The sequence below is a fragment of the Sphingobium sp. OAS761 genome, assembly GCF_024168485.1.
Taxonomy (GTDB): Bacteria; Pseudomonadota; Alphaproteobacteria; order Sphingomonadales; family Sphingomonadaceae; genus Sphingobium.
Map to the genome: position 1 here is coordinate 1 of NZ_JALJVY010000018.1, position 53,072 is coordinate 53,072.

67 protein-coding genes and 2 pseudogenes (1 of these 69 running past the window's edge) are annotated in these 53,072 nt (G+C 61.3%); 36 read left to right on the forward strand and 33 right to left on the reverse strand.

All coding sequences use genetic code 11. From position 1 onward, the window contains the following. The 14 genes from J3E64_RS19130 to hmpA all read left to right on the forward strand — a co-directional run. On the forward strand, positions 1-215 hold a 215-nt coding region (locus J3E64_RS19130; RefSeq protein WP_253344729.1), incomplete at its 5' end, for a VirB3 family type IV secretion system protein. Further along, positions 208-2,592 (forward strand): VirB4 family type IV secretion/conjugal transfer ATPase, encoded by a 2,385-nt coding sequence (locus tag J3E64_RS19135; RefSeq protein ID WP_253344730.1) that lies wholly within the window; start codon positions 208-210, stop codon positions 2,590-2,592. The genes J3E64_RS19130 and J3E64_RS19135, both read left to right, overlap by 8 nt. A 34-nt stretch (positions 2,593-2,626) precedes the next feature. Beyond that, the gene (locus J3E64_RS19140) at positions 2,627-3,307 is read left to right on the forward strand and encodes a type IV secretion system protein (RefSeq protein ID WP_253344731.1); all 681 of its coding nucleotides are present in this window, start codon (positions 2,627-2,629) and stop codon (positions 3,305-3,307) included. A 17-nt stretch (positions 3,308-3,324) separates the two neighbouring features. Continuing rightward, positions 3,325-3,597, forward strand: coding sequence for an EexN family lipoprotein (locus J3E64_RS19145; protein WP_253344732.1), 273 nt, complete (start codon positions 3,325-3,327; stop codon positions 3,595-3,597). Positions 3,598-3,604: 7 nt separating this feature from the next. Next, the gene (locus J3E64_RS19150) at positions 3,605-4,651 is read left to right on the forward strand and encodes a type IV secretion system protein (protein WP_253344734.1); all 1,047 of its coding nucleotides are present in this window, start codon (positions 3,605-3,607) and stop codon (positions 4,649-4,651) included. Positions 4,652-5,065: 414 nt separating this feature from the next. Continuing rightward, positions 5,066-5,755, forward strand: a complete 690-nt coding sequence (locus J3E64_RS19155) for a virB8 family protein (RefSeq protein ID WP_253344736.1) — start codon at positions 5,066-5,068, stop codon at positions 5,753-5,755. Then, positions 5,752-6,621, forward strand: coding sequence for a P-type conjugative transfer protein VirB9 (gene virB9 / locus J3E64_RS19160; RefSeq protein WP_253344738.1), 870 nt, complete (start codon positions 5,752-5,754; stop codon positions 6,619-6,621). The genes J3E64_RS19155 and virB9 overlap by 4 nt, the downstream gene beginning before the upstream one ends. Further along, positions 6,618-7,934, forward strand: coding sequence for a type IV secretion system protein VirB10 (virB10, locus tag J3E64_RS19165; protein ID WP_253344740.1), 1,317 nt, complete (start codon positions 6,618-6,620; stop codon positions 7,932-7,934). The genes virB9 and virB10 overlap by 4 nt, the downstream gene beginning before the upstream one ends. Further along, the gene (virB11, locus tag J3E64_RS19170; RefSeq protein WP_192669661.1) at positions 7,934-8,929 is read left to right on the forward strand and encodes a P-type DNA transfer ATPase VirB11; all 996 of its coding nucleotides are present in this window, start codon (positions 7,934-7,936) and stop codon (positions 8,927-8,929) included. Before virB10 ends, virB11 begins: the two co-directional genes overlap by 1 nt. A gap of 13 nt (positions 8,930-8,942) precedes the next feature. Further along, positions 8,943-10,979 carry a type IV secretory system conjugative DNA transfer family protein gene (locus tag J3E64_RS19175; protein WP_253344742.1) on the forward strand — a complete coding sequence of 679 codons (2,037 nt, stop codon included), beginning with the start codon at positions 8,943-8,945 and terminating at the stop codon, positions 10,977-10,979. Then, positions 10,979-11,371 (forward strand): hypothetical protein, encoded by a 393-nt coding sequence (locus J3E64_RS19180; RefSeq protein ID WP_253344744.1) that lies wholly within the window; start codon positions 10,979-10,981, stop codon positions 11,369-11,371. The genes J3E64_RS19175 and J3E64_RS19180 overlap by 1 nt, the downstream gene beginning before the upstream one ends. 126 nt (positions 11,372-11,497) lie before the next feature. Continuing rightward, positions 11,498-11,944: a group III truncated hemoglobin gene (locus tag J3E64_RS19185; protein ID WP_253344746.1), complete on the forward strand. Its 447-nt coding sequence runs from the start codon at positions 11,498-11,500 to the stop codon at positions 11,942-11,944. Beyond that, positions 11,937-12,212, forward strand: a complete 276-nt coding sequence (locus J3E64_RS19190; protein ID WP_253344748.1) for a DUF1971 domain-containing protein — start codon at positions 11,937-11,939, stop codon at positions 12,210-12,212. Before J3E64_RS19185 ends, J3E64_RS19190 begins: the two co-directional genes overlap by 8 nt. 39 nt (positions 12,213-12,251) lie before the next feature. Beyond that, positions 12,252-13,463, forward strand: a complete 1,212-nt coding sequence (gene hmpA / locus J3E64_RS19195; protein ID WP_253344750.1) for an NO-inducible flavohemoprotein — start codon at positions 12,252-12,254, stop codon at positions 13,461-13,463. 42 nt (positions 13,464-13,505) lie between these two features. On the opposite strand, the gene J3E64_RS19200 is transcribed toward hmpA, so the two are convergent. The 7 genes and pseudogenes from J3E64_RS19200 to J3E64_RS19230 form a co-directional block, all read right to left on the reverse strand. Further along, entirely contained in the window at positions 13,506-13,751 is a 246-nt protein-coding gene (locus J3E64_RS19200; protein WP_253344752.1) for a hypothetical protein, read from the reverse strand. Positions 13,752-13,768: 17 nt separating this feature from the next. Then, positions 13,769-14,448: pseudogene (locus J3E64_RS20885) on the reverse strand (superoxide dismutase). A 173-nt stretch (positions 14,449-14,621) separates the two neighbouring features. Beyond that, positions 14,622-15,020 carry a hypothetical protein gene (locus J3E64_RS19210; RefSeq protein ID WP_253344754.1) on the reverse strand — a complete coding sequence of 133 codons (399 nt, stop codon included), beginning with the start codon at positions 15,018-15,020 and terminating at the stop codon, positions 14,622-14,624. Then, complete coding sequence (locus J3E64_RS19215) at positions 15,017-15,691, reverse strand: carbonic anhydrase (protein ID WP_253344756.1); 675 nt, start codon at positions 15,689-15,691, stop codon at positions 15,017-15,019. The genes J3E64_RS19210 and J3E64_RS19215 overlap by 4 nt, the downstream gene beginning before the upstream one ends. Beyond that, positions 15,688-16,329: a peroxiredoxin gene (locus tag J3E64_RS19220; RefSeq protein WP_253344757.1), complete on the reverse strand. Its 642-nt coding sequence runs from the start codon at positions 16,327-16,329 to the stop codon at positions 15,688-15,690. The genes J3E64_RS19215 and J3E64_RS19220 overlap by 4 nt, the downstream gene beginning before the upstream one ends. A gap of 97 nt (positions 16,330-16,426) precedes the next feature. Further along, complete coding sequence (locus J3E64_RS19225) at positions 16,427-16,663, reverse strand: hypothetical protein (protein WP_253344758.1); 237 nt, start codon at positions 16,661-16,663, stop codon at positions 16,427-16,429. After that, on the reverse strand, positions 16,660-17,043 hold the full coding sequence (locus J3E64_RS19230) for a hypothetical protein (protein WP_253344759.1): 384 nt from the start codon (positions 17,041-17,043) through the stop codon (positions 16,660-16,662). Before J3E64_RS19230 ends, J3E64_RS19225 begins: the two co-directional genes overlap by 4 nt. A gap of 153 nt (positions 17,044-17,196) precedes the next feature. Here J3E64_RS19230 and J3E64_RS19235 point away from each other — a divergent pair, with 153 nt between their 5' ends. Both J3E64_RS19235 and J3E64_RS19240 read left to right on the forward strand, forming a co-directional pair. Next, on the forward strand, positions 17,197-18,045 hold the full coding sequence (locus J3E64_RS19235) for a LysR family transcriptional regulator (protein ID WP_010126890.1): 849 nt from the start codon (positions 17,197-17,199) through the stop codon (positions 18,043-18,045). Then, complete coding sequence (locus J3E64_RS19240) at positions 18,042-18,527, forward strand: DUF6306 domain-containing protein (RefSeq protein ID WP_253344760.1); 486 nt, start codon at positions 18,042-18,044, stop codon at positions 18,525-18,527. The genes J3E64_RS19235 and J3E64_RS19240 overlap by 4 nt, the downstream gene beginning before the upstream one ends. Positions 18,528-18,556: 29 nt before the next feature. Here J3E64_RS19240 and J3E64_RS19245 read toward each other — a convergent pair whose 3' ends face one another. Continuing rightward, positions 18,557-19,000 carry an Rrf2 family transcriptional regulator gene (locus J3E64_RS19245; protein WP_253344761.1) on the reverse strand — a complete coding sequence of 148 codons (444 nt, stop codon included), beginning with the start codon at positions 18,998-19,000 and terminating at the stop codon, positions 18,557-18,559. A gap of 227 nt (positions 19,001-19,227) precedes the next feature. On the opposite strand from J3E64_RS19245, the gene J3E64_RS19250 reads away from it, so the two are divergent. The 8 genes from J3E64_RS19250 (at position 19,228) to J3E64_RS19285 (ending at position 27,250) form a co-directional block, all read left to right on the forward strand. Continuing rightward, positions 19,228-20,862, forward strand: a complete 1,635-nt coding sequence (locus J3E64_RS19250; RefSeq protein ID WP_253344762.1) for a nitrite/sulfite reductase — start codon at positions 19,228-19,230, stop codon at positions 20,860-20,862. Next, on the forward strand, positions 20,855-21,295 hold the full coding sequence (locus J3E64_RS19255) for a DUF934 domain-containing protein (RefSeq protein WP_056379657.1): 441 nt from the start codon (positions 20,855-20,857) through the stop codon (positions 21,293-21,295). The genes J3E64_RS19250 and J3E64_RS19255 overlap by 8 nt, the downstream gene beginning before the upstream one ends. Before the next feature lie 227 nt (positions 21,296-21,522). Further along, complete coding sequence (locus tag J3E64_RS19260; RefSeq protein ID WP_253344764.1) at positions 21,523-21,852, forward strand: hypothetical protein; 330 nt, start codon at positions 21,523-21,525, stop codon at positions 21,850-21,852. Between the two features lie 382 nt (positions 21,853-22,234). After that, positions 22,235-22,504: a hypothetical protein gene (locus J3E64_RS19265; protein WP_253344765.1), complete on the forward strand. Its 270-nt coding sequence runs from the start codon at positions 22,235-22,237 to the stop codon at positions 22,502-22,504. A 145-nt stretch (positions 22,505-22,649) separates the two neighbouring features. After that, a complete protein-coding gene (locus tag J3E64_RS19270) occupies positions 22,650-24,725 on the forward strand; it encodes an FUSC family protein (RefSeq protein WP_253344766.1) in 2,076 nt (691 codons plus the stop codon). Further along, positions 24,722-24,946, forward strand: coding sequence for a DUF1656 domain-containing protein (locus tag J3E64_RS19275; protein ID WP_056379665.1), 225 nt, complete (start codon positions 24,722-24,724; stop codon positions 24,944-24,946). The genes J3E64_RS19270 and J3E64_RS19275 overlap by 4 nt, the downstream gene beginning before the upstream one ends. A 1-nt stretch (position 24,947) precedes the next feature. Next, complete coding sequence (locus J3E64_RS19280; RefSeq protein ID WP_056379667.1) at positions 24,948-25,847, forward strand: efflux RND transporter periplasmic adaptor subunit; 900 nt, start codon at positions 24,948-24,950, stop codon at positions 25,845-25,847. Then, positions 25,841-27,250, forward strand: a complete 1,410-nt coding sequence (locus tag J3E64_RS19285) for an efflux transporter outer membrane subunit (RefSeq protein ID WP_056379670.1) — start codon at positions 25,841-25,843, stop codon at positions 27,248-27,250. The genes J3E64_RS19280 and J3E64_RS19285 overlap by 7 nt, the downstream gene beginning before the upstream one ends. 132 nt (positions 27,251-27,382) lie before the next feature. On the opposite strand, the gene J3E64_RS19290 is transcribed toward J3E64_RS19285, so the two are convergent. The 3 genes from J3E64_RS19290 to J3E64_RS19300 form a co-directional block, all read right to left on the reverse strand. After that, positions 27,383-27,766 carry a hypothetical protein gene (locus J3E64_RS19290; protein ID WP_056379671.1) on the reverse strand — a complete coding sequence of 128 codons (384 nt, stop codon included), beginning with the start codon at positions 27,764-27,766 and terminating at the stop codon, positions 27,383-27,385. A 146-nt stretch (positions 27,767-27,912) separates the two neighbouring features. Beyond that, positions 27,913-28,293 carry a response regulator gene (locus J3E64_RS19295; protein WP_253344767.1) on the reverse strand — a complete coding sequence of 127 codons (381 nt, stop codon included), beginning with the start codon at positions 28,291-28,293 and terminating at the stop codon, positions 27,913-27,915. Positions 28,294-28,424: 131 nt separating this feature from the next. After that, positions 28,425-30,209: a chloride channel protein gene (locus J3E64_RS19300; RefSeq protein ID WP_056379807.1), complete on the reverse strand. Its 1,785-nt coding sequence runs from the start codon at positions 30,207-30,209 to the stop codon at positions 28,425-28,427. Positions 30,210-30,304: 95 nt separating this feature from the next. Here J3E64_RS19300 and J3E64_RS19305 point away from each other — a divergent pair, with 95 nt between their 5' ends. The 5 genes from J3E64_RS19305 to J3E64_RS19325 all read left to right on the forward strand — a co-directional run bounded on the left by J3E64_RS19305 (position 30,305) and on the right by J3E64_RS19325 (position 33,368). After that, on the forward strand, positions 30,305-30,703 hold the full coding sequence (locus J3E64_RS19305; protein ID WP_056379809.1) for a MarR family winged helix-turn-helix transcriptional regulator: 399 nt from the start codon (positions 30,305-30,307) through the stop codon (positions 30,701-30,703). Between the two features lie 446 nt (positions 30,704-31,149). After that, a complete protein-coding gene (gene metB / locus J3E64_RS19310) occupies positions 31,150-32,322 on the forward strand; it encodes a cystathionine gamma-synthase (RefSeq protein ID WP_253344768.1) in 1,173 nt (390 codons plus the stop codon). Between the two features lie 37 nt (positions 32,323-32,359). Next, positions 32,360-32,605, forward strand: coding sequence for a hypothetical protein (locus J3E64_RS19315; RefSeq protein WP_253344769.1), 246 nt, complete (start codon positions 32,360-32,362; stop codon positions 32,603-32,605). Positions 32,606-32,685: 80 nt separating this feature from the next. Then, the gene (locus tag J3E64_RS19320; RefSeq protein WP_253344771.1) at positions 32,686-33,015 is read left to right on the forward strand and encodes a hypothetical protein; all 330 of its coding nucleotides are present in this window, start codon (positions 32,686-32,688) and stop codon (positions 33,013-33,015) included. Next, positions 33,015-33,368 carry a DUF488 domain-containing protein gene (locus J3E64_RS19325; RefSeq protein WP_253344773.1) on the forward strand — a complete coding sequence of 118 codons (354 nt, stop codon included), beginning with the start codon at positions 33,015-33,017 and terminating at the stop codon, positions 33,366-33,368. The genes J3E64_RS19320 and J3E64_RS19325 overlap by 1 nt, the downstream gene beginning before the upstream one ends. Positions 33,369-33,440: 72 nt before the next feature. Here the strand turns inward: J3E64_RS19325 and J3E64_RS19330 are convergent. The 4 genes and pseudogenes from J3E64_RS19330 to J3E64_RS19345 form a co-directional block, all read right to left on the reverse strand. After that, positions 33,441-33,738 (reverse strand): annotated as a pseudogene (locus J3E64_RS19330) (Tn3 family transposase); the annotation flags it as partial. Positions 33,739-33,742: 4 nt separating this feature from the next. Next, positions 33,743-34,234 carry a hypothetical protein gene (locus J3E64_RS19335; protein WP_253344777.1) on the reverse strand — a complete coding sequence of 164 codons (492 nt, stop codon included), beginning with the start codon at positions 34,232-34,234 and terminating at the stop codon, positions 33,743-33,745. Then, a complete protein-coding gene (locus J3E64_RS19340; RefSeq protein WP_253344779.1) occupies positions 34,231-35,730 on the reverse strand; it encodes a relaxase/mobilization nuclease domain-containing protein in 1,500 nt (499 codons plus the stop codon). The genes J3E64_RS19335 and J3E64_RS19340 overlap by 4 nt, the downstream gene beginning before the upstream one ends. Continuing rightward, on the reverse strand, positions 35,727-36,314 hold the full coding sequence (locus J3E64_RS19345; protein WP_301287382.1) for a ribbon-helix-helix protein, CopG family: 588 nt from the start codon (positions 36,312-36,314) through the stop codon (positions 35,727-35,729). The genes J3E64_RS19340 and J3E64_RS19345 overlap by 4 nt, the downstream gene beginning before the upstream one ends. A 342-nt stretch (positions 36,315-36,656) precedes the next feature. Here J3E64_RS19345 and J3E64_RS19350 point away from each other — a divergent pair, with 342 nt between their 5' ends. Both J3E64_RS19350 and J3E64_RS19355 read left to right on the forward strand, forming a co-directional pair. Then, positions 36,657-36,854: a hypothetical protein gene (locus J3E64_RS19350; RefSeq protein WP_253344783.1), complete on the forward strand. Its 198-nt coding sequence runs from the start codon at positions 36,657-36,659 to the stop codon at positions 36,852-36,854. 91 nt (positions 36,855-36,945) lie between these two features. Continuing rightward, entirely contained in the window at positions 36,946-37,203 is a 258-nt protein-coding gene (locus tag J3E64_RS19355) for a hypothetical protein (RefSeq protein ID WP_253344785.1), read from the forward strand. Here the strand turns inward: J3E64_RS19355 and J3E64_RS19360 are convergent. From J3E64_RS19360 to J3E64_RS19395, 8 genes are all read right to left on the reverse strand, one after another. Next, positions 37,200-37,535, reverse strand: a complete 336-nt coding sequence (locus J3E64_RS19360; protein ID WP_253344786.1) for a hypothetical protein — start codon at positions 37,533-37,535, stop codon at positions 37,200-37,202. The genes J3E64_RS19355 and J3E64_RS19360 overlap by 4 nt on opposite strands. A gap of 137 nt (positions 37,536-37,672) precedes the next feature. Next, entirely contained in the window at positions 37,673-38,029 is a 357-nt protein-coding gene (locus tag J3E64_RS19365; RefSeq protein WP_192669651.1) for a hypothetical protein, read from the reverse strand. A 77-nt stretch (positions 38,030-38,106) separates the two neighbouring features. After that, entirely contained in the window at positions 38,107-38,391 is a 285-nt protein-coding gene (locus J3E64_RS19370; RefSeq protein WP_253344787.1) for a hypothetical protein, read from the reverse strand. A gap of 101 nt (positions 38,392-38,492) precedes the next feature. Further along, positions 38,493-39,176: a division plane positioning ATPase MipZ gene (locus J3E64_RS19375; RefSeq protein ID WP_253344789.1), complete on the reverse strand. Its 684-nt coding sequence runs from the start codon at positions 39,174-39,176 to the stop codon at positions 38,493-38,495. A 207-nt stretch (positions 39,177-39,383) separates the two neighbouring features. Further along, positions 39,384-39,725, reverse strand: coding sequence for a single-stranded DNA-binding protein (locus tag J3E64_RS19380; RefSeq protein WP_253344791.1), 342 nt, complete (start codon positions 39,723-39,725; stop codon positions 39,384-39,386). Positions 39,726-40,053: 328 nt separating this feature from the next. After that, on the reverse strand, positions 40,054-40,635 hold the full coding sequence (locus J3E64_RS19385) for a recombinase family protein (RefSeq protein WP_253344793.1): 582 nt from the start codon (positions 40,633-40,635) through the stop codon (positions 40,054-40,056). Between the two features lie 123 nt (positions 40,636-40,758). Continuing rightward, positions 40,759-41,382: a CHAT domain-containing protein gene (locus tag J3E64_RS19390; protein ID WP_253344795.1), complete on the reverse strand. Its 624-nt coding sequence runs from the start codon at positions 41,380-41,382 to the stop codon at positions 40,759-40,761. Positions 41,383-41,420: 38 nt separating this feature from the next. Further along, entirely contained in the window at positions 41,421-42,077 is a 657-nt protein-coding gene (locus J3E64_RS19395) for a recombinase family protein (RefSeq protein WP_253344797.1), read from the reverse strand. Between the two features lie 251 nt (positions 42,078-42,328). Between J3E64_RS19395 and J3E64_RS19400 the strand changes: the two genes are divergently transcribed. Beyond that, complete coding sequence (locus J3E64_RS19400; RefSeq protein WP_253344799.1) at positions 42,329-43,162, forward strand: DUF3800 domain-containing protein; 834 nt, start codon at positions 42,329-42,331, stop codon at positions 43,160-43,162. A gap of 90 nt (positions 43,163-43,252) precedes the next feature. Here J3E64_RS19400 and J3E64_RS19405 read toward each other — a convergent pair whose 3' ends face one another. The 4 genes from J3E64_RS19405 to J3E64_RS19420 form a co-directional block, all read right to left on the reverse strand. Then, the gene (locus tag J3E64_RS19405; protein ID WP_253344801.1) at positions 43,253-43,810 is read right to left on the reverse strand and encodes a hypothetical protein; all 558 of its coding nucleotides are present in this window, start codon (positions 43,808-43,810) and stop codon (positions 43,253-43,255) included. A 23-nt stretch (positions 43,811-43,833) separates the two neighbouring features. After that, a complete protein-coding gene (locus J3E64_RS19410) occupies positions 43,834-44,301 on the reverse strand; it encodes a hypothetical protein (protein ID WP_253344803.1) in 468 nt (155 codons plus the stop codon). A gap of 371 nt (positions 44,302-44,672) precedes the next feature. Continuing rightward, entirely contained in the window at positions 44,673-45,089 is a 417-nt protein-coding gene (locus tag J3E64_RS19415) for a hypothetical protein (RefSeq protein WP_253344805.1), read from the reverse strand. 2 nt (positions 45,090-45,091) lie between these two features. Beyond that, positions 45,092-45,682 carry a hypothetical protein gene (locus tag J3E64_RS19420; RefSeq protein ID WP_253344807.1) on the reverse strand — a complete coding sequence of 197 codons (591 nt, stop codon included), beginning with the start codon at positions 45,680-45,682 and terminating at the stop codon, positions 45,092-45,094. A 131-nt stretch (positions 45,683-45,813) separates the two neighbouring features. On the opposite strand from J3E64_RS19420, the gene J3E64_RS19425 reads away from it, so the two are divergent. The 3 genes from J3E64_RS19425 to J3E64_RS19435 are packed head-to-tail and all read left to right on the forward strand — an operon-like array spanning position 45,814 to position 47,644. Continuing rightward, entirely contained in the window at positions 45,814-46,227 is a 414-nt protein-coding gene (locus J3E64_RS19425; protein ID WP_253344809.1) for a hypothetical protein, read from the forward strand. Positions 46,228-46,262: 35 nt separating this feature from the next. Further along, the gene (locus J3E64_RS19430) at positions 46,263-46,811 is read left to right on the forward strand and encodes a hypothetical protein (protein ID WP_253344811.1); all 549 of its coding nucleotides are present in this window, start codon (positions 46,263-46,265) and stop codon (positions 46,809-46,811) included. Next, a complete protein-coding gene (locus tag J3E64_RS19435) occupies positions 46,811-47,644 on the forward strand; it encodes a GIY-YIG nuclease family protein (RefSeq protein WP_253344813.1) in 834 nt (277 codons plus the stop codon). Before J3E64_RS19430 ends, J3E64_RS19435 begins: the two co-directional genes overlap by 1 nt. 12 nt (positions 47,645-47,656) lie before the next feature. On the opposite strand, the gene J3E64_RS19440 is transcribed toward J3E64_RS19435, so the two are convergent. The 5 genes from J3E64_RS19440 to J3E64_RS19460 all read right to left on the reverse strand — a co-directional run bounded on the left by J3E64_RS19440 (position 47,657) and on the right by J3E64_RS19460 (position 51,795). Further along, positions 47,657-48,556: a zeta toxin family protein gene (locus J3E64_RS19440; protein WP_253344814.1), complete on the reverse strand. Its 900-nt coding sequence runs from the start codon at positions 48,554-48,556 to the stop codon at positions 47,657-47,659. An 8-nt stretch (positions 48,557-48,564) separates the two neighbouring features. Then, entirely contained in the window at positions 48,565-48,840 is a 276-nt protein-coding gene (locus tag J3E64_RS19445) for a hypothetical protein (protein WP_253344850.1), read from the reverse strand. Positions 48,841-49,191: 351 nt separating this feature from the next. Further along, positions 49,192-49,494: a hypothetical protein gene (locus tag J3E64_RS19450; RefSeq protein WP_253344815.1), complete on the reverse strand. Its 303-nt coding sequence runs from the start codon at positions 49,492-49,494 to the stop codon at positions 49,192-49,194. A gap of 70 nt (positions 49,495-49,564) precedes the next feature. Further along, a complete protein-coding gene (locus J3E64_RS19455) occupies positions 49,565-51,478 on the reverse strand; it encodes a ParB/RepB/Spo0J family partition protein (RefSeq protein ID WP_253344852.1) in 1,914 nt (637 codons plus the stop codon). Further along, a complete protein-coding gene (locus J3E64_RS19460; RefSeq protein ID WP_253344816.1) occupies positions 51,403-51,795 on the reverse strand; it encodes a DUF3768 domain-containing protein in 393 nt (130 codons plus the stop codon). Before J3E64_RS19460 ends, J3E64_RS19455 begins: the two co-directional genes overlap by 76 nt. A gap of 454 nt (positions 51,796-52,249) precedes the next feature. On the opposite strand from J3E64_RS19460, the gene J3E64_RS19465 reads away from it, so the two are divergent. Continuing rightward, positions 52,250-52,600 carry a hypothetical protein gene (locus tag J3E64_RS19465; protein WP_253344817.1) on the forward strand — a complete coding sequence of 117 codons (351 nt, stop codon included), beginning with the start codon at positions 52,250-52,252 and terminating at the stop codon, positions 52,598-52,600. 147 nt (positions 52,601-52,747) lie between these two features. On the opposite strand, the gene J3E64_RS19470 is transcribed toward J3E64_RS19465, so the two are convergent. After that, positions 52,748-53,072, reverse strand: the 3' portion of a protein-coding gene (locus J3E64_RS19470) for a hypothetical protein (RefSeq protein ID WP_253344819.1). Its footprint extends 308 nt past the window's final position; the window shows 325 of its 633 coding nt (coding positions 309-633); its start codon lies off the right edge, out of view; its stop codon occupies positions 52,748-52,750.

Here is a 53,072-nt window from a genome sequence, read left to right on the forward strand (position 1 = left end):
TGGTGCTGGGCAATCCGATTTGGGCGCTGGCGATCGGCGGCGCGCTTCTCGCCACCGCGCGGCTCATCGTCCGTAGCGACTACAATATGTTCAAGATCATTTTCCTGTTCGGCCGCACCAAGGCGCCGGCGCCGAACAAGATGATTTGGGGCGGGTCGAGCTATTCCCCGCTCCCCGTCGCGGGCGTCCAGCGGAAGGGGTTTGACCGTGTTTAAGACCAAGCCGCCGATCAAGCTCGAACGCGACCCGTCGCAGTATCTCCCCTATGCGCGTCATGTGAACGAGCATATTCTGGCGCTCGACAACGGCGAATATATGGCCGTTTTCGCGCTCGACGGGATTGCCTTCGAGACGGCCGATATTTCAACCATCAACGATTGGCACGAAAAGCTGAACACCGCTTGGCGCACGCTCGCGCATGAGCGCGTAGCGGTGATGGTGCATACCATCCGCCGTATCGAGCGCGGCTATCCTGACGGTGATTTCCGCTCGGACTTCGCCCGCGATCTTGATGCGACCTACAGGGGCCGCGTCCTCGCCAAGCGCATGTTCGTCAATGAGCATTTCCTGACGGTCATCTACCGGCCCGCTGTCGGCGCGGCCGACAAGGCGGCAAAGTCGGTGTTTTCAATGTTCTCGAAGGCAACCGCGGCCGAAGCCGAAGAGGATATTGTCGAGACGTTCACCGACATTCTGCGGGACGTGGAAAAGCTCATGGGGCGCATCAAGCCGCGCGTCCTCGGCATCTACGAGTTCAATGGGCTGCAATTCAGCGAGCCTATGGAACTGTTGCAGCGTGTCATGACGGCCGACAAGCGCCGCGTGCCGCTAGTGCGCGGCCACCTGGGCCGCGCGATCTATTCGGATCGGGTCATCTTCGGGCAGGAGCTGTTCGAGGTCCGCGAGCCGGGTGGTTCCCGCTATGGCGGCATCCTCGCGGTGCGCGAACATGCGGCCCGGACCTTTCCGGGCCAGCTAAATGCCCTGCTCGAAGCCAAGTTTGAATTTGTGCTGGGCCAGGGCTTCGCCTTCCTCGGCAAGCAGATGGGCATGGAGACGGCAAGGCGGAAGCGCGCGCAGTTGAGCGCGACCGATGACGTTGCCTTTAGCCAGCAAGCCCAACTGGATGAGGCGATGGACGATTTGCAGTCCAATCGCTTCGTCCTGGGCGAGCATCATCTTGCGCTTTCCGTGTTCGGGGAGACGCCCAAGATTCTAGCGGAGAATCTGAGCGTAGCGCGTGCGGCGCTGTCGGAAAGCGGCATTGTCGCCGCCCGCGAGGATCTAGCTCTTGAAGCGGCCTATTGGTCGCTGCTGCCGGGCAATTTCGCGTGGCGGACGCGGCCTGCGGCCCTCACGTCGCGGAATTTCGCGGCGCTGGCGCCGATCCATACCTATCCGCTCGGCCAGCCAGAGGGGAACCATTGGGGCGATGCAATCGCGCTGCTCAAGACAACGGCCAATTCCCCATTCTACTTCAATTTCCACTTCGGGGACGTGGGACATACGCTGATCCTCGGTCCTTCGGGCGGCGGTAAGACGGTCATCCAGAATTTCATGCTGTCGCAGGCCGAAAAGACCGGCGCGCGCATGGCGTTCGTCGACAAGGACCGGGGCGCGGAAATCTTCGTGCGCGCGTCGGGCGGAACCTATCTCGCGCTGAAAAACGGCCAGTCTTCGGGCTTCGCGCCGTTGAAGGCGCTAGATCATGGTCCGCGCAACCGCGAGTTTCTTTCGGCCTGGCTGCGCCAGCTCGTGACGCCCGAAGGCAGCGAGTTGTCGCCACAGGAGCTTTACCAGCTCAACCAGGCGCTCGAAGCGGTCGGCCGTCTCCCCCAGGAAGTGCGGTCGCTCTCTGCGGTGCGTTCGCAGCTCGATCAAACGAGCGTCGATGGGATCGGCGCGCGATTGGAGCGGTGGACCAAGAGCGGCGAGTTTGGCTGGGTGTTCGACAATGAGGCGGACACGCTGCGGCTCGATGCCCGGTTGATGGGCTTCGATATGACCGATTTCCTTGAAAACAACGCGATCCGCCCGCCGCTCATGAGCTACCTGTTCCATCGTCTCGATGACATTGTGGACGGCAAGCCGGTCATCATCGACATTGACGAATTTTGGAAGGCGCTGGGCGATCCGGCGTTTCGTCACTTCGCGCGCGACGGCCTGAAGACCTATCGTAAGCGCAACGCCATGATGATGTTCGGCACGCAGTCGCCGGCGGACGCGCTGCGCTCGGACATTGCCGAAACCATCATCGAGCAATGCCCGACGAAGATCCTTTTGCCGAACCCCAACGCGCAGGCCCGCGACTATATTGACGGCCTCAATCTGACCGAAGCCGAGTTCCGGCTTATCAAGGTCGATCTGTCGCCGGAAAGCCGGCGCTTTCTCATCAAACAAGGCCATGATTCCGTGGTGGTCGAATTGGACCTGAACGGCATGGATGACGAATTGGCGGTGCTTTCCGGCCGCCAAGGCACTGTCCAGTTGCTCGACGAGCTGCGGGCAGAGTTCGGGGATGATCCCGATGCGTGGATGCCTGAGTTCAAGCGCCGCTGGCGCTCGGTCGGGCGTAGAGAATGGAGCAATTGATATGAGGAGAAAGATCACAGAGGCCGCGCTGGCTGTGGCGGCCGCCCTGTTCATGGCTGCACCCGCTCACGCCCAAATGGCGGTGGTCGATGTGCGGTCTATCGCGCAGGCCCTCCAGACGGCACGGAACACCTTGCAGCAATTGCAGGAGGCCCAGCGCCTCTACAGCGCGCTCAACAGCATCTCGCAAATTCGCAGCGTGAGCAACTTGCTGGATTCCCCCATTCTGCAAAGCGCCTTGCCGGACGGTATGCAGCAGTCGGTGAGCCTGATTTCCGGCGATCTGCGCGACCTGGGCGCGATCGGCAACAGGGCCGAATCCATCATGAGCGGCAACGATTTCTCGCTCTCAGGTCTCGATTCACGGCTTGGTGACGCCCAAGGGGTTCTCAGAAGGGCCTCGACGGCGAGCGCGCGCGATCAAGCCTATGGCGAATATATGCTCGACGCCACAGAGGCGACGGGCGACGGCCTGAAACAGCTCAATACCGGCCTGTCGTCGGCCTCGACGCTCCGCGAGTCTCAGGACATTGCCGCTCGTGCCGCGATCGAAAACGCCGGCATCAACAATCGCCTTCTCCAAATGCAGGCAGCTGAACAGGCAGCCCGCGCGGCGATGGCAACGAAGTCGTCGGCCGACTTCGCCGCGTCTCAGCGCCGGACGCAGGAGAATATCGACAGCGGAAAAATCTGGCCGACTTGGAACGGCAACTGACCCCGAAGGAGAAGGCCATGCGGAAGTGTTTTGCAGTCCTAGCGTTCGCGGCGCTTCCGCTGGCCGCCTGCGGCGAGGAAGAAAAGTCGGTCGAATATTACAAGCAGCATTTGGACGAAGCGCGCGAGAAGTCCGCGCGCTGCCAGAGCAACGGAGACGCCGGCGTCAACTGCGGCAACGCCTCCGTGGCAATCCAGCGCGCAGCACGCGAGGCGTTCGAGCGCGATCGGGCCAGGACGAAGAAGAATATCAAGGATGGTTCGATCTTTCCGACTTGGAACGGGAAATAGGTGATCCATGGCGCTCGACGCGATTTACAACATGCTCGAAGGCCAGATTACCGGGACGCTCGCCGGGAAATATGCGGCAGTCATGGGCCTGGTGTCGGCACCGCTGCAAACGGCCATGGCGATCAATCTCGTGATTGTCGGCTTCGCCATCATGCGCGGCGTCTCGAATGAGCCTTTCGGCAATTATCTTAGCACCTGGCTCAAATGCTATCTCGTCATCATGGCCGCTACATCGAGCATAGCGCCACAGATAGCAGCGGCGGCGCAGCAAGCCCCCGATCAGCTCGCAAGCGCGCTGGGCGGCGGGGCGTTGAACGCCTCCTTTGACGCCTTCGTGAAGAACGCCGTCGAACCGGCCTTGTCGATCCATAACTCCATGGAGCCTTGGGTCGAAGCCAGCACCTTCATTCCAGTGACCATCCCGAATCTTGCGACCGGCCTCATGGTCATCGTCATCATGCTGCTCGCCTACATCATCGCCGCGATTGCGATGACGATTGTGCTGTTCATCAAGTTCGGGCTGTTCGTGACGATCGCCACCATGCCGATTTTCGTCGGCGCTCTCATCTTCCCGTCCTCGTCCGGGCTGTTCTTTAGCTGGCTCGGCGCGGTGCTGAACTACGCCATCCAGACTGCGGCCGTGGCGATCGCGCTCTTGTTCGTCGTGGCGTTGGTGAACGCCATTCCGGGTTCGGTCGGTGCCGGGGACGGCGGCGATACTTGGACGGCGATTGCGGCAATGTGCCTGCAATTGGTCGCGGTCCTCGTCGGCGGCTTCCTGATCTTGCAGGCGCAGTCGATCGGGTCTTTCGCGGGCGGCGGAGGTTCGTCGGGCGCTGGCTTCTTGTCGGCGCTCTATCCCTCGACGCTGCAACGCAGGCTGGTTTCGGGGGGGATCGCCGCGCCGAGAAAGGCAGCAAACGCGGTCGGGAATACCGCGCGCTGGAGCCTCAACCGGCAATCCGCCGCGCGCGCCAGTTTCATTTCACAAGCTCAAGCATCTTCGGGTCGGACGTCGCTGTCCGGTGCGTCGTCCAGGCCCGGCAACAGATAGGAGAATAGCAATGTGGTTGTTGAATCACGGCGCGTCTGGTGCGCGCCGATGGGGAAGGATTCTCTGCGTCGGGGTAGCGAGCTGCGCTTTGGCGGCTTGTGCAACGACCTCGGAGAGCCGCAATCCGCCGAAACAGTGCAGCCGGGGAAGCGCGCAGCCCGCCAATCCGAACGGCTCGGTTTTCCAGCAAGCGGCGGTGAGTGCCGTCCCCCAAGGGTCAGCTTCTGGCCGTGACGTGATGGTGTTCGGCCGTGATGGCGCGCAGGGCAACCCGGACAGCCCGCCCGCCGATGCGGCGGTGCCGGCGCCCCCGACTGCACAGGATCGGGCACCCGCCCCGCCGCCTGCCGGTCGGCCGCTCTCGATGCGCCGCGATCCGGCGTCACCTCAACTTGCTTATGGGAGCTGCTGACGATGGCCCTCAGCGTGAAGAAGAAGAGCGAACTCGACAAATATTTCGCGGAAGCGAAGGATTGGGACTTTGATCGTGTTCGAGAGGCAAACAAGCAAAAGCGCATCGCCTATCTGGCCGGTGCTGGCGGGGTTGCCTTCGGGCTGCTCATGCTGGGCTGGCATGTGGTGGCCCCGCTGCGATCGGTGGAACCCTATGTGATCCGCGTCGATCGCCAGACTGGCGGCGTCGATGTGGTGACGCGGTTGACCAACACGCGGAACATCACGGCCGACGAGGCGGTCAACAAATTCTTCCTGTCCGAATATGTGCGGAACCGGGAGGGGTGGAACGGCGCCAGCGCGAAGGAAATGCAAAACAAGGTGCTGTCGCTGTCGATAGCGCAGGAGCAGGAAAAGTTCGCTGCCCAGCGTCGGCCGCAAAACCCGAACAGCCCCGTTGCGAATTATCAAGGCGGGGAGATCGTCTCGGCCGCCGTTCGCAACATCACCTTCATCAACGATCGCGTGGCCCAGGTGCGCTTTGTCCGTTCGGTCATGCGTCCTGGCAACGCGCCGGATGAAACCAGCAATTGGATTGCGACCGTCAATTTCAAATATGTGGATCGGCCGACAACCGAAGCGGGCAGGCTCGACAACCCGCTCGGCTTTCAGGTGGTCAGCTACCGCGCTGACCCGGAGATTGCGCGATGACCGGCTTTCGGAACATTCTGATGGGCGGCGCGCTGGCCGCCGCGATCGTCACCACACCGGCCTTTGGCGAGGAAGTCCCTCGTTCGGGTCGGCAAGATACCCGCATCCGCTATATCAATTACAATACGGATGAAGTGGTGCGGATAAACGGGGTTTTCCGCGCCGCATCGCAAATCGTTTTCGGGGACGGGGAAGCGATTTCGAGCGTGGCGCTGGGTGACACGGTTTCTTGGGAGGTCGCCCCCGCTGAAAACATCCTCTTCATCAAACCCCGCGAGAAGGCACCGGCGACAAACCTGATCGTCGTCACCCGGAAGGGCGGGGTGGTTCGCACCTATACATTCGCGCTGTCGGCACGGAGCGGGGCGATAGCGCCAGGGACGGACGCGCAATTCGTGGTCCGTTTCCGCTATCCGGCTGAGGAAGCGGCAGCAGCACGGCAAGCGCAGTTGCAGCAGGTTCAGTTGCAAATGCTGATGGTCGAGGCGGGCGGGGTCAAGGTGGCGCTGGAAGCCGCGGCAGTCCAGGGCACGCGGAATCTGAACTACTCGCTCGCGGGGTCATCGGATCTCGCTCCGTCAGAGGTGACGGACAACGGGCAGTTCACGATTATGCGGTTCCCCCGCAATCAGCAGCTCCCGGCGATCTTCACGGTGCGGCCCGATGGGTCGGAAGCGGTCGTGCCCTATGATGTTCGGGGCGAATTTGTCGTGATCCATGAGGTCGCGCGGCAGTTCCGCTTGCGGAGGGGCGATGCGCTCTCCTGCATCTGGAACAATGCCTATGACCGCTATGGGCCGGACAATTCATCGGGGACGGCTTCGCCCGATGTGGAACGCAGTTTGGACGGGAGCAGCCGGCAATGAGCGAAATTGAGCAAAAGGCCCAGCAGGGCGACGACCAGGTACGCCCGACCTACGACGATACGGACGTGCGCGACGAAGTTCTAAAGGACGCGAACAGCACGACGCCGGAAATCGACCGCAAGGCATTCAACCCGCGCGGTCGGTTGCAGTCGATGGGCAAGGGCGCGATGGGAGCTGCGGCGCTGGGTGCGGCCTTCCTCGGCTTCGTGGTCTATTCGATGGCATCGCAGGCCGACAAGAAGGCTGCCGGGACGCAAACTGACGCAACTTTCCGGCTCGATGATGCGTCGGCCGAGAAGTCGGCACGCCAAGCGGCCTCGGTCGTCGTGAAACAGGATGACCCCGGCGCTGGAATGCAGCAGGTCGGAACGGACCCGTTCGGTAATCCGATCATGGCCGCTGGCCCGGGTCAGGATTTGTCGGGCGGGGCGATGGTTCCCGGTCCCAATGGGCGTGGGAATGATCCCGCCTATGAACGAGCCGAGAAGGCCCGCCAGGAACGGCTTGCGGCCCTCCAGCGCGAACAGGCCCGGCAAGACGCGATGCGGCGAGCGCCGATCATGGCAGTGTCGCCTAACATCGGCCAGCAAGCTTTGACGGGCGGCAATGCTGGCCCGTTCAGCAATTTGCGGGTTGGCGGTGCCGGCGCTGGCGGAGCAGGGGGCGAACAGGGCGGCGGCGCCACCGCGCTCAATCCGCTCCAGTCCAAGCTCAACGGCATGGACATTCAACAAGTCTCTGCCGGTCGCCTCCCAAATCGCAATTTCCTCATCACGGCGGGAATGCAGATTCCTTGCGTGCTGCAAACGGCGATGGATTCGACGCAACCCGGCCTGACGAGCTGCGTCATCCCGCAAGATATTTGGTCGGCCAACGGCAATGTGATCCTGATGGAAAAGGGAACGCGCGTCCTGGGCGAGTATCAGGGCGGGTTCTCGACCGGCGAGCATCGCATTTTCGTGCTGTGGAACCGGGCCATCACGCCATCGGGCATTTCGGTCAGCCTCGGCTCTCCTGCGGCCGATCAGCTCGGCCGCGCCGGGATGGGCGGAAAGGTCGATACGTTCTTTTGGCAGCGGTTCGGTGGGGCACTGTTGCTCTCCATCGTCGGGGACGCCGGCAATGCGATCAGCAATGAGGTTTCCGGGGTCGAAGAGACGATGCGCGCGCCGAACACGGCGGCGGCGATCGCCGCGCAGGATTCCCAGCGGATACGGCCACGCCTTCGCGCGCCCCAGGGCCGCGAAATGACCATCATGGTCGCGCGCGATGTGGACTTTAGCGGGGTCTATTCCTTGAGGCTGCGGCGCTGATGTTCGACCAGTCGATATTGTTGCACCACCTCCAACCGCTCCGATCTTTGCTCGATGCGGACGCGGTGACGGAACTCGTCATCAACAAGCCGCACGAAATCGGCATCGAGGGCCGGGGCGGTTGGGAATGGGTCAACGACGATAAGTTGACGGTGAATTGGTTGGAAACGCTGTCGAACTCGATGGCGAATTACACCAAGCAGAAGATCGGGCCGCAAACGCCGATCTGCTCCACCAGTCTGCCCACGGGCGAGCGCGTCCAGATCGTAGCGCCGCCCGCTTGCGATCTCGGCCTATATTCCATCACGATCCGCAAGCCATCGACCCGGACATTCGGGCTTGAAGAACTGGATGCCGGCGGGCTGTTCGAGCAAACCAAGATCGCGCGCGGGCGGACTTCGGTCGCTGACGCGGACCTGATCGCCCTCAAGCAAAAGGGGGATTGGCCTGCGTTCCTCGAACTGGCGGTGAAATCCCGCAAGAATATCCTGATCTCAGGCGCGACCGGATCGGGCAAGACGACGCTTTCCAAGGCGCTCATTCAACTGATCCCGCCCGATGAGCGGCTTCTGACGATCGAGGACACGCGCGAACTGATCGTGCCGCACCGCAACGCCGTCCATATGCTCTATTCCAAGGACGGGCAGGGGCAAGCACAGGTGGGGGCAAAGCATTTGCTCGAGGCCAGCCTGCGGATGCGGCCTGACCGCATTTTGCTGCAAGAGCTGCGTGACGGCACCGCCTTTTTCTATCTGCGGAACGTCAACAGCGGCCATCCCGGCTCGATCACCACCGTTCACGCCGATTCCGCCGCTCTCGCCTTCGAGCAACTTTCCCTGCTGGTGAAGGAATCCGAAGGCGGCCGCGATCTGGAACGCAAGGACATTCTCGATCTGCTGCACCTCCTCGTTGATGTGGTCGTTCAGTGCAAGAAGGTCGATGGCCGCTTTCGCGTGACGGAAATCTATTTCGAGCCGGACACATCCGGCATGTAGGGAGGGCCTGGGCATGGGTCGCCGTGATCTGATTGTTTACGGGCTGTTCGCGGTCGTCGTGGTTTTCCTGCTCGGCGGCCTGGTTGCGATCATCGGCATGGGGCAGTTCAGGACGGACCTGAATTTGGCGAAAATGCCGCAATATTTTTGGTTCTACCGCCACAATCCATTCGTGATGGGTTGGCTCGCAAAGGGTGTCGGCGGCGTTGCCGCCGCTGGTGGCCTGATCGCCGCGATGATCTATATCAACCGCAAGGACGCCCTGCACGGCGCGGCGCGCTGGGCCAGGCACAGCGAGGCCAAGGCGGCGGGCCTGATGGACCGGGAAGGCTTGCTCCTGGGCAAGAGCGGCAACGGCTTCGTCCAGTTCGGCGGAACGGAGCATGTGTTGCTGGAAGCGCCAACCCGCGCCGGTAAGGGCGTCGGCGTCGTGATCCCCAACCTTCTGACCTGGGCAGATTCGGTCGTCGTTCTCGACGTGAAGCAGGAAAATTGGGAGAAATCGGCGGGGTGGCGCAAGAGCCTCGGCCATCAAGTGCTGCTGTTCGATCCCCTCGACCCGCAAGGCCGCACCTGCCGTTTCAATCCCTTCTCACACATTAACCGGAGCGATCCGGTCGAGGTCATTGACGAGCTGCAGAAGATCGCGGCGATGCTGTGGCCGCCCCCGGCCAACGGCGAAAGCTTCTGGATGGACAGCGCGCGAACCGCCTTCATCGGCGTTGCGGCCTATATCGCGGCTACGCCCGTGCTGCCGTTCACCATGGGCGAGGTCTATCGCAATTTCAGCGCCGGCGACGCCAAAGAGCGGTTTCCCAAGATCATCAAGCAAAGGCAGGCACAACGAAACCCGCTCTCCGAAGCCTGCATTTCTGCGCTCAATGACTGGATTTCGAGTTCCGCGAACACCTTTACCGGCATCCGGCAATCGGTGTCGGCCAAGATCAACCTATGGATCAACCCCTATGTGGACGCGGCCACATCGGAATCGGATTTCGACCTGCGCGAGTTCCGCTCGCGGCCGATCTCGCTCTACCTCGGCGTCTCGCCCGACAATATCGAGCGAGTTTCGGACATCTACAATCTGCTGTTTCAGCAGCTCATAGACCTGAACGTGCGAGAGCTGCCCGACGAGAAGACGGGGAAGCATCCAATCAAGCTCCTCCTGTTGCTGGACGAATTTGCCCGCCTCGGCCGCGCCAGCGTGATCGCGGCGGGATTCTCCTATGTCGCGGGCTACGGCATCCGGCTGCTACCCGTCATCCAGGCGCGGGCGCAGTTGCGGGACGTATATGGACCGGACGTTACCAGCGAGATTGTCCAGAATTGCGGCGTCGAGCTGGTATTCACGCCCAAGCATATCGACGTAGCCAAGGAGATTTCCGAACGCCTCGGCAATTACACCTTCCAGGCTAAGAGCCGATCGCGGCGGATATGGGACGCCTGGGAAGGCTCGGTGTCCACGTCCGATCAGCGCCGCCCGCTGATGCTCCCACAAGAACTGCTTCTGCTATCGCAGGAGGAAGTGATTGTGCTGCGGGCGGGTATCCCGCCGCTCAAGGGCCGAAAAATCCGCTACTACAAGGACAAGTGGATGGTGAAGGCGTCCAGCATGGTCGCGCCGCCTGTGACGCCGCGGCCTCTCGATCCTTCCATAGCTCGGCGCTCCCTCGCCATCATCGAAGGGGCCGAAGCCCCCGAAATGAGCGATCAGGATGCGTTGGCCGGTGTCGAGTTCGCGCGTCTGGTCGGCTTCCCGTTCGATGAGCTGCCCGACGATGGCGATCCGCACAAGGCAACGGCATTCTTCGAGGCGCTGGGTCTGAATGCTGATTTCACCGGCATCAATTTCGATGACCTCGCCGGCGTTGTCGCCTCGGCCGATCCGGCGAGCGAGAATGGTCCTGCGAGCGGCGATCAGCGAGATAGGGACGTGGAGCGGCCGGAAGATGCTGACAGCCCGGAAAACGGCTCCACGGTCGATGACGGCGCACATGGCGACGGGGGAGACAGTGACGCTTTGGCATTTCTGAAAGGAGCTAAGGGATAATGGCTGACGATAGGAACGAGCAGGCCGCGTCGAGCGGCAAGCCCAATGAGAAATCGGACGGTTCCCGCGATCCGGCGCGGCAAGATCGCGATCGGCGGGTTGCCAGTGATTTTCGGCAGATGACGCAGAGCGAACGCCTACAGGACAAGCGCACCAATCCTGCGGCAAAACAGGTCGCGGCGATGGATGCGGCGATAGATAAGAAATATGGCTCAGATTCACGGGAAGCGGCCCGCATGAAGGTCGCTGCGCGCGAGGCGGTTGCCCAAACCCTCGAACGTGGCGGCCAGGTCCGCGCACCGCGTATGCGGGAGACAGAGCAGCGCCGGGACGAAACGCGAGAACAGCATCGCGCGGCGGCCGATAAAACGGCAAAAGATCTCGAACGATAGGCAAGCCTGGAGAGCAATTCACTGCCCTGTCCAGCCTTTCTTAGAATCCCTGCTTCAAGCAGGGGGCTTGCTCCATCAGCGCAATTGATATAGATGTATTTGTAATACATGATTGGAGCGCGAGTCGTGGTCGATGCCTCGATAATCAGAGAGGAAGAGCTGGCTCCTTTGGTGGAAGAGTTCTACGCGCGGGTCCGGGCCGACGCCGAACTTGGGCCGATTTTCAACGATGCGATCGACGATTGGCCGGAGCATCTTGGGAAGCTGACTGCATTCTGGTCCTCCGTCATGCTCACCAGTGGCCGATACAAGGGTCAACCGGTGCCGGCCCATTTGAAGCATAAGGCTAGGATAACACCCGCGCTCTTCGAGCGGTGGCTCGCGCTCTGGGTGCAAACGACCAATGACATGATGACGTCAGAAGCGGCCGCGGCACTACAGGCGAAGGCGAGGCGGATCGCCGAGAGCCTGCAACTCGCGATGTTCTTCCAACTGGAAGGGCGGGGTGCCGCAACGGGCACTAGAGCCAAACAGGCGGATGCACCCGAGCGACGAGTGCAAGCCCATGACTGACAACTTGCCTTATCGTTCCACGCCGGTGTTCGATCAGGATACGCTGCCGGCTGCCTTGCGCGCGCGACATGACACGAAGGCAGGTGTTTGGGGCGTGATCCGGGTTCTCGAAGGCGAACTCAGGCTAACCTACCTCGAGCCACCTTCGGAGATCATCCTGACGCCGGACCAGCCTGGTTTGCTCCTCCCTCAGCAACCGCATTTCGTAACGCCGACAGGGCCGATGAAGATGCAGGTGGATTTTTACGATCACAAGCCCGGGCTCTGACAGTCCGGGATTTCCAACGCGTGCAAAAAGGAGAAGTTGATGACACAGCCCCTCAGCGATCAGACCATAGCGCTCGTCAAGGCGACCGTGCCCGCACTCGAAGCCCATGGCCTCGACATCGTGCACGAGATGTATTCCCGCATGTTCCAGAATCCGGAAATTCGTGACCTTTTCAATCAGTCGCATCATGGCGACGCCGGTTCGCAGCCACGTGCGCTTACCGGCGCTATTCTCGCCTATGCGAGCAACATCGAAAATCTCGGTGCGCTCGCGCCGGCGGTTGAGCGGATCGCGCAGAAGCATGTTGGCCTGCAGATTCTGCCTGAACATTATCCGCACGTAGCCGAGGCGCTCCTGGGGGCGATCAAGGCAGTGCTGGGCGATGCGGCGACCGATGAAATTCTTGCTGCCTGGGGCGAAGCCTACTGGTTCCTGGCCAACATCCTGATCGCCCGCGAGCAACGGGTCTACTCGGAGCAGAAGGACGCGAGCGGCGGATGGAATGGCTGGCGCGAATTTCGCGTCGAGGACGTCGTGCGTGAGAGCAGCGTCATCAATTCCTTTATTCTGCGCCCCGTCGATGGCGGGGCCGTCATGCGGCACAAGCCGGGGCAGTATCTGACCTTCTGGCTCGAAATTCCGGGGCATCCGCCCGTCAAGCGCAACTATTCGATTTCAGCAGCCCCCAACGGCGAGACCTATCGCATTTCGGTCAAGCGCGAACTGCATGGCCTTGCGTCGGGCTGGCTCCATGATGACGCCAAACCGGGCACGGTGCTCAAAGTGGCAGCGCCTGCAGGCGAATTCTTCTTGGCAGCGCATGTCGAACGCCCGGTGATCCTCCTGTCGGGCGGTGTGGGCCTGACCCCGATGGTGGCGATGCTCGAAACGCTTGCAGAGGACGGCGCCGGAATCCCCGTGCATTATGTCCACGGAACCCATGACCGCGATACCCACGCAATGCGTGATCATGTTCGCGCTGTCGCTGGGCGGGGCAAGTCAATCACCGTCACCGATTTTCATCAGACCCCGCTCGAAGGTGAAGTCGCAGGACAGGATTATGACGTAGCCGGCATCATCACCGACGAATGGCTGGTCGCCAACACGCCGGTGGGTGAGGCCGATTACTATATCTGCGGACCACGTCCGTTTCTGCGCCACGCCGTCTCTACCTTGTCGCTGGCTGGCGTCCCCTCCGACCGAATTCACTACGAATTCTTCGGTCCGGCAGACGAATTGCTCGCCGCCTGACTGAGCGCGGAGAAGGGCGATGTCGCCCTTCTCCGGGTCTGCTCAAACCGCCATGTCGGCGTGATCGCGGACTTCTGGACGCACTTGGGCGTCGGCGACAGGTTCCTCGACGAGGATCGCGAACTTGGCACCCTTGTAATAGATACTGGGTCGATGCCAGGCTCGTGTGACGACCACGACCGTTCCGTCGATCTCAACCTCTTCTCCTGCCTGGGGCGACCGCGCGAAGTGAAAACTGCCCCAGGCTGCTGCGGAACTGCTGTCGCCAGCCCAAACGTCAATGAGCATTTCGTTCTCCTCTTTCTTCAACGGGCGGCCGGTGGTGCTGGGTAGCGCCACGGCTTGTCCTGGCCGATCGCCGCGTCAAACTGCGTTTCGGCGAAGCCCCAGTTTGCGAGCCTGTTCCACCAGGACGTGAGCCAACCCGCGCGATCCTGACGGTAGTCGATGTAATAGGCATGCTCCCACACGTCGCAGGCAAGAAGCGGCGTCACCCCTTCCTCAAGGATCGGACTACCCGCGTCGTGGGTCGAGATCACCTCGAGCTTGTCGCGCTTCGCGATGAGCCAGACCCAGCCCGATCCGAAATGGCCCGTTCCTCCCCGAGCGTTTCGAGACTCCCGAATTCGGACGAAATGGCGCTGGCGAGGAGTCCCGAAGGTTTGACCGCTTTCGGCGCCATGCTCTCCCAAAAGAAGCTATGGTTCCATGCCTGGGCTGCATTGTTGAAGACGCCCTTCGTGCCGCTGCCGTGGGCGATCCGGATGATTTCCTCGAGCCTCTGGGCCGAAAAATTCTGCTCTGACAGCAGCCGATTGAGCGTTTCCACGTAGCGTGCGTGATGTTTGCCGTGGTGGATCTCCAGTGTTTCCGCCGAGAGGACAGGCTCGAGATCCTTGGTCCCATAGGGCAGGGGAGGCAATTCGAAGACGAGCCTCTCAACGTCGGATTGGGCTATTGCAGCATTGCGGCTTTGATCAGCCATCGCTTGTCTCCTTGAGCAGAAATAGCGCCGGAAATCGTTTCGGCCGACGCGTGATGACGAGTGTGGCACCAATCGGCGCAGATAAGCCGGTAGGACCGTCCTGATGATGAGGGCTGCGGGATCATTGCTGATGCAGCGGCACAGGGCGCTGCAATGGTGTTTGGAGAGAACGGTCAATGTGCATAGGACAGCTCTGCCCTTCGCGCATCGAGCGCGGCCATGCACAGGGCGATTGCCTCAACCGGGTGATGGGCTGTCCATTGGCCAAGCTCGCCCACCACGGTTGTCCCCTGGGGGCCGGCTTCGATCCAATAACCGGGTGGCACCAACATAGCGGCAGCGCGGCAAGTTGCCGTGTAGAGCAGTGCCCGAACGTGGCTGCCGTCGTCCTGCCGCCAGACTCCGGGAGCGATAACGGTCAAGCTGCGCAGCGCCGGAAATACGGCCAGCGCAATCCGTGCATCAATGTCGCGATCGGGTTCGCACGCGCCCTGACATGCGGAGATGGCGTTCACGAGGCTGTCGTCATGACCAATCGCCCTTACGCGGCACAGGACGCCCGCGGCGTTCATGTCGTACCTTCGACCAGGCGTCCGGGGGCTGCCTCATTCGGGGCGCGGCTTATGGGTGAGCAAACCGGCCGCAGCAGACCATCTCCAATGGCGTAAACCCAACCGTGAAGCGTCAGCGAGGCGTGCCGTGCCCAAGCCTGGAGAACCAAAGGATTAGCTGCGAGTGCCGCCACCTGAGCGCGGATATTGTGCTCGCACAAGCGGTCGGCATTGACCTCCAGTGTACCGGAACCCGTTTGATAGAGGGGGCGCACCGGGGCGAGCCAGGCTCCGATCGCGTCGTCGCTAGCCTGTGTCATCGCGGCTTGAATCCCGCCGCAACCGTAGTGGCCCACGACAATGATGTGCTCGACTTTCAGAACATCGACAGCGAACTGCAAGGCGGCTGCGAAATTGGGATCGGTCGGCATGGTGAGATTGGCGACATTGCGGTGAACGAACATCTCGCCCGGATCGAGATCCACGATTTCCGTGGCGGGCACCCGACTATCCGAACAGCCGATCCAGAAATAGCGAGGTCGTTGTTGACCAACGAGCCGTTTGAAGAAGCCGGGATCGGCCAGGGTTTTCGCAGCAGCCCATGCACGGTTGCGGGTCAACAAGCCAGAGAGTCCGCCGTCATCGAGTCCGCCGGCGACGGCCTCCTCTCCAGTCTCTCGCGATTTCTTCATTGCCTGGGAGCCTGCAGATCGACCACCCGGAGGTAAGGCTTCAGCGTCCTGTAGCCTTGCGGGAACTGCCGTGATGCCTCCTCGTCCGACAGCTTCGGCGATATCACGACCGGCTCGCCGGGCTCCCAGTTGACGGGCGTCGCGATGCTACGGGCGTCTGTCAGTTGAAGACTGTCGACGGCGCGAAGGATCTCGGCAAAGTTCCGACCGGTCGAAGGCGGATAGGTCAGGATCAGCCGTACTTTGCGCGACGGGTCAATGACGAAGACGGAACGGACTGTGACCGTTGGGTCGCTCTCGGGATGGATCATGTCGTAAAGCGTCGACACCCTGGCGTCGGCATCCGCGATCATCGGGAAGTCGAGTTTCGTCCCTTGGGTTTCGTGAATGTCGAGCTCCCATTTGTGATGGGCTTCGACCGGATCCACCGAGAGGCCAATGGGTTTGACGTTGCGTTTGTCCCATTCGGACCGGAGCTTGGCGACCTCGCCCAGTTCCGTCGTGCAGACCGGCGTAAAATTCTTGGGATGGCTGAACAGGATACCCCAGCTTCCATCCAGCCAATCGTGGAAGCTGATGCGACCGTGCGTGCTGTCCTGCTCGAAATCGGGGGCGATCTGCCCGAGCTGAATGGCCATGGGAACTCCTTCATATCGCAGATCTGATGTGGAGATGGGCGAAGCATCATACAAACGAATGTTATTATTATTTATCAGCAAAAGTATTGGGTATAACTTAGCGTCGGGTTCCCGGTCCGAGCCCCACGATCACGAGGAGGGCTATCGGCATGGCGAACAGCACTATCCCATTGCCGTCCCCTTCGGCTACGAAGCCGTTTTGGCGGAGCAAATCGACAAAAAGGCGGATCGAGACGAAGGCGATGCTTGCGGCGAAGATCAGATAGAGGCCGGACATGGAGGGAGGGCGCTCTGGTCCACGCGCTTGCCGGTCATCATCGTTGTCGGCATTCACGGCTGCTTTGTCCGTGACGAGGGAGGCGGTTTGCGGCGACAGGTTTCCTGAAAATTAGGGGCGTCTTCGCCCAACGGCTCTCGGGCTTCAGGTGGCCACAGCGCAATGAAGTCAAACGGAGGGGGCACTTCCTGCCAGTGCTGACGCGCTCGGCGATGTGCCGTCTGTTCCCAATCGAGAGAGAGGATCACGCCGATACAAACCGCGGGCACGAAGACCATCACGGCAACAAAGACATCGTCGCTGATCGCACCAGCGTCGTGAAAACTGAAGAGTGCGATGCCTATCCCTAAAACCAGCAAGGCCAGCGCTATGCTGACTTTCCAGATTTCGGCTCGGGGCGGCGGCGGTTCGGGCGTGAAGCGGCCTAAAGGTTTCATCTGGAAGTTCGCCCAAACCGTTGGACGCCTTATCGTTGTTGGTGCCTGTCGAGGGCCGTCACACGGGTCCTGCCTTGTGCCCCCATCATCGGCCCGCTACCATGAAGCAAGCAAATGAATATTATTGCACTTTGAGTGCAAGGATGATGGTTTATGGATATAAATGTTGCGCGCACATTCCTGGAAGTCGTGAAAACCGGCAGTTTTGTGAGTGCCGCGGCAAACCTTCACCTCACGCAGACCGCGGTAAGTGCCCGTATCCGGGTGCTTGAAGACCTGCTCGATCGGCCGGTATTCATCCGTAACAAGGCAGGTGCGAAGCTGACACCGGCGGGCGAGCAGTTTCTGCGTTTTGCAACCACCATGGTGCAGGTCTGGGATCGGGCGCGCCGCGCCGTCGCGCTCCCGCCGGGACGGGAGACCGTGGTGACGGTCGGCGCCGAACTCAGTCTGTGGAGTCCCTTGCTGCGGCACTGGCTGCTCTGGATGCGACGGGAATGTCCGGAAATCGCGGTAAGCACCCACATAGACGCATCCGAACGCCTGATGGAGCAGGTCCAGGATGGCTCACTTGACATGGCTGTGCTCTATGCCGCGCCGAGCCGTCCGGGGATCATCGCCGAACTATTGTTCGAGGAAAAGCTGGTCCTGGTGCGGACCACGCCAACCAGCAGCCCCCTCGCGCCAGAAGATCATGTCCAGATCGATTGGGGCGAGGAGTTTGCCGCAAGCTATCACGCCGCATTTCCGGATCAGCCCAACGCCGTCGTTTCGATCAGCTATGGTCCGCTCGCGCTCGATTATATCCTGGCGACAGGGGGGAGCGGCTATTTTCGCAAAGGCTTCATTCGCTCCTATCTCGAGGAAGGTCGCCTCGCTCTTGTTCCCGGAAGTCCTGAATTTTCGTACTCGGCCTATGTGGTCCACAGCACAAAGGCCGACCCGGGCGTGATGGACCGCATTCGTGCCGGCCTCAAGGCGGCCGCGGCGATTACCGCATGATGGTGAACGAACCAACCTCGCCCGTCTGCTACGCCAGCGAAGCCGATGACATTTACATGGGCTTTGCCGGTCGCGAGGAGATCCTCGCGGCGCTCAACGAACTGCTGGAAGCCGAACGGGCCGGCGCACGCGTCGCGCTCGCCAGCGCCAAGTCGGCGAGCGATCCCGACTATGCCGAACTGATGCGATCGGTCCGTGCCGACGAAGCGCGTTGGTGCGCGATGCTCTCGAGGCAGATCAGGCGACTGGGCGCAGCGGCCTCGCGCAAGACCGGCGCCTTTTACGAGAAGGCGCTGGCAATCCCTGATCCGCTTGAAAGGCTGGCCTTTCTCAACCGCGGTCAGGCCTGGGTGGTTCGCAAACTGGAAGCGCTGACCCCCAAGATTCGTGACGAGGCATTACATGCCGATTTGCGCGAGATGCTCGAGAGCCATCGCGTCAACATCGATCGCGCCGCAGCGCATCTTGAAGCGGAGCATTGACCTGCGCAGAAATCCGCAAGCTGTACCATTCAGTCCATGCCGACGCCGAGCGGTGATTGGCGGTTGATCAGCCGCTTCATCGCCTCACGATCGGTCAACAGGTCGGAAATCCTGTAGGTATCGAATACCGCCATCATCGCCTGCATGCCTTGTGCCAGTACGCCGGTCAGTCCGCATGCGGGAGACAGCGCGCACCCGGAACAATCCGCGAGCTGGAAGCCTTCCTCGGTGCGGCGGACGACCTCGCCGACAGTGATCTCATCCGCTGGTCGGGCGAGACGCATGCCACCGGCGCGACCGCGAACGGTTTCGATGAAGCCTTCGTGCGCCAGGGCGTTGACGACCTTCATCAGGTGATTGTGGGAGACATCATAAGCCCGCGCAATTTCGCCGATCGAACACAGGCGCTCGTCGTGAAGGGCCAGGTGAATCAAGACCCGCAGTGAATAATCCGTGTAGCGTGTCAGCCGCACGCAAAACTCCCGAGAAACAATCTGCAAACACCATACCTGTATGTTACAGGCATGTTAAGGCCGGGATTGCCCTCGATGCCGGCTTGCAACGATTGGCCCATGGTTATTGACCTGCAGCGACCTGCCTTATCGAGCAATTATTTTGATGGATCGCTGCATTAAAAGTCATTTTGTGCATGAGTGCTCGTGATGCCATGCTGATGTCCCCTTGGGCGTGAGAGGCTGATATGTACAAATACGACGAGTATGATCAGGCCATGGTCGATGCCCGGGTCGAAGAGTTTCGCGACCAGACGCGCCGTCGGATCGAAGGCCATCTCAGCGAAGACCAGTTCAAGCCTCTGCGGCTCAAGAATGGGCTCTACCTGCAACTGCACGCTTATATGCTGCGCGTAGCGGTGCCTTACGGCACGCTCAATTCGCGGCAAATGCGCAAGCTGGCGCATATCGCGCGCAAATATGACCGAGGCTACGGTCATTTCACGACGCGGCAGAACATCCAATATAACTGGATCAAACTGGCGGAGGCGCCCGACATCCTCGCTGAGCTCGCGACGGTGGAAATGCACGCCATCCAGACGAGCGGCGAGAGCATTCGCAACCTGTCGGCGGATCATTATGCTGGAGCTGCTCCCGACGAGATATGCGATCCGCGGCCCTGGGCCGAACTGATCCGCCAGGCCACGACGTTCCATCCAGAATTCAGCTATCTGCCGCGCAAGTTCAAGATCGCAGTGATCGCCGCGCAGGAAGACCGTGCCGCTCTGCGCTGGCACGACTGTGCGCTACGCATCGTCAAGAACGAGACGGGCGAGAAGGGATTCGAGGTCTATGCTGGCGGCGGTATGGGACGCACGCCCATTATCGCTTTCCTGATCAGGGAGTTCTGTCCGGCAAGCCAGATCTTTTCCTATATCCAGGCGATCCTGCGAGTGTGGAACAGGCACGCGCGGCGGGACAACATCCACAAGCAGCGGATGAAGATCCTTGTCCATGAATTGGGTGAAGATGAGTTCCGCCGTCAGGTCGAGATGGAGTTCGCGCATATCCTGACGCTGGGTCGGGATTTTCCGCAGGCTGAGTATGACAGGATTGCCGCCCATTTCGAACCGCCGCCGTTCGAGACCGGGCTTCCCGAGGAGGTCGACCGCTCCGATCCCGACTTCGCTCTATGGGTCGATCGCCAGGTCGCCGCGCATAAGGCGCCCGGCTATGCCATCGTCAATATCAGTCTCAAGCCCGACGGAGGCATCGCCGGCGACATTTCGGCCGAGCAGATGGATCTCGTAGCTGACCTTGCCGAACGCTATAGCTTCGATGACCTGCGCTCGACGCATGTCCAGAACCTCGTGCTGCCGCATGTGCGCAAGCGGGATCTGCATGCGGTCTGGCAGGCGTTGGACGCGGCGGGACTGGCAAGCGTCAATCTGGGCCTCGTAACTGACATCATCGCCTGCCCGGGCCTCGACTATTGCAGTCTTGCCAATGCGCGTTCGATACCCGTCGCGCAGCAGATCGCCGAGCGCTTTGCCGATCTCAATCGGCAACTCGACCTCGGTGAACTCAAAATCAAGATTTCGGGCTGCATCAACGCCTGCGGCCATCACCATGCGGCCCATATCGGCATTCTTGGCGTCGACCGGAAGGGCACGGAGAATTATCAGTTGCTGCTTGGCGGTTCCGGGACCGAGGATGTCTCGCAGGCCAAGATTACCGGGCCGGGCTTCGACGAGACCGGGATCGTCGATGCCGTCGAACGCACGATCGAACGCTACCGCGAAATCCGCGAACCCGGCGAGCGTTTCCTCGATTGCTATCGCCGGGTAGGCATGGATCCATTCAAGGAGGCGATTTATGGGTGATCCGCTACGCTTTCGCGACGATCCCGCGCCCGATGAGCCAGGGGTCACGCTCGATGCATTCCTCGATCAGAAGAATGCGACTTCGGTTCTGCTCGAGGCCGGCGACGATGTGCGCGCGCTCTTGCCCGAGCTCGGGCGCGTGCGGCTCGTCGAGATCGATTTTCCGCGGTTTCGCGATGGCCGGGGCTTTTCCAGCGCGAGCATATTGCGCGAGGCGGGCTATGAGGGTGAGATCCGCGCGATCGGCGATGTGCTGGTCGATCTCCTATTCTTCATGCGGCGCTGCGGCTTCGACAGCTTCGAGCCCGACGAGCCCTTCGATCCGGGTGCCGTCGATGCGGCGCTGCACCGCTACCCTGACGTCTATCAGTCCGCGACCGATGGACGGGTGCCGATCTGGGCGCTGCGGCATCCTCAATGCGCCACCGGATGACGCAATTTCTTCCTCTGGTTTGAAGTTTCGGGAGCCTTTGCGTTCGTCCTGGCAGGCGAGGTTGAGACGATGATGGGCGCCTTTGTTGCTTTGAAGCGCGTTCGCGCTGCGAGTGGGCGGCCGCGAACACGGCCTTGAAGCCAACGCCTGCTTCAACGCACCGGACGCGCCCCTTGTAAATATATCGCAATACGATATATTAGAATAAGAGAGGCGGAGGGGCGTCAATGGAGGCCGATATGCCGATGTTGAAAATCCTGGTCACTGCTGTCGGCCTGACGCTGGGCAGCTTGCTGGTGGCGGTGTCGCTCTCCTGTCTGGCCTGGTGGGTTGCCACCCGTGTTCATCATCCGCGCTGGGGCGCGCCTCTTCTGCTCATCATAGTCGGTGGTGCCTGGCTGGCTGCGTTGGGGCACAGTGAGTTCGTGAAAATGGCCACCGTATTCGCTTTGGTTGGATCGGGCCTGCTCTATTTTGTAGGTCGGGAAGAACAGGAAGGAGGGCCGTCGCGCGACACGAAACCGGGCCGCTCCGCCATTCCTGGAGGAAGACAGTGATGGCGACGCAGATTTGGATCTATCCCGCCCTCATCGCGGTGCTGGGTCAGAACAGAAGGCCCAGCTTCGCTGAAATGCGCAATTTCGTCAGACGGGCTCGGCGTGAAGCCGCTGCCGGCGGTTCGGACGCTGCATGCCGAGGGAAGGTGCGTCGTCTGGTCGAGGCGACTTTGAGGGCGGAGTCCCATGCCTAACCACGAAGGAATAGGCATTCCTGTCCAACGGCTCGCCATGTGCCCATTCCGTTAATCAAACCTCAGAATTTTTGCGGATAGCCTGCAAAAACATTCGTTTGCGACATCGCGTGCTATCTTTCACCCCTGTTCCATCAGGCCATGAAGATAGCTGGTCGAGAGCGAGCATCAACGGGAGAGGATGCCGCATGGAGAGGCTTATGTCGCGAGACCCTTCTACGCAGGCCGTATTTACTTGGCAGCGGGCGCTATGGACGCTTGTGCTCGCTGGACTCGCCTTCATCCTCTATTGCCTCAGCGAATATCGTCTTCTGAGGGAAGAGCAGATCATGCTGCTCATCTTCCTGGCCGTGCCGATCGCCGCTTTCTTCGTTTCGGGGAAAGGGCAGGACATGTCTGATGCTTCGGATAAGACAGGCCGGGGCATCAATTCGCGCTCATCCCGGAAGAACAATTAACCGCAAGATATTTGCGTTTCTCTATCAATATTTTGATCTACGATTCGACGCACCGGCTCGGTTAAAGGCTCTTCCCGTATCCATGGGAGGTAATGACCACGATCGCTGTCGATCGTGACAATCCCGTTTGTCATGGTTGTCAGTGATGCTTGTTGCGTTCGCCGGCGAAAAGCGCTGGCCGGCCTCTCCGTTGGTGATCGATCCCCAGAAGCTGCTCTTCTCGCTGAGCAGCTTGCTGGCTGCGGCCGCTACGCTGGCCATTGCCTTTTCGGCCAGCCTGCCGCGCCCCTGGTGGGCTTTGTTGACCGTCTACGTCACCGCCCAGCCGATGGCCGGCGCCTTCCGGCCCAAAGTTCTCTATCGCCTGGGCGGGATATTGACGGGCGCGGCCGCCACGATCCTGCTGGTGCCCAATCTGCAGAACTCGCCCGAGCTTCTCGTTCTGTGTCTCGCGGCATGGACCGGCTTCTGCATCTATCTTGCGGTTCTCGATCGCACGCCGCGCGCCTTTCTGTTCCAGATGGCGGCATTCAGCTCAGCGGTGATCAGCTTTCCCTATCTCGATGACCCGGGGAATATTTTCGAGACGACAGCCGCGCGCGTGCAGGAGATGACCGTCGCGATATTATGCGTGACCGCGGTCCATGCGCTGCTCCAGCCCTGGAGCGCGACGCCGGCTATCCGCGCGCGCGTCCAATCATTTCTAGGCCATGCTCGCCGCTGGACGGCGGAAGCGCTTGGCAGTCATCATACACGCCTCGAGGATGCGCATCGGCGCATGTTGGCGGCAGACGTCACCGAACTCGGCATGATCGCGGTCCATTTGCCGTTCGATCAGCGCTGGGCGCCCGCGACCCGGCGGCGAGTTACGGCACTGCAACAGCAGCTCGCCACCATCCTGCCGCTCGCCTCGGCTGCGGCGAACCGGCTCGATCGCCTGCGGGAAGGCGGCGATCTTCCAGCGGATCTCGAGGCTCTGCTTGCCGACGCCACCGATTGGCTGGACGATGAGCAAAGCGAGCTGCATCGGGTGAGATCGCTGGTGCGGCGGTGCGACACGCTGGCGGAGGCCGCCGAAGCGCGGGGCGACTGGAGCGGGCTGCTGACCGCGAGCGCCTGTATCCGCATCGCCGAGTTTCTGACCGCATTGGCGGCAAGCCGAAGGCTGGCGGACAGGATCGGGTCACCGGGACGCCCCAGCGCCAAAATTCTCGCCGCAGAACCCTTTTCCCTTGCCCGCGATCATGGTGTCGCCGCGCTGGCGGGACTGGCGACCGCCACGGCGATCGGGCTCTATTGTGCCGTCTGGATCCTGCTTGCCTGGCCGAACGGATCGGCGACGGCCGCCTTCGCAGCGCTCATCACCTGTTCCTTTGCGGCGCAGGACGATCCCGCACCGGTGATCGGTCGCTATCTCGTGGCGACGCTCAAGACTTTCCCATTGGCGGCCCTCTACCTCTTCGTGATCCTCCCCCGGGTCGATGGTTATGAGATGCTGATCATCACCTTGGCGCCGGCCCTGCTGTGGATGGGCTATATCCAGGCCGATCCCGCGCGCGCGCCGCAGGCCTTACCGATGTTCTCCTGCTTCATTGTCGCCATGGGCTTTCTTGCGCGCTTCCAGGCCGATTTCGCGCTGTTCATCAACACCGGGCTGGCGCAGCTCGGTGGAATTGTCGCCACGCTTGCGGTCACGCGGATGTTCCGATCGGCCAATGTTCTGTGGACCGCGCGGCGCATCCTGCGCGCGAACTGGAGTGAGCTTGCCCTGCTTGCCGACATTCGCCGACCCTTTCGCCCGGACCGCTGGACGGCAAGAGCGGTCGACCGGCTCGGGCAGGTGGCCGCGCGCATGGCTGTGGCAACCGCCGGCGATGCACTCCACGCCGCCGATGGTCTGGCGGACCTCAGGATCGGCCGCAACATCATCCCGATCCGCCGGGCGTTGTCTCATGTCCCGCATGACGTGCGTCACCGCCTGGGTTCGGTGCTGGCCGGGTTGGCGGCATTTTATGGCGAGCGCTGGCGGCATGGCCATGCGGATGCGCCGCCGCCTGGGCTGCTCGATCCGATCGATCGGGCCTTGGAGGCACTTCTCAGCCAGCCACTCGACGCGCATCGTCGGCCTGCCTTGCGGGCGCTTGTCGGGATGCGTTGCAATCTCTTCCCGGCCGCCGGAGCACCCGACATCGCTTCGCCAAGGGCAGGGGGGGGGGCATGATCGAGGAGCTCAATGTGCTCGGCGTCTACATGCCGGCGGCGCTCGCCTGGGGCGTTCTGGCGGCGGTCCTCGTCTATCTTGCACGGGGGTTCCTACAGCGCCTGCCGGTCTATCGGCTGCTCTGGCACCCGAGCCTGCTCGAACTAGCTCTCTTCATTCTGCTGTGGTGGGGCCTGAGCGCTCTCGCCGATAGCCTTCTCTACCGATGGGTCGCTTCCTGACATGCTGCATCGACAAAATCTCCTGCGATCGCTCGCCACGCTCCTCGTCATTTTCGTGATCCTGGCGGGGATATATGCGCTGTGGCTGCGTTATCAGGTCGAGCCGGTCACACGCGATGGCAAGGTGCGTGCGGACATGGTGCCGGTTGCCGCCGATGTCAGCGGGCTCGTCACCGAGGTGAAAGTCGCCGACAACCAGACGGTTCGAAAAGGCGACGTGCTCTTCATCATCGACCGCCCGCGCTACCGGCTCGCGCTGGAACAGGCCGAGGCCAACGTGACAAGCCAACGCACCGCGCTCGCGCAAGCCGTGCGTGAGGATCGGCGCAACCGGGCCATGCCCGAAGTGATCGCAGCCGAAGTGATCGAACAAGGCTCGGCGCGAGTCGAAGGGCTGCGGGCGACGATTGGACAGGCAGTGGCGGCGCGCGACCTCGCCCGCTTCAATCTCGAACGAACGGTCGTGCGCGCGCCGGTGGACGGGACCGTATCCAACATGTCGCTCCAGCCCGGGGTCTATCTGACCGCCGGCAAGGCGGCGCTCGCGTTGGTCTATGATCACTCGCTCCGCGTCGAAGGCTATTTTGAGGAAACCAAATTGCCGGCGATCCGGGTCGGCGACCCTGCGAGCATCTATCTGATGGGGGTTGCCGATGAGATCGAGGGGCATGTCCAGAGCATCGCGGGCGGTGTCGAGGATCGCGAGCGGGCCGGGGCCGACGGACAATTGGCCAATGTGAATCCGTCCTTCACCTGGGTGCGTCTGGCGCAGCGCATTCCGGTGCGTGTGACGATCGACAGGATTCCGCCCAATGTGCGGATGATTCCGGGCCAGACGGCCACGGTTGTCGTTCATCCGCGCGATGACGGGCGCAGTGTGCACCGGAGCCTGCCATGGTAAGGCGTACGCTGGTACTGGCGGCCGCAGCCGCCCTGAGTGGATGCACGGTGGTCGGCCCCGACTATCATGTGCCCGACGCCGCGATGGTGAACGCGCCTATGGCGCAAAGCGCATTTCAATCAGGAAGCGTCGTTACCACACAGGAGCCGCTGCCGGATCACTGGTGGCGGCTCTACGAAGACCCGGTCCTCGACCGGCTGATAGAACAGGCATTCCTCGCCAATACGGATCTGCGCGTGGCCGAGGCCAATCTCGAACGCAGCCTGGCCTTGCTTGACGAGCGAAATGTGGGCCGGGAGATCCAGGGCAGCGTCAACGCCGAAACAAGCTGGGCCCAGCGCTCGGCGGAAGCCGAGTTGAGCCATGTGAAGCCGCCGACGCGGCAAATCTACAATATGGGGATCGGCGCCAGCTATGATCTCGATCTGTTTGGCGGAATAAGGCGTGGGATCGAGGCGGCGAACGCCGATGCCGAAGCGGCCGTCGCAGCGCGCGACCTGGTGCGTGTGACCGTCGCGGCCGAAACGGCGCGCGCCTATGCCGACATCTGCAACGCGGGCTATCAGCGCACTGTGCTCGACCGTGCGATTGCCGTCCTGGAGCAAAGCGTTCGTCTGACCCGGATTATGGTGTCGCATGGACGCGCGGCTCCCTATGAATTGGACCGGCGGCAAGCCTTGCTCGAAACCAGCAAGGCACGGCTGCCACGGTTGGTGGCGCGTCAGCGCAACGCCCTTTTTCGTGTCACGGCGCTGGCTGGTCGCACGCCGGGCGAAGCGGATCCTGGCCTGCTAGCCTGTCACGCACCGCTAGCGCTGAGACGCGTGATCCCCGTTGGCGATGGTGCGGCGCTGCTCAAGCGCCGGCCCGACATCCGTATGGCTGAGCGCCGTCTCGCCGCGACGACAGCGCGGATCGGGGTCGCCACCGCCGATCTCTATCCCGACATCCGTCTGGGAGCATCGGTCGGTTCCACCGGCGCTGCCGCCGATTTCCTGTCGCCGCTCACCAACCGTTTCGGTCTCGGCCCGATGATCAGCTGGACGCTCAACCGGCACGCCGTTCGCGCCCGCATCGCGGCAACAGAAGCCCAAAGCCGCGGCGACCTGGCCGCATTTGATGGCGTGGTGATCAAGGCCCTGCGCGAGGTTGAAACGGCGCTGACCAACTACGCCGCCGGGCTTGAGCAGCAGCAAGGCCTGGATCGCGCCTCCGAGGATGCCGCGCGAGCAGCGATGCGGGTGGGTCAGTTGCGGCGTGGAGGCAAGATCGCCGCGCTGCCAGCACTCGAGGCCGAACGCGACCGCGTCGCGGCGGATCAGGCAGCGGCGGAGGCGCGCGCGGCAATCAATGACGATCAGATTACGCTGTTCCTCGCACTTGGCGGCGGGTGGTCCAACTGAAGCCCGATGTGTTTTCTTCCACCGCCAGAAGCTGGACTGCCACGTCTGCTGCTGGCGCGTGCGCGCAGCCTTCCAGGATTCGCTGACCGACGACCGCGGCACAAATTCGGCGATGCCGAACCCGGTTCCCGCTCATTTCTCCTCGACGGTGCGATCGAGCGTGAGGCTCCCCACCTTGCCATCGTCAAGGCGGACGACCGCCGTCCAGTAGAAATTGGCTCGGTAGTAGTCATGCACCGTCATCCAGTCGGAATAGACGCAGCGAGCGAGGCTGGGATCTTGGCGATCACCCGTGCAATGCGCGCCAGCCTCTTGGAGGATGTCGAGTGCGCTCCAGAAGGACGTGCCTGGCGGAATCTCCCGGGCAAGAGCGGAGCGTGCCTGCTCGATGTCATTGTTCCACTGATAGTCGTCTTCGAGAACGGTGAATTGCAATGACGGCTTTACCTTGTCCTTCGCCTCGAGTTCAGACGGGATCAAAAGCAGCGCGACGAGCGCGAGAAGAGGTTTACACATATTGTGCCTTCTAGCGGGATCGAGCCAACGCAAAACCGCAAGATATTGAAGTTTTCCATCAAGAAATTTGTTGTGACGCAGCCGCGCTTCTCAGCGCTCTCGATCTCGAAAACGCAGGTCGTTTGTAGGAACTGGCGACGAGACGCTCAGGGCGTCGAGGATATAAGAACGGACGAGATCGCCGTCAGCATTTGCGACGTTCCGTATGGCTTGGGAACCATGATACTTTTGGGAACACCATAAAGCGGCCATTCTGCGGCGCTATCTCCCGATGCGTACACCACAGGAATATCCGGTTGCAGTTCTCGGGCGCGCCACGATACCTCCCATCCGTTGGGACCCACCCCAAGCCTCACATCGGTGACCACTCCGGCGATTTCAGGATGGCGGCTATCGAGAATGGTGATGGCATCCACCCCACAGGTCGCGGCGATGACCACATATCCGCCGAATTCTAGCATCTCCTGCAGCGTCCACAGGATAAGCGGCTCGTCCTCGACCAGCAGCAGCACCTTGGCGTCCGACATGCGATGGCCCCCCGTTCCTCCTTTTCCCGATGCCGCGGCAGGAGATTGTATCGCAATACGAACGAAAATAGGTGCGGGTTGGTTCCCCGGTCCCGTTCTTGCACGTCGTAACTGACCGATCCTAGACCGTTTTACTGCGTGCGTGGTTGGAGCTTTGTTCCGAGATGGCGTGAGCGACCAAGTTCGGCATGGCGGTTCGCGCTGCGGGTCTTGAGCAGATCCTGGCGCGAAAGGATGCCGAGCACGCGCCTGGTTTCGGGCTCGATGATTGGAATACGACCGATCCCGGATTCGACGATGAGATCAGCGACAACGCCGGTCGGCGTGTCCGGATAGGCAACGGGCTGTGCTGCGTCCGAGATGGCGTCGATGAGCGGCGTTTGATCGTCGTCGCGGTCGCCCTGCCAGCGCAGGGCATCGGTGCGAGAGACGAGACCCAGCAATCTTCCTTGCGGGTCGGTCACCGGATAGCTGCGATGCACGGCTTTGGTTGCGAAGAAGGATACCGCCGCCTCCACGGTCATCGTGCCCGGTAGGGTCGCCGGATCGCGCGTCATGATTTGACCGGCCTGGATGAGGTCGAGCGGATCGACCGTATATTCCTGCAGGATATGCCGTCCGCGCCGCGCGATTTTCTCGGTGAGGATCGATCGCCGCATCAGCAGCACGCTGATGGCATAGGCGCCGCCCGCAGCCGCGATCGTGCATGGGATGGCGCTGAAGTGCCCGGTGAGTTCGACCGCGAAGATCGCGCCGGTCATCGGCGCACGCATGGCGCCGCTCATGATTCCCGCCATTCCGATCATCGCCCAGAATCCCGGATCACCGGGCAGGAATTGCCCAAGCAGGAACCCGGCGGCACCGCCAAGGATGAGGAGCGGGGCGAGAACGCCGCCAGACGTGCCAGATCCCAGCGCGACCAGCCAGACGATGGCCTTCACGACGAGGAGCGCGGCAACGACCCGGAGCGATAGCGAAGCGTTTAGGAGGGCCTCGATGCTTGCATATCCTGCACCCAGCACATGGGCATCAATGAGACCGCCCAGACCGACGACCACCGCGCCGATCGCCGGCCACCACATCCAGTGGAATGGCAGGCGGTGGAAGAGATCCTCGATGCGGTAAAGGGAGGTTGAGAGCAGTGCCGCTTCAAGGCCGACAACGAGGCCGATCCCGCCGGAAGCGAGCAGCGCCCAGCTTGTCTGTGGGACCATGGCTGTCATCGGGAACATCGGTCCCGATCCGAGGAGCAGCGGACGCCAGGCAAAGGAAATGAGGGCTGCGACGAGCACGGGGACGAAGCTGCGCGGTTTCCACTCGAACAAGAGCACTTCGACGGCCAGCAATATCGCGGCGAGCGGCGTACCGAAGATGGCGGTCATGCCGGCTGCCGCACCCGCCACGAGCAGCGTCTTGCGCTCGGCTGCGCTGAGGTGGAAGCACTGGGCGAAGAGCGAGCCTATGGCGCCGCCCGTCATGATGATCGGTCCTTCCGCCCCGAAGGGGCCGCCGCTGCCGATCGAGATCGCCGAGGACAGGGGTTTGAGCAGTGCGACCTTGAGCGACAGCCGGCTCTCGCCGAACAGGATCGTCTCGATCGCCTCGGGAATGCCATGACCGCGGATCTTGTCCGATCCGAAGCGCGCCATCAGACCCACGATAAGGCTGCCGATGATGGGGATCACTATCACCAGCCAGCCCACCGATGCATCGGTAATCACCGAGTGATCGGCGGAGAGACGACCAAACCAGAAGAGATTGGTGGCGATCGCGATCAGCTTGACCAGCACCCATGCGCCAAAGGCGCCGCCCGTTCCGACCACGATGGCCATTGCCGCCAGCATGACCATGCGGCGGTCGACGCTATGGTCGGCAAGTTGATGGCCTTCGACGGCGCGCGGGGGTGTCAGGGACATGAATCGGCATTATCCTGTAAAAATATGTGCGCGCCGACTATATCGTATTGCGATATAGTTCAACAAGTGAGGATCATTTGAGGCAAAAGGATAAATTGCTGGGAGATGCCGACTATGCGGCGCTGGCCTCGTTTCGCCATGCCATCCGCCGCTTCCAGGCGTTCAGCGAGGAGCAGGCCATCGAAGTCGGGTTGACGCCGCAGCAGCATCAGGCGCTGCTCGCGATCCGGGGCTGTGCGCCGGATGAGGCCACCGTTGGTCATGTCGCGGAACGTCTGATATTGAAGCCGCACAGCGCCACGGGCCTGATCAATCGCCTCGAGGCGTTGAAGCTGATTACGCGCGAGGCGGCTGCTGTTGATCGCAGGCGGGCGCTGCTGCGCCTCACCCCCAAGGCCTATACGCTACTCGACTCCCTGTCCGCCGTCCATCGCGAGGAAATCCAGCGTATGCGACCGCTCTTCACCGGCATTTTCGAACAACTGGGTGAGTAAGTGCCATTCAATGCAATTATGATGTTATAAAATATGAATAACATTCATTTGTCTTATGCTAATTTAACCGACACAACCCGATCTGCAGAGTGAAGAGGCTTCACGACAACAGCGCCCGGAGAGGATCCCGCGAAAGCAGGCCGGAGCGCGGGAACGGAGACGGCAGCCGAGGACAAGTGCATGACGCAGAGCGAGCATCCAGGGAATCCCCTGACTCTGGAGCAATGGCGATCGGTTCAGGATCTGACCGCGTCGCCAACAGCGGCGCAGGTGCTTTGGCTCAACGGCTACTTCACCGGGCTAGACGCCGACTCGCGGTCCCCCTGCCGCAGCCGGCGTCTTCCGAAGTTCGGTCAGGCCGGTCACTCACCATTTCATTCGGCACTCAGACCGGCAATTCGGCCGAGCCCGCATCGTGCGCGAAGTAACCGAGGGACGCCACTTCAATGACTAAATCTAAGGATCAGGTGCCTCGCGCCCAGACGATCGCCGCCGCGCACGGCGTTGCCAGCGATGCTGCCTTTGGAGCGGTCGCCCCACCGCTTTATCTTTCGAGCACCTATGAGTTTGCCGGCTACGATCAACCGCGTTCCTACGATTACGGCCGGGCAGGCAATCCGACGCGCGACCTTCTTGCCGAGGCGCTGGCAAGGTTGGAGGGCGGAGCCGGGGCGATCATGACATCGAGCGGTATGGCAGCTCTCGACCTTCTTGTCGGACGATTGGGACCAGGCGATCTCATCCTTGCGCCGCATGATTGCTATGGCGGCACGATGCGCCTCTTGAACGCGCGTGCGAACCGGGGGCATTGCGTCGTCCGGTTCGTTGACCAGGGTAACGAGAGGGCCTTTGCCGCCGCGTTGGAGGAAATTCCGGCGCTGGTTCTCATCGAGACGCCGAGCAATCCCCTGATGCGGGTCGTCGATATCGCGGAGCTTGCCGCGAAATCGCGTGCGGCGGGCGCCGCGGTTGCGGTCGACAACACATTCCTGTCGCCGGCCATCCAGCAGCCGCTCGCGCTGGGCGCCGATTACGTCGTTCATTCCACGACCAAATATCTCAACGGCCATTCCGATGTAATCGGGGGTGCGGTGGTTGCTGCCGATCCGGGGCAGGTCGAAGAGCTGCGCCACTGGGCGAACGTCGTAGGCACCACCGGTGCGCCGTTCGATGCTTGGCTGACCCTGCGCGGTCTTCGCACATTGTTTCCCAGAATGGAGCAGCAACAGCGTAGCGCCATGATCGTCGCCCGATTTCTCGAGCGGCATCCGGCGGTCGCCCGGGTGCATTACCCCGGACTTCCCGCACATCCAGGGCACAGGATCGCCTCGCGTCAACAACGCGGTTTCGGCGCGATGCTGAGTTTCGAGCTCGCCGGAGGAGTGGAAGCCGTACGGCGGTTTGTCGCCGCGGTTGGCTATTTCACGCTCGCGGAATCGCTGGGTGGGATCGAGAGCTTGGTCGCGCATCCGGCGACCATGACCCATGCCGACATGGGCGAGGAGGCGCGCTCAAGAGCGGGCATCAGCGATAGCCTGCTGCGGCTTTCGGTCGGCCTCGAAGCCGAGCAGGATCTGATCGCCGGGCTCGAACAGGGATTGGCGGCATGTGCGGGATGAGCGTGCCCGGCAATCCTGGAAACTTCAGGAGAGAAATGTGCCCGGATATGTGTGGATCGTAGATGTTTTCGGACTTCTTCTTGTCTTGCTCGGTTTCAACATGGCGTTTCGGCAGGCCAGCTTCAGGCGGGCTATCGGACGCCCGAAACCGCCCGCGAGCCGGTTGCGAGCGGGGAATGAGGATGAGGATGCGCTTACCTATATTCTGCGAATCGCCGGTGTCATGATGATGGGCTTCGGGATCGCGATTGGCGGAATGCTGACCTTGTTCAATCTGGCGTGATGCGAAGGCGGGATTGAACCTCGACGTTCTGATCGCTGCAGTCAAAATGGCTTTCGTTTAGGAGAATACGGAGCGGGCCCATGACGCATGAGTATGATGATCCGATTGATCCCGAAACGATCGTCGCCGCGGCGCGGCGCATCGCCGAACGCCACCGCGTTGAGGATCGACCGCTCAATCTGCTTGTCGAAGAGGTCGTGCTCGAGCGTTTCTGCGGTTGCGTGACGTCGGCCAATGAAAGTCGCAGCGCTTCGATCCTGGCCGGCCTCAAGCTGGAGATCGTGCGCCAGGTGCGTGAACTCGTCACAAGCGGCGAGCTTATTGATGAAATCGATGAGGCTTCGATCGAGTCTTTCCCGGCAAGCGACCCTCCGGCCTGGATCGGGCACAAACCTAGCAAAGACAGTTGATGGGCAAGATACAGATCAAGCGGATCTATGCGCCTCTCGCACCAGACGATGGCTGCCGCGTGTTTGTCGATCGGTTGTGGCCGAGAGGGGTCTCTCGCCAAGCCGCGGCTCTCGATCTGTGGCTCAAGGACATCGCGCCCAGTCCGGACCTGCGAGGATGGTTCGCCCATGATCCGGCGCGTTTCGACGCCTTTCGGCAAAAATACTGTGATGAGTTGACCCACAACACTGAAGTGGTTGAGCAGCTGCTCGCACTAGCGAAAAAGCAGGACGTCACGCTGCTTTACGCAGCACGCGATCCTGTGGTGAACCACGCAGCCGTCCTGGCGGAGTTTCTGGGAGATCGTCGGTAACGCAAGAATTCGCTCATCAGCATGCCCCCTCCTACTGAACTTAGCCGCTGAGTAATGCACGGGTCGGAAATGTCATACGGTCAGAAAGGAACTGACGACGAAGAGCGGTCGCAAGGCATCTGGATCGGGCCGATCTTCAACACTCCAACTATAGTCGCCGGTCAGCGTGAGAATGCGTGTTCCATAGGATGATGGCCGTGACGAGCAGGTTGGAGCCGGAAGCACGATGGATCGGGTTCTCGAACCGCCGGGGCGCGCAGGTCGCAAAGCTGGTTGAAGATGAGCGTTCGGGCGTGGGATTGTGGGCCTCCCCCTTGTTGACACCAACCTGGCTGTGCCGGCGCAGGTCGATGTCGCGCAGCCAGTTAAGACGATCAGTCCGAACCTTCACGATCGTTGCCCGGAGCCAGGGCAGTGGTGCGACCCTTTCCGATGGCCTCAAGGTCGCCATATCGTTGCCGCGCAATGCGCTCGATCTGCTTGTTTCGGATACGCTCGATCATGGATAGATTGGCCTGCCGCTCAAGATCGCGGAAACCGGCAGCAAGACGCGCGGGGTCAACCTCATCCAGTTGCGCCAGGTGCGCGTCCATGGCCGCTTTGCCAGCGATCGGCGGCCCATCAATCGGATAGCTTTCGAGGAATCGAGCGAAGGCCCGATCTTCCAGCACGTCGACCGGCAAGGGATGATCGGCGCCAGTGGCGAGATAGGTCATGCCGACGGCAACGCCGATCGCCACGAGGCTGCAGGCTTGTTCGTCCAGTTTGGCCGCAAGCGATTGCTGGTTTTCCATCACCGCCTGCACGCCCTCGGCAAGCGTTCCGATCTGGTCAAGCAAGGCGGTCAAAAGCTCCTCGTCCGTCATCGGCCCGGCCCTCCCCTATCCTTGTCGCGCTCGCGATCCTGCGTCCGATCGCGCTCCTTCCCGCGATCACGATCCCTGATGGTTTGATTGAGCGTTTTCTGCATCGCTTGCAGCCGCTCGCGCGCGCTCACCAACGACGGATCGCGCGCGGGGTCGGGCGCGGTGCTACCACTCTTCAGCTCGACCGACTTCGCTCCGATGCGGTCAAAGACGGACGGCTCCGCCTCCCCTGCCCCGGCGCTGGCCCCGCCCTTCTTCAGCTCGGCCGAGGCGGATTTGACCTTGGCGGTAGCGCTGCCAATCCTATCCAGGGCAGCGGTGCGTTGATCCCCGTCGCGCCGCTGCACGCGCGCTTTCAGGCGTTCAAGCTCCGAGTCCTTCTCATATTCCTTCGGCAAAGCATCGCCGGATTTCAGGCGCTCGATAATCTCGGCGCGGGCACTGTTCGGCGCCGGCATCCCGTCCACGAAAACGCGCAGCGCCCTCGCCCGATCGACCTCGGCCGCACCGCCATGGGCTTCAAGCTCCGCGATGGCGCGCGTATAGACGGCTCGCACCGTCGAGAAATTTTCGGCAGTCTTGGTCCGCTCGCTGTCGCGCTGGGAAAGCCGCTTTTCGGCGTCGGGAGTGCGCGCCGCGATCATGTCGGCGCGGCCCTTATCGGCGACGGGCTGCGCGCCCCTCTCCCGCATCTTCAAGACGGGCGACGGGTCTTGCTTGGGCGGATAACCGCGCGTCATGCGTATGGTCGCGTCGGCCTCGATTCCACGAGCGCGAAGGTTCTCCGCGAACCGCTCACGGGCATGTTGTAGGAACTCGCGATTGGGGTTGAACCTACGCCCGTCATTGTCACGACCGGCAATAATGAGGTGAACATGCGGGTGGGGTTCATCGGTATGCAGCGCCATCACCCAGCGGCGATTTGCCATGTCGTTTTCGGCAAACTCCCTGACAGATTCTCGGACCTTCTCCGGGTCCGTTCCCGGTGGCATGGAAAACACCATCGCAATCGCTGTCGCGCCCTTCCGGCGCGCTTCGTCGGCCTGCTCCCACTGTTGCCATTCCCGCGCGAGCAGCAACATTTCTTGGGCGCTCATGAGGTGCTTGCCCTCACTCGTCTCAATGCCCAGCTCCTCCTTGTCGGACATTCCGATACGGCCAACATAGGTGAAGGCGCCCACGGTGCTAGGCGCGCCATGAAGGCGGCTCGTGATCTTCACGACAACCTGGGGCACGCGCTTCGCGGTGCGGTCCATCCGCTGCAAGGCCATCGCGCTGCGGGCGCTTGTGCTGCTGCTGGTGCGACTGCTGACGGCATCGGATACGCGGCCAACGCCGGCAAAGGCCAACTCGTGCGGCGCGCGCAACATGCTGCCCAGGGCGCGTTCAAGTTTGCGGTTCCCCCGGCGATCGACCTTCCCGCGCCCTCCCCCGCTCGCGCCCTGGACACGTTCAAGCTCCTCAAGGGTGCGAGCCGAAAATTCAAAGGGGTTCACAGCTCGCCCTCGATGAGACTAGGCAGCTTCCGTTCGCGTCCCGTCCAGTAATAGACCTCGCCCGATACGATCGCGGTCAAGCCGCTCGCGGCTTCATTGACGGTCGCGGAAATTCGCCCTTCCAACGCAATGACCTCCCCGGCCACACGCTGAACCTCAAGCGGGCTGTCTGGCCGGTTTGCCGCGTTCATCGCTTTTACGGCCTGGTTGAGAGAACGTCCGATCGCGCGGACCTGGCTCACCAATTTGATGATTGCTCGATGGCTCGACGGGATAAGGCGTAACTCCCCTGCCCTCGTCCAAAGCTGCCAACGCAATGTGCGCTTGATCCATTGCGAGCGGGTCAAACCGGCTTGCGAAGCGACCAAATCCATTGCGGCCAGCTCGTCAATTGGGAAGCGCAGCGAAACCATTTTGGACGCCGATTCTACGGTCGGAATGTCGCGGACCTCATCGGGTCGAGCGGGCAGCGCGTCCATGATTGCCCGGCTGACCCACTTGCTGCGGGTCATGCCTGCCGCCTTCGCCAGCATGTCGATTGCGGCGGCAATGTCATCGTCAATCCGCAACGTCAGATGCGCCATTTCAAGCCCCGTGCAGCGGTCATAGCCAAGGCATTGTGTTACAATGCCGTCAGCTATACTATCCTGCAAACTTACCTTCTTCGTCTTACCCCTACCATCCTACTTCCTTCCCCTCAAGCACATCTCAAAAAACGTGGACGGGGCGGTGGGCTTGTCGATCGGCGCGCGACTGGTCCAAACTACGTCCCTGACTGCGCCGTCACGATATGAGCGGGAAGCGGAGCGGCTTCGCCGCGCGTGGTTTGATTGGGTGTTCGGCCATCAGACGCATTCCGCCCAATATGGACATTGCACGCGACTGCGCTAGAACAGTCCGGATTTGTCTTTTCGAGATGCTGGACTATGATCTTGTTGGCGGTGATTTTCGCGTGCGTTGCGATCTATTGCGCGTGGATCATTCGCCGGGACACGATCGAACTCAACACGATCTTGGACAGGCGGGTGCGCGATCGTGGCAGGCAAATCGTCCAGTGGCACTTTCGGGCGGCGATCGCCTCGGTCTGCGGCATGGCAATCGCCTTGCTGGCTGCACTGATATGACGCACTCGCGCGCTATGACCTCAACCGACGCTCCCCGTTCGGCCCCGCGCTGATCGCCGCCCAACTCATCACAACAGGAAGGAAATCAACCATGGCAAAGGCTCCGGCACTCGAAACAATCCGCCAGGAACGCGCAAAGGCTGAGCAGCTTCTGGCGGACATAATGAAGCGAGAGCGTGACGCGGAGGAAGCCTTGCGCGATGCTGGTAGGCCGGTGCTTCTCGCGGCGCTCGAACGGATCAAGATCGGCGAATTGGAACGGGCAGACGCAAAGGCCATCGCAACCGCCCTCGCCAAGCACGGGGGCGCGAAGGTGGCTGCGGCACTTACTGCGTTGAAGGCGGACTAGAAGCGGCCTTCCCGTTCGCGGCGGTGGTGCTGCTCAATGAGGCGCGCGTATTCGGCGTCATGGTCAAAGCCGCGATCGGGCACGTCATCGTCGGGCGCCTTCCCGCCGAAGATGCCGCCAACCACCGACAGGATCGCATAGCTGGCGATGCCCATGCCCAGCGCCAACAGCACGGGCTGCGCGTCACCCGCGTTCCATGATCCGAACAGGCAGAAAGCGGCAAAAGCGAGCGAGACGATGCCGCGAAACCGCACGGCTAGCGCCGCCGCAATCAGTGCGATCACGACGATGACGCCCGTGGGCATGTCGGCAAAGATGCTCGTGATGCTCATAGCGGCTTCTCCTGTCACCATGCGCCTCATGACGCTGGTGGTGACGGGGAAGCCGATATTGGGGGGGCGATTCCCCCGCCACGCACTCTAGGATTTAGGTGGACGAATATTCACTTCAACACAAATTCGGATATTGCTCATTGCACCGGATAGGGCAGCAGGCGTTGATCGCCGCTGTCGATTCCCAGCAGGCCAAACAGGTCGTTCAACAAAATGTCCGGCAAGCCAGGATAGAGCGCGGCGAGGTTCACGAGATTGTCGGCCGCGCGGATCTTCTGGCCGATGTGAACCAGATGGGTCGCCGGCGTCTCGATCAGCGCGCGAGCTGCCCAGGCGTGAGAAGCGGCGGCATCTTCGGAAATGTCGTCGCCAGCATTGCGAGCGCGGGCTACCTCGGCCTGCAAGCTGGTGCAGGCTTCTCGATATTCGGCAAGGACTGATGCCCACGCGGAATCGCTCGTCGGTGCCGGATTGGCTAGGGTGTTGTCAGTCATGATTCGCAAGCTCCGTTTGCGGTTGTGATTAGGGAGAGGACGCCGGGTGCAACCGGCGTTCGCTCCCGCTCTTTGGGTCAGCCAGCAGCCTCCCCGCTCGATCCGCCTCGACCTTCCTCGGCGGCCTCGATCATGTCGCGGAAATCTTGGATCGACTGCCACAGCGCACGATAACCGCGCCCTTCCGTGTATCGCTCGAACCATTCCGCCAAATCCTGCGGCGCGCGAATGTAGAGCACCTGGCTTGGCGGTGGAGCGGGTCGCTTTCGCCGCCCTGCCCTGCCCTGCCCGCTCTCCGCACCCTGCCCGCGATCGGTGAACCCCAGCGCCTCCCCGCGCTCGACCGCCGCACGCTCCCGCATGGGGTCCAAGGGGACAGGACCGGACGGAAGGCCGCTAACGTCGATCCCCTTCCCTTTCTGCTCTCCTGAGCCTCCCGCGGGCTTTTTGAAGCCAAAGTCCGTCATGCCGGGTATTCCTCTCTCAGTGCGGCAATGACCGCCTCGGTAAGCTGCTGGGCGTTCTCCTGCGCCTTCGCCAGTCCTGACGTATTGGCGGGATCTAGTTCGCTCAAAAGCGCGCCGAACTCGTAAATGTCTCGATAGGCGGCACGCTCGACCAGGCCGATCGGAAGCGTGGGCAATCCCGCCGCCTCGATGGCGCTGGCGATGCGCTTGGAAGTTTTGGTAGCGATGGCTGCACTATCCCGGCTCCGGACGAGACGAAACGGAATGCGGCGGCCAAGCGCCTCCCCCTCCTCGTCAATCAGCGCGACCGCCGTTGCCGCAAGCTCTGCGTCCACCGGCGATTGATTGAATGGCACAAGGACCATGTGCGAGCGCGCCAAGGCGCGCGAAGTCATGCGTGACGCGGCCCCCTCAAGGTCGATGATGACAATGCTATGCTCGCCAGCCAGGCGCTCGATTGTCTGGATCATTTCGCCCTCAGTCGGACGCGGAACGACGGTATAAGGCATGGCCTTTTTCGCGCCGGCCCGCTTCGCCGCCCATTTCGCAATGATCGCGTTGGGATCGGCGTCGATCACGGCGGCGTTGACCCCGCTCGCGGCGAGCTGGTCGGCAAGAACAAGGGCGAGCGTGGTCTTGCCCGCGCCGCCCTTGGGGTTGCCGATGGAAATGACGGACATGAAACCTCCTGAATGCGAAATCGCTTGCGCTTTCAATAGCGCAATTGCTGACGCTTTCACAAGCGCAATTGCAATCTAAATCGCAATTGATTTCGCAATCGCTTGCGCTGTCTAATTAGCAAGCATATTTGCAATCACCTGGCTTGCCTTTATGCTTGCAACTTAGCTTGCACGGCAAGGGCGACGCTGGCGCGCCGCCCTCCAGGCTCATGCGTCGTCGTCGTGCTGATCGTCGGCGGGCCTGCCGTTCTTGGCGATCACGGCGATGCGGTCAACGATCAGGTCAACGCCGTAAACCGTTTCGCCGTTTCGCTCATAGCGGCTCTGGCGGACGCGGCCAGTCGCATGAACCAAGTCGCCTTTGCCCATCTTTTCAGCGCGAGCGATGTTCTTGCCGAACAGGGTAACGCGGTTCCAGTGCGTATCGTCCTCCCATTCGTTCCCGACCTTGCGGCCATAATTGGCGGCGATGTCGAGAAAGGCCACCTTGTCCTTGATCTCCGCGCTGCCGATGCGGCCGATGATGCGAAATTCAGCGATGTTCTGCATGGTTCGTTCCTTCGTGTGTCGTTGCTGACGCACTTTGGAGGGACGGCCCCCCTGACGCGGGCAAGCTGAAAAACGGAGGGTCCGCTTGCGGAAGCCGTAGGCGCGAAGCGCCGGTTTTCTGCTTGGGGCCGAAGGCCCGAACCCGCATGAGACAGGGGGAGCCGCCCAGGTGCGTCAATCAGAAACGGCGGCGCGAAGGATGGACCAGTGCGCTCGCTATGATCCACAAGCACAAGGGCCTGGGGTGCTGCGCCCAAGGATGGGTAGGGAGTCTAGGTGCCACCCCGGCCACGCAACGGAGAAGGGGAGAGGAGGGCGCCTCGATCTGCTACACCACCTCCTGCTCGGCAAGCTTCTCCGCACGGAGACGCTTATAGATGGCCTGGCGCGTGACGTTCAGCAGGCTCGCGACTGCAACGACGCTCATATTGTGAGGCTCGGTCAAAAGCGGCTTGGCCTGCTTCCACTGTTCCTCCGGGATGACCGGCGGCCTGCCGAGCTTCTTGCTCGCACGCCGCGCCGCTTGAAGTTCGGCGTTGGCGCGCCCACGGATCACGTCTCGCCCGAACTGCGCGAACGCGCCGACCATATGGAAGAACAATCTGCCTGCAGGCGTCACCGTCTCGATCTGCTCGTTGAGGGATCGGAAGCCAACCCCAAGGCTTCCAAGCAATTCAAGCTCGGCTATCAGCGAGGGGAGGGAGCTGCCCAAGCGGTCGAGCCGCCAAATCACGATCTCATCGCCAGCGCGCGCGTGGCGCAGCATGTCGCCATAAGCGGGCTTGAACACGGCCGATCCACTGACCCCCGTATCCTCGAAAATTTCATCTGCCCCAGCAGCGCGAAGCGCGTCGATCTGCTGGGCAAGGTTTTGCTCGCCGGTGCTGACACGGGCATATCCGAGCCTCATCGACCGTTCTCCTTTTGTACCAGAAGGACAATAGGGAAGGGTGATTTTCTGTCAACTTAATCGGCACATTTTTTCCGATTAAGTTGACATCGGGAAAACCGGAAAATTGTGCGCCGCAAACGGCTAAGCGGCGTCAGGCCTAGTGAAAGGTCCGATTGTCACCTTCTCGATAGTGTCATCATCACACCGATAATAGAGACGAAATCGTTCCTGCACGAGCGAAGCGCAAATCCCGACATTCTTCTTAATACGCCTCACCGCCATGGATCTTTTACCGCCCTTGAACATAAGGTGGTAAAACGCCGTCCAGAACACGGCCGCGTCATCGAATTTGATGCTATTCATCGGCGCAAGCACGGACAAGCACTTGCTTTGACTGAGCAGGCTTTGGGCAAAAGTGCTGCGTGCCGCCAAGCACGACGACAAAAAGACCCGCCGATTTTCCACGTGAGGCGCAAGTATTTCCGCCATGTCATCTGACGCAATCGGGCCGGTCGTGAGGTGAAAGCCGGTAGCTCGTCCTTTGGCATTCACTGTGCCATGGCATGACAGGTGCAAGTACCGATGGTCGGATTCACCAAATTCCTTGGCGACAGCCCGAAGCTCTTCCTCAGTCCTGATATATGCGTAGGCGCTGCTCTTTCCAGAGAGCTGCAACGTCCGAGATATGATCTCACCTTCTTTGTGAGTTTGCTCCTCAAGGAAGCCCAAACTTTCAATGAAGCAAACGGTGGGCTCTGTGGACATAACAACTCTCAACTCAGGAAAGAGACGAATGTAGCCATCTATCGTTGCAGGGCAGGGGAGGGCGGTTCGGCCTGTTCACACGACCGCGAACGAAGGTCTCTGGCAATCTTAGCCAAGAGGGTCCGACTGCATCCGGTGGCATCCATGACCTCCCGCCAGGTGCGACCGTCACCCAGCATGGATGCGATGGCGACATTGCGCGCCTTGTTCTCGGGCCGCCCTTTATACAAGCCCGCAGCTTTGGCACGCGCCGTCCCTTCGGACTGGCGGCGGCGCCGATCATCATAATCTTTTCGGGCAACAGCAGCGAGAACATCGAGCATCATGTTGTTGACGGCAGAGAACATGCGCGCGGTAAAATCGTCGCCAGGGACAGCGAGGCTCCACGACGTGGGCAGGTCCAACGCCACGATCCGGACCTGCTTAGCGTCGATCTCCGATCGCAGCTTCATCCAATCCGGAGCCGTGAGGCGGGACAGCCGATCGACCTGCTCCACCAAAAGAACGTCGCCGGGTTCGCAATCTGCCAAAAGACGAAACAGCTCGGGCCGATCGAGCTTCGCCCCACTTTCGTTTTCCATGTAACGGGCGGCGATGCGCAAGCCTCGCTCGGCCGCGAACGCATCAAGAGCACCTCTCGCCCGAGAAGCGTCCTGCTGCGAGGTTGAGGCACGAAGATAAGCACGAACGAACATGGATGGTCTCTTTTAGGCAGTCCGTTTTAGTGCGGTCTCTTTTACGTTGTCAAACGGCAATAATGAGACTGGACCAAGACCAGTCCTCAAAAGGTATACCTAAAACGAACCTACCTGCAATTCCCTCCATGGAGGTGGCAGGATTGACATTTGGACGATCATTCATCATATGAGCATCGGACGCGGCTCACGGGCTGCCCCAATTCCGAGGCCCACGCTCTGCGTGGGCTTTCGCGATTCTGGGGGATGCCATGCTGTATTTCGCGTATTTAGATGAGTTTGGACATATAGGGCCATACATCGGTCGAAACGACCCCGCCCATAATGACAGCCCCGTTTTCGGGCTTGGCGGCATGATCCTTCCTTATACCTCAGTTCGGCATTTTTCGACCTGGTTCTATCAGCTCAAGTGCAACTTGCTGGCATGGGAAATTGAGAAGAGCGGCCAGCATCCCGCAACGTGGGAGAAGAAAGGTTCCGCACTCTACACGACGATGAACGTCAATAAATATCGGCAAGTCAGGACGGCAACAAACCGCCTTCTGAAAAAAATCCGGGATTGCGGAGGCCATGCTTTCTTTGTGGGCCTTCAAAAAAACCGCCCCGTTGCAGAGTTCAATTCGCAAGCATTGTACCTGACCGTCCTGGGCGAAGCCATGAAGCGCCTCAACCAATATGCCGATCAGAACGATTCCGACATGGTAATTGTGATGGACGAACATCAGGATCGAGACGCGATCCTGACGCGCGCGAGCCAGGCAATGTACGGCGGACCAAAACCACGGCGGCGGATCATCGAACCACCCTTTCAGGTGGAAAGCGAACGCTATCAGACTTGCCAATGCGCTGATTGGCTCTGTGGTCTATACGGCCGTATTGGCGCATTCCAGGCGCGCCCCGACGAATGGGGCGAGATGTCGTGGACGCAAACCTATTTCCAGGATCGTATCGACGCGGCTTCGATCCGAAGTTCGATCCGGCTCCAGACTGCCACAACAGAGGTTGAGAATGTGGATGCTCTTCCCGAGGTAGTCGATACGGGTTTAGCGCAGGCACCCGCTGCGGCTACTCCACCTGAAGACTAATAGGAAAATATCCCTTGGTAGTGGGCGGTGGTGCCCCGTCCAGCCACCAATGTTGACACGAGGACGGCGCGTAGGCTTGGGTTTCAAAAGTCAGTTGTTCAAAGCCTCTGCGACTTCGGGACGCAGTTTCCAGCGCCATTGCTCATAGCCCATCGCCTCCATGTCGGCGCGGCTGTCTCCATCCGCACCCGTCGCAAGGGCGAATGTCCATGTCGGCACGCCATTGAACGCGGGCGGATTCCATTCCAGCTCTTCGGCCAATTTCCGCCCCAGCGCGCCATACTGGCTATTCGCGGAGACATAGCTGTCATAGCCGCCTGCGGTTGCCAGCTCGGTCGCAGTCATGATGCTTTCCGGCGCCAGCAAATGGGCGCGCAACATTGCTGATTGTCCATCGGTGATGCTGATCGCGGCGAGGGCGGCCCGCACTTCTACCGCTGTCGGGAAGCCGTCCGGTCCTCTCGCGGCGCGCTGTACCGCATGGCTCGCGTCGATCGCCGCCTTGGCCGCGAGGATCGCGGCCTCCTCGGTTGCTCCTGAATGGACAATTCCAACGGCGACCTTTCCTCGAAAGGCCCGCGCATTCCACTCACCGCTGATCTTCATGCTCCGGATGATGTGGCGGCCGTAGGTGGTTTCTCTTGCCATCGTGGTATCCCTTCCGCTGGAAGTCAGCCGCGCTCGGCAAGTGCGATACGCATGGAAGCGACGGTCTGCGCTGCCATGATGCCTCGCCAATCCTCGTCGCCCTGCTTGAACCAGTTGAGCAAATGGGCCTCCGCATCCTTGGTGATCGTGCGAACCCGCTTCGTTAGCCCAGACCATGCACCGCGCAGCTCGCCGGTCGTCGATCCAACAAGCTCTGCAATAGCGGAGGTCATGAAGTCGCCATCGCGATTGACGATCTCTTGAAGGATCAGCGTCGTTTTCTCGCTGCACTTGTTCAGAAACAGCTTGGCCTCCGCTACGTCGAGCTTCGCCAGTCCCTTTTCATTGCGCCCCTCTACGGCCGAATCCACCGCTCCGATCGACGCCTCGCCCCCGAGCTGTGACACGACATACGCCATAATCGCCTGCTGTACTGGAGGATCGAACGCCTTGTAGGCGCTCGCCGGGATCGTTATGCTAAATTCGCTCATTTTCGATGCCTTTCGTCTCTCTACGTCGAATCATGTAGAATGACGTCTGCATTCCGTCAATCATGAAAAGGGCATTTCGTGCATTTTCGTGTATTATCGTCCTATCATGTCCTTCCACGATGCTGTCGATCGCGCAGCCGGTCCCGCGCTGTCAGCCTTGACGCTTTCTTGGGGGTGGCGGAGGCCCGTCCATCCACCAATCAGGTTGCGTGTCTCCATCCAACCATTCGCCATCGTGAAGTTCACCAGCGTCAAATAAGAAATCGAACTCACCGCCGCCATCGCTCCACCCAAGCAAGATGTGCTTATTGTTCGGAGCGGTGCTGATCGGCTTCCAATCATCCCACATTGTCGGCATCTCAAAACCTTCCTTATTCCCGCCCATCTGAGCAAGACTGCATCCAAGCATGGACCCGCGCCACCTGGCCGGCGGCCTCGATACATAGCCGTTCAACATCGGCCGCGCCGGGATCGCGCGCCAGCTCGTCAAGCCGATGGGTCGAATAGAAGGGGGTGAGTGTCGGTGCCGTGGCTTGGGCTGCGTCGGTAGCCGTGAAACCATAGCGGCGCGCCGCATCAAGCCCGGCGACAAGATCATGGCGGGCGCGTAAGCAGTCAGCATGAGTGCCGCCGCCATGAAGAATGGCGGCCTTGGTCGCCAGCTCGAATGCTATGCTTGCCTGATGGAGCCGAATTTCAGGAAACGGCGGACCATCGGGGACGGGAAGGAACTCGATCGCTCTTTCCAGAAAGTCGGCCGCCCTCATCACGTCGAGCCTGGTCGTCACAGCTATGAAGCCCGCACGGGGGGGAGGGGCTTCCCCCAAGGGTCCATCACGGCGGCGGCAAGATCGGCGCGGGCCTGCTCAACCATCGGATCGTCAGACGCGGTTCCGGCATAGCCTGCGTCCCAAAGAATCTGCGCGGGGCCTCGGAATGGACCAGAATCCTGCTCGAACTCGCCGCCTGCGGCCAAGTCAGCAGCAAGGCCGTAAATGTCCATGACGCCGGTAACTTTCCGCGCGAAAGCCGTGAGCGGAATAAGGCGGTCGTTCGTCCAACGTAGGCCGAAATCGAGATCGCGGTGCCGGAGATGAAGGAAGAACATCACTACGGCTTCCGGGCCGCAATGACTGGCGAGGATGGCGGCCGTCATGACCATCATTTCTTGGGACTGGTTCTCATAGCGTTGGCCCAGACCGTAACCGAGCATGTCATCAAAATGAGAATGGGTCCGATTCAGACTGTGATGGGCGCGCAACGCTTTCGCGGCCGATAGTATCTCACGGAAACTCTCGGTGCAGTAATTCGCCTCTCGGTCCTGATTGGCCGGAGTGCGGCGCTTGGCTGTTTTCCGTCGAAACTTACCCCAAAAACACATCTTTCGGCTTCCTGCGCGGAACTGTCGGATTTCCCATATAAGATATTTCCGATACGAGAGGCAAGGCGCAGTCTATCAGATCGACGGGGCCAAATGGTTGATGCGAACGGCTAAGAAAGGGCAAATGCGGAATGGAAGATACTGAAAATCCCTCCGGCGCAATCCAAGAGGCGGTAACTTTAATGCGCGCCGCCCTGCGGTCGCTCGATGCCGCCAGGACCAATTTGAACGGCGCTGACGCCCATCTGCAAATGGCGATCGACGCGGCAAGCGGGGTCGCTCCGCTGGGCGAGGGAGCGAGCATCGAAGATGAAGCGGCAAGCCTCAATCTTCTCACCGTCGATAAAACCGTGGTCCGGGCAATGGGCGGCGCGCTTGCCTTGTTCGCCACCCTATTGTCGCGCCAAGGCCTAGTAACTTCCGCCGAAGTGGGAGAACTTCTCGGTATCTTTGCTGTCGTCACAGGCGAGGAGGACAGAACCGAGGGCCTGATTTTGGGCTGCTGGGCCGCTATGATCCGCGACCTGGCAGCGCGACAAGGCTAGGGTGCCACATTAGGGATTCGGGGGACGGGGCCGCAATGGCAAGCATCGACATGCACTCGCAACACTCGACGCTGCGCGAGCGCATTGTCGAGCATGTTTTCGTTGGCGAAGCACTTCGCACTTTATGGCGGCGCGGAATTACTGATGTAGAAATCCTGCGATCCGAGTTCGACGCTCACGGCTATGATCTAGTCATGGGGCGTGGAACGGTCGTTCGCCATATCCAGTTCAAGACCGGCATTCGCAGCAAGCCCGCTCCCGTATCGGTAGCACGGGCGCTTGCGGAAAAGCCCAGCGGTTGCGTGATCTGGATATGCGTCACGCTCAATCTCGATCTCGGTCCCTTTTGGTGGTTCGGCGGCCTTCCGGGTGAAGGACTGCCGGACCTCTCAGGCTTCGCCAGTCCGAAACGCATTGGGCGGCGTGAGGATGGCGATCGACCGCTTCGGGTCAATCATAGCAAGGTTCCCACAAAGCATTTTCGGCGGATAGAAACGATGGATGCGATGTTGGAAACGCTGTTCGGCCCGCTTCCCAGCGGCCCCGCGCCAGTGGTGGACGAAACTATAGAGACACTGGCCTGATGATGCTCACTTTTGGCGACCTTCTTGACCTGGCCGGGATCGGCCGATCATCCGTTCGGCTGCTGCGCCATCAAGATAACCGGCATCCGGGTTTCCCGACGCCCTATGCCCTCTGGCGCGATCACCGGCCCCGGTTTGAAGCATATCAGGAGACGCAGGGCTTTGGTGATGAACCGGACCTGCGCGCGCCGTATTGGGCCTCCTTCGTGGGCGTCCCTGGAAAGGAAACCCTGTTCGTCGGCCTTTACTCGGCCGAGCTGATCGGGCCGCTTGCACAGGATCGGCCGCACCCGATCACGGGAGGGCTGGAGCAGGCAGGGCATTGCAACCAATATCGCTTGGCGTTGCTCCCTGAATTGGCCGAATATGCGGGCCGCCTATGGATTGACTGGGGGAAGGGCTATCGGGCCTGGATTCAGCGGGGCGACCGCGTTCCCAAGCCGATTGTCGAGCTTCGCCGGACCTTTCGCGAAGATCCGTTCCCCGGCTTTGCGGCCCTCATCCTAAACCTGTCTGACATTGAGACGATGCCGGCGCATTGGGCGGAGGCCCTGCGCTCGACGCGCGGGATCTACCTCCTTACCTGCCCGCGAACACGGGAGCAGTATGTCGGCATGGCGTCCAGCGGTGAGGGGTTCTTGGGGCGCTGGCGGGAATATTTTTCGTCGGGCCATGGTGGAAACGTGGGCCTGAAAAGCCGCGATCCTAGCGACTATCAGGTGTCGATCCTCGAAACCGTTGGCACCGCGGCGACCCTTGCCGATCTCATGGAATTAGAGTGCCGTTGGAAGGACAAGCTGCAAAGTCGGCAAATGGGCCTCAACCGCAACTAACGCCCAGGCCCGCTATCGGTCGCGGTCATCCTCGCGGCGAGACGGGGAAGGGGGGATATTCTGGCCTCGATCCCGATCCGGTGCGCGCTGTTGGTCGCGGGCAGGGATGACGCCATGCTTTTGCAGGATGGGCGTAAGCCGCTCGATCTCGCGTTGCTTATACTGCGCCTCCTGCGCGGAGAGTGGGCGATTACGCTCGCCCTCCACGAGCTCGCGGGCGCGCGCTTCATTCGCTTTGGCCGGGGCGGTCAGGTCAAGGCGATGAATGGCCTCGCCGCCGCGCCGGTAGATCGTGAGACTATCGGCAAGGCGTCCATCTTGGATGCGGTCGAGGGTGTCGAGCATCCCGCGCAAGGCGTTCTGATGCGCTTCGGTGGTCGTCATGCGACCGACGCCCCGGCTTTCCTTCTGCGCGGCGTAACGCTGCAAGATGCCAAGGCTCGACATTTCAGGGCTGACGGCCAGTGCGCGCGCATCGGTCCTGAAACCGGCGTCCCGAAACTGGCGCAAGGTCCGCTCTACAGTGTCGGGGTTCCGCATGGTGCCTTCCACCAGCACATTGACGCGGCGCTGGGCGGCTTCGGCTATCGCCTTCTCAACCAAGCGGCCCGAATCCCGGTCTGTATAGAAGGCGGCGCTTTTGTCGTCGGCGCGCTGTAGGCCCTTATAATGCGGCAAATAGGCGCGAAGATCGTCCCCGATGATCTTCACAATTCCGCCCCGCTGCGCGAACTCCTGGGCGGCATGGTTCTGCATCGGGGTTTTCCCCGAACCGGGCTGACCACCCAAGACTATCGCCGTGGGCTGCTCGACGCTTTGGACATGGCGAAAGAGGCGCGGAGAAACGCGCGTCTCGTAGATTTTCTGTAGGGCGTCGGGCGAAAGGCTATGACGTTCGGGATCGCGGTCCATGCTGCCTCTTAGGCAGCGATGCGGACAGCTTCGGCAGCGTCACGCGCGCGGACAATCGCGCTATACTCGGAAAGCACCTGCCGGACATTCTCGGTATCGGTGACGTTGAGCGATTCCATGATCGCCGTCGCCTGATCCGTCCGCATTTCCAGCCAAGCGATGCGCGCTGCGTTCGGCGCGCCGTTCTGCTGCTCGAGCGCGATCTGCTCGCTATACCCGGCAATCACGTCATTGATCGCCTCAAGCGCCGCCTCATAGGCAATCGCCTGGTCCTGGGTCCACATCGCGGCAGTAGGGGCGCTGGTCGTCATACCGTTACCTATAGCATCAAGGGCTGAACGAATAAAGAACGGGAAGGGTGCGGCGGCGGCGCTGGTCTTTCGGCAAGCGCGAACTACACCATTCACGCTTGCCGAAAGTAGGCGGCCTGATGCTCAAGGCAGGGGCCGTGCATCCGCCTATCATTCAGAACGGGGAGGGCAAATCGTCGTCAGGCGAGCGGCGCGGCCCGTGCGGCGAATGGAATCTGCGTTTGGCCCCTTGAGGGGAAGGGGGCCGGTGGAGCATCGCTCCACCGGCCAGCACCACAGGCAACCTCGGACATTTCGCCTTCGTCCTTGGTTGCCCGGAAAGGGTTAGAGAGGGTCGCGCCACCGCTCAACAAGATCGGCCATGGCGTCCCGATAGCCGAAAGCATCGGCATAGATCGCGCCAGGATGCTGGCCAAGGAACGTGAAGATGATCGCCATATCGGCGGCGATGGCACGATCCACGCCGAACAGGTCGGCAATCGGGAAATGCCCCCAATCGTCACCATTCCACCAAGCGAGCAAGAAATTGGCGACCCGCGCCGATTGGCCGGTATCGGATCGGGCAATATCAACGAGCCGATCAAGCGCGGCCTTTACTTCGGGATCGGCCAGAATTTCGACGGACATAAGACAATCTCCTGTTCGCGCTATAGCAGTAAGGGGGCCGGTGAACCATCGCGGTCCACCGGCCAGCACATCAAGCCACCTCGGACATTGCGCCTTCGTCATCGGTCTGCTTGGAAGCGGGGGCGAAGCTGCGGGCCGGTTCCGGCAACCAGCTCGCGGGCAGGCGTTCGTTGACGGCAAGCGCAAGCTCACCCTTCTTCATCTTGGCGCAGTTCGCGGCGGCCTCCGCGCCGCATTCATCGCCAAGGATCGTCAACAGGCTGGACTTTTTCAGCCGGTCAAAGAATGGCTGGGTCGGCGTCCAAACGGTGCGAAGGTCAAGTCCTGCGGCCTGTGCGTATTCCTCCGCGCTATGCTGGCGCGCGCTAATCCCGCCATGGTTGAAAATCGTGCCGTTCAGCGTGATCGCAACCAAGCCTGCAAGCAACTGCATCTTGTCTGCCTGCTCCATGGCTCGGATCGTGGCAAAACGATCGGTCGCCGGAATGTCGTCAAACCGCTCGACTAGCTGCGGCTCGACTCGATCAAGGCTGCTGTTGTTCACCAATTCATCCTCCACCTGAATGAAGGCCCGGCTAGGCTTTATGTCGGCGGCCATGGTGTAGCTCTGCTGGCCGTGGATGATTTGCGCGGTCAGGGTGTCCAGCAGAATATCAAGAGCAAGATCAGGCTGCGCCGCGACGGCCTGTTGAAGCGCGAGAGTGCGAATGCCGGTCAACCGTTCGATCATGCTGGCAGGATAGGGGCCGCTCTCCACCGGCTCGGCCTTCACTTCTCCGATCTTCGCGCGCCAATGCCGGGTCTGCAACTCCCCATCATAACCGAGATACACGCATACGCCGCCGATGGCCTTTTGCTCATCCGTGAACGCATGAAAGCTATCGGCCAGTTCCTCGCGCTGGTCGAACAGGCTCGCCAGTTCGTCGCTGTCGCCATCCTGCTCAAGCTCCTCGATGCGCGCATCCAGCGCGGCAAGCTGTTCTGCTTCGTGCTCCGTCGCCTCTCGTGTCGTCGGTCGGATAGAGGGGCGGCTGTAAATGTCGTATGGAGCCTCGTCTGCGACCTCGACCACATGCCACCCTTCGGCCTTCAACTCGGCCTTGATGGCGTCCAGTTTCCCCCACACCAATTCATCGAGAATTTCCGGGTGATCGGCATAGCCATGCTTACCGAACAAATCCGCCGTGACGGTGCCGCCTGCGGCCTCATAGGCTTCCTCTCCGACAAACCGGAAAGCTGCGGAGTCCGTCCCGATCTTCTCGGCGGTGAGGGCACGCCGGATCGCATTGGCATTGTTGCCGCACCGTTCATAGGTGGCGATCTGCGCGGCATGGTCATCGCAGATTGTCAGCGCCTTGGCAGCATCCATGCCAATCTGATCGGCGGCGAAAGCATCGAGAATTTCCGGCGCGAGACTACCAAGCCGGAGCAACTGCGCGACATATCCAGCGCTGTATGTGAAGCGGGCAGCTATGTCCTCTGCTCCTAACCCGCCTTCATCGCGCAAGCTCACAAAGGCCCGCACCCTGTCGGCGGGGTGCATGTCCTCGCGCTGCTCGTTCTCGATCAGGGAGAGTTCCACGGCCTCGGCTTTATCCCTGATGGTGACGGGGACGGGGAAGGTTGCTGGAATGGCCTTGCGCTTCCGCAACAGGTCTAGGCCGCGAAACCGGCGGCCTCCGGCAAACACCAAATATTTCCCGCCTTCCTCATAGACGGTGAGGCTCTGCACGACACCATGGGCGAGGATGGACGTAGCCATTTGCTCAACCCCTTTCGGCTCGACCTTGCGGACATTGAGGGGGGAAAGACGAAGCTGCGAGACTTTGACGGTGATGGTCATGGTGAGATTCCTTGCGAATTGGGGGGGAAGGTGAGGGCGTGGAGTGCCGCTCTCGATGCGGCCGATCAGTATTCGTCGGCGCGAAGGATGGTCAGGACGCGGCAAGTCTGCTTCGGGTCCGACGGGTCGGGCGATCCCCATTCGGTCGCACGGTCGTAATAGTCGATCTTCCAATAGCAGCGGGTAGCGGCCCAATCGAACACGCCGAAATCCCGCTCTCCATGGGGGTTATTGTCCTCGCTGAAATCGCTGTAGCTGGCGACAATCCCCATTAGCTCGATCTGCTTGGCAATCGACGTGCCGGGGTCGGCATCGACCAGCGCGAGAATGCCCGCTGTCATCACGACGATGTTAGGGGCAGGGCTGGCAAGGTTGGCCCGCATCTGATCGTTCAGCGCCGCGACGTTCGCGCGGTAGGCCGCAATCTGATCGGCGGTCATCGTATCGAAATTCATCATGTGCTTTTTCCCTTCTTAAAATGGAGCCGAAGGCGATGGCCCCATCGACTTCTGCCCGGTGGCGAACCGGGTCGGGGAATGGCGCAAACATGGGCTGATCGCGGGGGAGGGGGATCACCCGCCCTGCACAAGCGAAGCGCGGAAGGGTGGGGATACCCCCGCGATCACCAAGCGGAGCCGCGCAGCGGCGGAGACGGCTTGGCCCTTGCGCCAGGGGGCCGGAACAGGCCCCAAGAACACGACAAATGACGCGGCGGCTCGTCCGCCTCATCTTGGGCTGAAGGACTCAACTGACGCCGTGGCTCGCCCTGGGCGGGTCATGTCGATCGCCGCGGTGAAGGGCGACGCTCGCCGGCGTCCTGAGCCGCACCAACAACAACGCCGTCAGAATCTCGCGAGCGAGATCCGACGCCCGTTTATGGACGGTGGCAGGGCCGGTTGATATGGGTGGGACATGAGCAGCATCGACCGAATTATTCCACGCTGGGCCTCGTCATGGGGCCAGCTCACGCGCTCAAAGGCGCTGGTGCGCTCGCAATGCCGATGCTGCGGCATTCAACAGCGCGTCGATGCGTCGATACAGGCGCTCCGCTTCGGCGCCGGAACCTCGCCTGTCGACCAGCTCGACGGATGCAACGTGGTCGGCTGTCATGGCAGGGTCTATTTCTTGGTAGCCCGAACCTACGGGCGGCAATGGCTGACCATGCTTTCGCGTGACGAGCTGCGCGCGGCGCTGGCATCCGCAGCACCCGCTGCCAACGCGGTTTCGCTCGACCTGGTCCGCCTCGGCCGCCCCCGATCCTAAGTTAAGGCAGGCATAGCGTCTCGCGCGGCCGAATCTGGAATTTTGCAGTTGTGCCGGGGCGGTCGCGTTACCCCGGCACGAGGTAGCCTTTGCCTGCGCCAAGATTTTAAAACAACAGCGAAAGGCAACAATTCGTCCCTATCACCGCTATTTGGCAACGTATTGCTCGTAGAATGTCTTGAGATTCGGGACGAATGTTTTGGCAATATCCCTGGTCTCATAGGTCATGCTGCGTTCGGTGCCTTCAATCCTCACGGCCAATGCAGTCGCATTGACTATTCTCTGATATTGTTCTGCCGTCAGGTCCGCAAAGCCGGTTTCAGTGACCGCCGCTGATGCAGAGCGCGTGATGCTGTTGTAGGTCGTCGCGGAACTCCACTTGCTGTCACCGCGCTTGATGGCGAGGGCGATTGGTCCACCTTCACCCGTTATAAACGTAATACGCTGGGGAGCGCCCAACGTGAGCGGAGAA

Coding starts and splice junctions, on each gene's coding strand:
- J3E64_RS19320 (WP_253344771.1), top strand. CDS start 32,686: ATGACGCATGAGTATGATGATCCGATTGATCCCGAAACGATCGTCGCC.
- J3E64_RS19250 (WP_253344762.1), top strand. CDS start 19,228: ATGTACAAATACGACGAGTATGATCAGGCCATGGTCGATGCCCGGGTC.
- J3E64_RS19270 (WP_253344766.1), top strand. CDS start 22,650: ATGCTTGTTGCGTTCGCCGGCGAAAAGCGCTGGCCGGCCTCTCCGTTG.
- J3E64_RS19465 (WP_253344817.1), top strand. CDS start 52,250: ATGAGCAGCATCGACCGAATTATTCCACGCTGGGCCTCGTCATGGGGC.
- J3E64_RS19425 (WP_253344809.1), top strand. CDS start 45,814: ATGGAAGATACTGAAAATCCCTCCGGCGCAATCCAAGAGGCGGTAACT.
- J3E64_RS19440 (WP_253344814.1), bottom strand. CDS start 48,556: ATGGACCGCGATCCCGAACGTCATAGCCTTTCGCCCGACGCCCTACAG.
- J3E64_RS19235 (WP_010126890.1), top strand. CDS start 17,197: ATGGATATAAATGTTGCGCGCACATTCCTGGAAGTCGTGAAAACCGGC.
- J3E64_RS19400 (WP_253344799.1), top strand. CDS start 42,329: ATGCTGTATTTCGCGTATTTAGATGAGTTTGGACATATAGGGCCATAC.
- J3E64_RS19285 (WP_056379670.1), top strand. CDS start 25,841: ATGGTAAGGCGTACGCTGGTACTGGCGGCCGCAGCCGCCCTGAGTGGA.
- J3E64_RS19200 (WP_253344752.1), bottom strand. CDS start 13,751: ATGCTCATTGACGTTTGGGCTGGCGACAGCAGTTCCGCAGCAGCCTGG.
- J3E64_RS19280 (WP_056379667.1), top strand. CDS start 24,948: ATGCTGCATCGACAAAATCTCCTGCGATCGCTCGCCACGCTCCTCGTC.
- J3E64_RS19145 (WP_253344732.1), top strand. CDS start 3,325: ATGCGGAAGTGTTTTGCAGTCCTAGCGTTCGCGGCGCTTCCGCTGGCC.
- J3E64_RS19385 (WP_253344793.1), bottom strand. CDS start 40,635: ATGAGGCTCGGATATGCCCGTGTCAGCACCGGCGAGCAAAACCTTGCC.
- J3E64_RS19300 (WP_056379807.1), bottom strand. CDS start 30,209: ATGTCCCTGACACCCCCGCGCGCCGTCGAAGGCCATCAACTTGCCGAC.
- J3E64_RS19380 (WP_253344791.1), bottom strand. CDS start 39,725: ATGCAGAACATCGCTGAATTTCGCATCATCGGCCGCATCGGCAGCGCG.
- virB11 (WP_192669661.1), top strand. CDS start 7,934: ATGTTCGACCAGTCGATATTGTTGCACCACCTCCAACCGCTCCGATCT.
- J3E64_RS19150 (WP_253344734.1), top strand. CDS start 3,605: ATGGCGCTCGACGCGATTTACAACATGCTCGAAGGCCAGATTACCGGG.
- J3E64_RS19405 (WP_253344801.1), bottom strand. CDS start 43,810: ATGGCAAGAGAAACCACCTACGGCCGCCACATCATCCGGAGCATGAAG.
- J3E64_RS19335 (WP_253344777.1), bottom strand. CDS start 34,234: ATGACGGACGAGGAGCTTTTGACCGCCTTGCTTGACCAGATCGGAACG.
- J3E64_RS19360 (WP_253344786.1), bottom strand. CDS start 37,535: ATGAGCATCACGAGCATCTTTGCCGACATGCCCACGGGCGTCATCGTC.
- J3E64_RS19395 (WP_253344797.1), bottom strand. CDS start 42,077: ATGTTCGTTCGTGCTTATCTTCGTGCCTCAACCTCGCAGCAGGACGCT.
- J3E64_RS19350 (WP_253344783.1), top strand. CDS start 36,657: ATGATCTTGTTGGCGGTGATTTTCGCGTGCGTTGCGATCTATTGCGCG.
- J3E64_RS19435 (WP_253344813.1), top strand. CDS start 46,811: ATGATGCTCACTTTTGGCGACCTTCTTGACCTGGCCGGGATCGGCCGA.
- J3E64_RS19390 (WP_253344795.1), bottom strand. CDS start 41,382: ATGTCCACAGAGCCCACCGTTTGCTTCATTGAAAGTTTGGGCTTCCTT.
- J3E64_RS19325 (WP_253344773.1), top strand. CDS start 33,015: ATGGGCAAGATACAGATCAAGCGGATCTATGCGCCTCTCGCACCAGAC.
- J3E64_RS19430 (WP_253344811.1), top strand. CDS start 46,263: ATGGCAAGCATCGACATGCACTCGCAACACTCGACGCTGCGCGAGCGC.
- virB10 (WP_253344740.1), top strand. CDS start 6,618: ATGAGCGAAATTGAGCAAAAGGCCCAGCAGGGCGACGACCAGGTACGC.
- J3E64_RS19240 (WP_253344760.1), top strand. CDS start 18,042: ATGATGGTGAACGAACCAACCTCGCCCGTCTGCTACGCCAGCGAAGCC.
- J3E64_RS19460 (WP_253344816.1), bottom strand. CDS start 51,795: ATGATGAATTTCGATACGATGACCGCCGATCAGATTGCGGCCTACCGC.
- virB9 (WP_253344738.1), top strand. CDS start 5,752: ATGACCGGCTTTCGGAACATTCTGATGGGCGGCGCGCTGGCCGCCGCG.
- J3E64_RS19215 (WP_253344756.1), bottom strand. CDS start 15,691: ATGAAGAAATCGCGAGAGACTGGAGAGGAGGCCGTCGCCGGCGGACTC.
- J3E64_RS19230 (WP_253344759.1), bottom strand. CDS start 17,043: ATGAAACCTTTAGGCCGCTTCACGCCCGAACCGCCGCCGCCCCGAGCC.
- hmpA (WP_253344750.1), top strand. CDS start 12,252: ATGACACAGCCCCTCAGCGATCAGACCATAGCGCTCGTCAAGGCGACC.
- J3E64_RS19175 (WP_253344742.1), top strand. CDS start 8,943: ATGGGTCGCCGTGATCTGATTGTTTACGGGCTGTTCGCGGTCGTCGTG.
- J3E64_RS19365 (WP_192669651.1), bottom strand. CDS start 38,029: ATGACTGACAACACCCTAGCCAATCCGGCACCGACGAGCGATTCCGCG.
- J3E64_RS19295 (WP_253344767.1), bottom strand. CDS start 28,293: ATGTCGGACGCCAAGGTGCTGCTGCTGGTCGAGGACGAGCCGCTTATC.
- J3E64_RS19370 (WP_253344787.1), bottom strand. CDS start 38,391: ATGCGGGAGCGTGCGGCGGTCGAGCGCGGGGAGGCGCTGGGGTTCACC.
- J3E64_RS19190 (WP_253344748.1), top strand. CDS start 11,937: ATGACTGACAACTTGCCTTATCGTTCCACGCCGGTGTTCGATCAGGAT.
- J3E64_RS19420 (WP_253344807.1), bottom strand. CDS start 45,682: ATGTGTTTTTGGGGTAAGTTTCGACGGAAAACAGCCAAGCGCCGCACT.
- J3E64_RS19345 (WP_301287382.1), bottom strand. CDS start 36,314: ATGGCGCATCTGACGTTGCGGATTGACGATGACATTGCCGCCGCAATC.
- J3E64_RS19445 (WP_253344850.1), bottom strand. CDS start 48,840: ATGTGGACCCAGGACCAGGCGATTGCCTATGAGGCGGCGCTTGAGGCG.
- J3E64_RS19255 (WP_056379657.1), top strand. CDS start 20,855: ATGGGTGATCCGCTACGCTTTCGCGACGATCCCGCGCCCGATGAGCCA.
- J3E64_RS19290 (WP_056379671.1), bottom strand. CDS start 27,766: ATGTGTAAACCTCTTCTCGCGCTCGTCGCGCTGCTTTTGATCCCGTCT.
- J3E64_RS19155 (WP_253344736.1), top strand. CDS start 5,066: ATGGCCCTCAGCGTGAAGAAGAAGAGCGAACTCGACAAATATTTCGCG.
- J3E64_RS19220 (WP_253344757.1), bottom strand. CDS start 16,329: ATGGCCATTCAGCTCGGGCAGATCGCCCCCGATTTCGAGCAGGACAGC.
- J3E64_RS19180 (WP_253344744.1), top strand. CDS start 10,979: ATGGCTGACGATAGGAACGAGCAGGCCGCGTCGAGCGGCAAGCCCAAT.
- J3E64_RS19260 (WP_253344764.1), top strand. CDS start 21,523: ATGGAGGCCGATATGCCGATGTTGAAAATCCTGGTCACTGCTGTCGGC.
- J3E64_RS19210 (WP_253344754.1), bottom strand. CDS start 15,020: ATGAACGCCGCGGGCGTCCTGTGCCGCGTAAGGGCGATTGGTCATGAC.
- metB (WP_253344768.1), top strand. CDS start 31,150: ATGACTAAATCTAAGGATCAGGTGCCTCGCGCCCAGACGATCGCCGCC.
- J3E64_RS19265 (WP_253344765.1), top strand. CDS start 22,235: ATGGAGAGGCTTATGTCGCGAGACCCTTCTACGCAGGCCGTATTTACT.
- J3E64_RS19455 (WP_253344852.1), bottom strand. CDS start 51,478: ATGGGGATCGCCCGACCCGTCGGACCCGAAGCAGACTTGCCGCGTCCT.
- J3E64_RS19375 (WP_253344789.1), bottom strand. CDS start 39,176: ATGTCCGTCATTTCCATCGGCAACCCCAAGGGCGGCGCGGGCAAGACC.
- J3E64_RS19355 (WP_253344785.1), top strand. CDS start 36,946: ATGGCAAAGGCTCCGGCACTCGAAACAATCCGCCAGGAACGCGCAAAG.
- J3E64_RS19275 (WP_056379665.1), top strand. CDS start 24,722: ATGATCGAGGAGCTCAATGTGCTCGGCGTCTACATGCCGGCGGCGCTC.
- J3E64_RS19450 (WP_253344815.1), bottom strand. CDS start 49,494: ATGTCCGTCGAAATTCTGGCCGATCCCGAAGTAAAGGCCGCGCTTGAT.
- J3E64_RS19410 (WP_253344803.1), bottom strand. CDS start 44,301: ATGAGCGAATTTAGCATAACGATCCCGGCGAGCGCCTACAAGGCGTTC.